51 protein-coding genes and 1 pseudogene are annotated in these 47,558 nt (G+C 47.7%); 5 read left to right on the forward strand and 47 right to left on the reverse strand.

Annotation, left to right across the window (positions count from 1 at the left end; all coding sequences use genetic code 11):
- Both ABDK92_04115 and ABDK92_04120 read left to right on the forward strand, forming a co-directional pair.
- Positions 1-376 (forward strand): ATP-binding cassette domain-containing protein (locus ABDK92_04115; GenBank protein MEN3185807.1); only part of this gene is annotated, 376 nt, incomplete at its 5' end.
- A gap of 22 nt (positions 377-398) precedes the next feature.
- Positions 399-788: a PaaI family thioesterase gene (locus tag ABDK92_04120; protein ID MEN3185808.1), complete on the forward strand. Its 390-nt coding sequence runs from the start codon at positions 399-401 to the stop codon at positions 786-788.
- A gap of 23 nt (positions 789-811) precedes the next feature.
- On the opposite strand, the gene ABDK92_04125 is transcribed toward ABDK92_04120, so the two are convergent.
- The 7 genes from ABDK92_04125 to ABDK92_04155 form a co-directional block, all read right to left on the reverse strand.
- Positions 812-1,303, reverse strand: coding sequence for a ferritin (locus tag ABDK92_04125; protein MEN3185809.1), 492 nt, complete (start codon positions 1,301-1,303; stop codon positions 812-814).
- 36 nt (positions 1,304-1,339) lie between these two features.
- Positions 1,340-2,539, reverse strand: a complete 1,200-nt coding sequence (locus ABDK92_04130) for an FprA family A-type flavoprotein (protein ID MEN3185810.1) — start codon at positions 2,537-2,539, stop codon at positions 1,340-1,342.
- A gap of 62 nt (positions 2,540-2,601) precedes the next feature.
- Positions 2,602-3,135, reverse strand: a complete 534-nt coding sequence (locus ABDK92_04135) for a permease (protein MEN3185811.1) — start codon at positions 3,133-3,135, stop codon at positions 2,602-2,604.
- Positions 3,136-3,144: 9 nt separating this feature from the next.
- Entirely contained in the window at positions 3,145-3,633 is a 489-nt protein-coding gene (locus ABDK92_04140; GenBank protein MEN3185812.1) for a permease, read from the reverse strand.
- The gene (locus ABDK92_04145; protein MEN3185813.1) at positions 3,630-4,022 is read right to left on the reverse strand and encodes a PadR family transcriptional regulator; all 393 of its coding nucleotides are present in this window, start codon (positions 4,020-4,022) and stop codon (positions 3,630-3,632) included. The genes ABDK92_04140 and ABDK92_04145 overlap by 4 nt, the downstream gene beginning before the upstream one ends.
- A gap of 86 nt (positions 4,023-4,108) precedes the next feature.
- The gene (locus ABDK92_04150; GenBank protein MEN3185814.1) at positions 4,109-4,591 is read right to left on the reverse strand and encodes a SoxR reducing system RseC family protein; all 483 of its coding nucleotides are present in this window, start codon (positions 4,589-4,591) and stop codon (positions 4,109-4,111) included.
- Between the two features lie 21 nt (positions 4,592-4,612).
- Positions 4,613-5,014 (reverse strand): PspC domain-containing protein, encoded by a 402-nt coding sequence (locus ABDK92_04155; GenBank protein MEN3185815.1) that lies wholly within the window; start codon positions 5,012-5,014, stop codon positions 4,613-4,615.
- A 74-nt stretch (positions 5,015-5,088) separates the two neighbouring features.
- Between ABDK92_04155 and ABDK92_04160 the strand changes: the two genes are divergently transcribed.
- On the forward strand, positions 5,089-6,249 hold the full coding sequence (locus tag ABDK92_04160; GenBank protein ID MEN3185816.1) for a small ribosomal subunit Rsm22 family protein: 1,161 nt from the start codon (positions 5,089-5,091) through the stop codon (positions 6,247-6,249).
- Here ABDK92_04160 and ftsY read toward each other — a convergent pair.
- The 15 genes and pseudogenes from ftsY to recG form a co-directional block, all read right to left on the reverse strand.
- Positions 6,246-7,160: a signal recognition particle-docking protein FtsY gene (ftsY, locus tag ABDK92_04165; protein MEN3185817.1), complete on the reverse strand. Its 915-nt coding sequence runs from the start codon at positions 7,158-7,160 to the stop codon at positions 6,246-6,248. The genes ABDK92_04160 and ftsY overlap by 4 nt on opposite strands.
- Before the next feature lie 11 nt (positions 7,161-7,171).
- A complete protein-coding gene (locus ABDK92_04170) occupies positions 7,172-10,312 on the reverse strand; it encodes an AAA family ATPase (GenBank protein ID MEN3185818.1) in 3,141 nt (1,046 codons plus the stop codon).
- Positions 10,275-11,009, reverse strand: a complete 735-nt coding sequence (gene rnc, locus ABDK92_04175; protein MEN3185819.1) for a ribonuclease III — start codon at positions 11,007-11,009, stop codon at positions 10,275-10,277. The genes ABDK92_04170 and rnc overlap by 38 nt, the downstream gene beginning before the upstream one ends.
- A gap of 12 nt (positions 11,010-11,021) precedes the next feature.
- Positions 11,022-11,255 (reverse strand): acyl carrier protein, encoded by a 234-nt coding sequence (locus ABDK92_04180; GenBank protein ID MEN3185820.1) that lies wholly within the window; start codon positions 11,253-11,255, stop codon positions 11,022-11,024.
- Positions 11,256-11,278: 23 nt separating this feature from the next.
- Complete coding sequence (gene fabG / locus ABDK92_04185; protein ID MEN3185821.1) at positions 11,279-12,025, reverse strand: 3-oxoacyl-[acyl-carrier-protein] reductase; 747 nt, start codon at positions 12,023-12,025, stop codon at positions 11,279-11,281.
- Positions 12,015-12,974, reverse strand: a complete 960-nt coding sequence (gene fabD, locus ABDK92_04190; protein MEN3185822.1) for an ACP S-malonyltransferase — start codon at positions 12,972-12,974, stop codon at positions 12,015-12,017. Before fabD ends, fabG begins: the two co-directional genes overlap by 11 nt.
- Complete coding sequence (locus tag ABDK92_04195; protein MEN3185823.1) at positions 12,971-13,912, reverse strand: nitronate monooxygenase; 942 nt, start codon at positions 13,910-13,912, stop codon at positions 12,971-12,973. Before ABDK92_04195 ends, fabD begins: the two co-directional genes overlap by 4 nt.
- Before the next feature lie 12 nt (positions 13,913-13,924).
- Entirely contained in the window at positions 13,925-14,911 is a 987-nt protein-coding gene (gene plsX / locus ABDK92_04200) for a phosphate acyltransferase PlsX (protein ID MEN3185824.1), read from the reverse strand.
- A gap of 14 nt (positions 14,912-14,925) precedes the next feature.
- A complete protein-coding gene (rpmF, locus tag ABDK92_04205; GenBank protein MEN3185825.1) occupies positions 14,926-15,105 on the reverse strand; it encodes a 50S ribosomal protein L32 in 180 nt (59 codons plus the stop codon).
- Positions 15,106-15,194: 89 nt separating this feature from the next.
- Positions 15,195-15,731: a DUF177 domain-containing protein gene (locus ABDK92_04210; GenBank protein ID MEN3185826.1), complete on the reverse strand. Its 537-nt coding sequence runs from the start codon at positions 15,729-15,731 to the stop codon at positions 15,195-15,197.
- Between the two features lie 5 nt (positions 15,732-15,736).
- Positions 15,737-16,945, reverse strand: coding sequence for an acetate kinase (locus tag ABDK92_04215; protein ID MEN3185827.1), 1,209 nt, complete (start codon positions 16,943-16,945; stop codon positions 15,737-15,739).
- A gap of 31 nt (positions 16,946-16,976) precedes the next feature.
- Positions 16,977-17,981 carry a phosphate acetyltransferase gene (gene pta, locus ABDK92_04220; protein ID MEN3185828.1) on the reverse strand — a complete coding sequence of 335 codons (1,005 nt, stop codon included), beginning with the start codon at positions 17,979-17,981 and terminating at the stop codon, positions 16,977-16,979.
- 34 nt (positions 17,982-18,015) lie between these two features.
- Positions 18,016-18,489, reverse strand: a pseudogene (gene coaD / locus ABDK92_04225) (pantetheine-phosphate adenylyltransferase).
- A 14-nt stretch (positions 18,490-18,503) separates the two neighbouring features.
- Positions 18,504-19,070 (reverse strand): 16S rRNA (guanine(966)-N(2))-methyltransferase RsmD, encoded by a 567-nt coding sequence (rsmD, locus tag ABDK92_04230; protein MEN3185829.1) that lies wholly within the window; start codon positions 19,068-19,070, stop codon positions 18,504-18,506.
- A 2-nt stretch (positions 19,071-19,072) separates the two neighbouring features.
- Entirely contained in the window at positions 19,073-21,409 is a 2,337-nt protein-coding gene (gene recG, locus ABDK92_04235) for an ATP-dependent DNA helicase RecG (GenBank protein MEN3185830.1), read from the reverse strand.
- Between the two features lie 149 nt (positions 21,410-21,558).
- On the opposite strand from recG, the gene rpmB reads away from it, so the two are divergent.
- The gene (gene rpmB / locus ABDK92_04240; GenBank protein ID MEN3185831.1) at positions 21,559-21,744 is read left to right on the forward strand and encodes a 50S ribosomal protein L28; all 186 of its coding nucleotides are present in this window, start codon (positions 21,559-21,561) and stop codon (positions 21,742-21,744) included.
- A 32-nt stretch (positions 21,745-21,776) separates the two neighbouring features.
- On the opposite strand, the gene rpe is transcribed toward rpmB, so the two are convergent.
- The 11 genes from rpe to ABDK92_04295 are packed head-to-tail and all read right to left on the reverse strand — an operon-like array spanning position 21,777 to position 31,877.
- Positions 21,777-22,442 carry a ribulose-phosphate 3-epimerase gene (rpe, locus tag ABDK92_04245; protein MEN3185832.1) on the reverse strand — a complete coding sequence of 222 codons (666 nt, stop codon included), beginning with the start codon at positions 22,440-22,442 and terminating at the stop codon, positions 21,777-21,779.
- Between the two features lie 18 nt (positions 22,443-22,460).
- Positions 22,461-23,501: a PASTA domain-containing protein gene (locus ABDK92_04250; protein ID MEN3185833.1), complete on the reverse strand. Its 1,041-nt coding sequence runs from the start codon at positions 23,499-23,501 to the stop codon at positions 22,461-22,463.
- A complete protein-coding gene (locus ABDK92_04255) occupies positions 23,498-24,832 on the reverse strand; it encodes a transcription antitermination factor NusB (protein MEN3185834.1) in 1,335 nt (444 codons plus the stop codon). Before ABDK92_04255 ends, ABDK92_04250 begins: the two co-directional genes overlap by 4 nt.
- Complete coding sequence (locus ABDK92_04260) at positions 24,829-25,512, reverse strand: zinc metallopeptidase (GenBank protein MEN3185835.1); 684 nt, start codon at positions 25,510-25,512, stop codon at positions 24,829-24,831. Before ABDK92_04260 ends, ABDK92_04255 begins: the two co-directional genes overlap by 4 nt.
- 14 nt (positions 25,513-25,526) lie before the next feature.
- On the reverse strand, positions 25,527-26,462 hold the full coding sequence (gene fmt, locus ABDK92_04265) for a methionyl-tRNA formyltransferase (GenBank protein ID MEN3185836.1): 936 nt from the start codon (positions 26,460-26,462) through the stop codon (positions 25,527-25,529).
- Between the two features lie 3 nt (positions 26,463-26,465).
- Positions 26,466-26,969, reverse strand: coding sequence for a peptide deformylase (gene def, locus ABDK92_04270; GenBank protein MEN3185837.1), 504 nt, complete (start codon positions 26,967-26,969; stop codon positions 26,466-26,468).
- Between the two features lie 17 nt (positions 26,970-26,986).
- Positions 26,987-28,999, reverse strand: coding sequence for a hypothetical protein (locus tag ABDK92_04275; protein MEN3185838.1), 2,013 nt, complete (start codon positions 28,997-28,999; stop codon positions 26,987-26,989).
- A gap of 9 nt (positions 29,000-29,008) precedes the next feature.
- Positions 29,009-30,220 carry a bifunctional phosphopantothenoylcysteine decarboxylase/phosphopantothenate--cysteine ligase CoaBC gene (gene coaBC / locus ABDK92_04280; protein ID MEN3185839.1) on the reverse strand — a complete coding sequence of 404 codons (1,212 nt, stop codon included), beginning with the start codon at positions 30,218-30,220 and terminating at the stop codon, positions 29,009-29,011.
- The gene (gene rpoZ / locus ABDK92_04285) at positions 30,217-30,411 is read right to left on the reverse strand and encodes a DNA-directed RNA polymerase subunit omega (protein ID MEN3185840.1); all 195 of its coding nucleotides are present in this window, start codon (positions 30,409-30,411) and stop codon (positions 30,217-30,219) included. The genes coaBC and rpoZ overlap by 4 nt, the downstream gene beginning before the upstream one ends.
- Positions 30,412-30,433: 22 nt before the next feature.
- A complete protein-coding gene (gene gmk, locus ABDK92_04290) occupies positions 30,434-31,003 on the reverse strand; it encodes a guanylate kinase (GenBank protein ID MEN3185841.1) in 570 nt (189 codons plus the stop codon).
- Between the two features lies 1 nt (position 31,004).
- Positions 31,005-31,877, reverse strand: coding sequence for a YicC/YloC family endoribonuclease (locus ABDK92_04295; GenBank protein ID MEN3185842.1), 873 nt, complete (start codon positions 31,875-31,877; stop codon positions 31,005-31,007).
- A gap of 75 nt (positions 31,878-31,952) precedes the next feature.
- On the opposite strand from ABDK92_04295, the gene ABDK92_04300 reads away from it, so the two are divergent.
- Positions 31,953-33,623 (forward strand): NFACT family protein, encoded by a 1,671-nt coding sequence (locus tag ABDK92_04300; GenBank protein MEN3185843.1) that lies wholly within the window; start codon positions 31,953-31,955, stop codon positions 33,621-33,623.
- Here the strand turns inward: ABDK92_04300 and ABDK92_04305 are convergent.
- From ABDK92_04305 to murD, 14 genes are all read right to left on the reverse strand, one after another.
- Positions 33,620-34,543, reverse strand: a complete 924-nt coding sequence (locus ABDK92_04305; protein ID MEN3185844.1) for an RluA family pseudouridine synthase — start codon at positions 34,541-34,543, stop codon at positions 33,620-33,622. The genes ABDK92_04300 and ABDK92_04305 overlap by 4 nt on opposite strands.
- Positions 34,537-34,989: a signal peptidase II gene (locus ABDK92_04310; GenBank protein ID MEN3185845.1), complete on the reverse strand. Its 453-nt coding sequence runs from the start codon at positions 34,987-34,989 to the stop codon at positions 34,537-34,539. Before ABDK92_04310 ends, ABDK92_04305 begins: the two co-directional genes overlap by 7 nt.
- Positions 34,986-35,555 (reverse strand): DivIVA domain-containing protein, encoded by a 570-nt coding sequence (locus tag ABDK92_04315; protein MEN3185846.1) that lies wholly within the window; start codon positions 35,553-35,555, stop codon positions 34,986-34,988. The genes ABDK92_04310 and ABDK92_04315 overlap by 4 nt, the downstream gene beginning before the upstream one ends.
- Positions 35,556-35,562: 7 nt before the next feature.
- Positions 35,563-36,366, reverse strand: a complete 804-nt coding sequence (proC, locus tag ABDK92_04320) for a pyrroline-5-carboxylate reductase (protein ID MEN3185847.1) — start codon at positions 36,364-36,366, stop codon at positions 35,563-35,565.
- Between the two features lie 5 nt (positions 36,367-36,371).
- Positions 36,372-37,052, reverse strand: a complete 681-nt coding sequence (locus tag ABDK92_04325; protein ID MEN3185848.1) for a YggS family pyridoxal phosphate-dependent enzyme — start codon at positions 37,050-37,052, stop codon at positions 36,372-36,374.
- 18 nt (positions 37,053-37,070) lie between these two features.
- A complete protein-coding gene (locus tag ABDK92_04330; protein ID MEN3185849.1) occupies positions 37,071-38,627 on the reverse strand; it encodes a radical SAM protein in 1,557 nt (518 codons plus the stop codon).
- A 15-nt stretch (positions 38,628-38,642) separates the two neighbouring features.
- Positions 38,643-39,689 (reverse strand): cell division protein FtsZ, encoded by a 1,047-nt coding sequence (gene ftsZ / locus ABDK92_04335; GenBank protein MEN3185850.1) that lies wholly within the window; start codon positions 39,687-39,689, stop codon positions 38,643-38,645.
- Between the two features lie 18 nt (positions 39,690-39,707).
- The gene (gene ftsA / locus ABDK92_04340; GenBank protein ID MEN3185851.1) at positions 39,708-40,958 is read right to left on the reverse strand and encodes a cell division protein FtsA; all 1,251 of its coding nucleotides are present in this window, start codon (positions 40,956-40,958) and stop codon (positions 39,708-39,710) included.
- A gap of 14 nt (positions 40,959-40,972) precedes the next feature.
- Positions 40,973-41,689, reverse strand: a complete 717-nt coding sequence (locus ABDK92_04345; protein MEN3185852.1) for an FtsQ-type POTRA domain-containing protein — start codon at positions 41,687-41,689, stop codon at positions 40,973-40,975.
- A gap of 1 nt (position 41,690) precedes the next feature.
- Positions 41,691-42,626 (reverse strand): UDP-N-acetylmuramate dehydrogenase, encoded by a 936-nt coding sequence (gene murB, locus ABDK92_04350; protein ID MEN3185853.1) that lies wholly within the window; start codon positions 42,624-42,626, stop codon positions 41,691-41,693.
- A complete protein-coding gene (gene murC, locus ABDK92_04355) occupies positions 42,581-43,984 on the reverse strand; it encodes a UDP-N-acetylmuramate--L-alanine ligase (protein MEN3185854.1) in 1,404 nt (467 codons plus the stop codon). The genes murB and murC overlap by 46 nt, the downstream gene beginning before the upstream one ends.
- Positions 43,962-45,083, reverse strand: coding sequence for a UDP-N-acetylglucosamine--N-acetylmuramyl-(pentapeptide) pyrophosphoryl-undecaprenol N-acetylglucosamine transferase (locus tag ABDK92_04360; protein ID MEN3185855.1), 1,122 nt, complete (start codon positions 45,081-45,083; stop codon positions 43,962-43,964). Before ABDK92_04360 ends, murC begins: the two co-directional genes overlap by 23 nt.
- Positions 45,080-46,246 carry a putative lipid II flippase FtsW gene (gene ftsW / locus ABDK92_04365; protein ID MEN3185856.1) on the reverse strand — a complete coding sequence of 389 codons (1,167 nt, stop codon included), beginning with the start codon at positions 46,244-46,246 and terminating at the stop codon, positions 45,080-45,082. Before ftsW ends, ABDK92_04360 begins: the two co-directional genes overlap by 4 nt.
- Positions 46,243-47,558: UDP-N-acetylmuramoyl-L-alanine--D-glutamate ligase (murD, locus tag ABDK92_04370; protein ID MEN3185857.1), on the reverse strand; the 1,316-nt coding region annotated here is incomplete at its 5' end. The genes murD and ftsW, both read right to left, overlap by 4 nt.

The following is a 47,558-nucleotide window of genomic DNA, read 5'->3' on the forward strand; positions in this document are numbered from 1 at the left end:
ACGGGTCGGTCTTAAGGAAGCCATCAAAAAACGGATCAACCTCCTCTCCGGGGGTCAGCAACAGCGAGTGGCCATCGCTCGAGCACTGCTCAATTCTCCGCAACTCATCTTAGCTGACGAACCCACCGGAGCTCTGGATACCAAAACTGGGGAACAAGTCCTTGAACTCCTTGCCGAAATCCGGCATGAATCAAACATGACCATGGTCATGGTAACCCACAACCGGGACGTGGCCCTCCAAGCTGACCGGGTCATTGAGCTCATTGACGGAAAGCTCTGCAAAGAGGTCTATCCCAAAACAATCGGGCTTAAGGAAGCCACTGAAATTTTGGAGTCCCATGCCTGCAACCTCGAAGACCTAGAGCATTCATCCTGATTACGCTTCGAAGAGGGATACTATGGAAAAGATCGAAATGCTCAAAGAACGGTTCTCTCAAGAACCATACGCAAGGCTCTTTGGTTTTGAACTGGAAGAGTTAGCTGAGGGGTACGCTCGAATCAAAATGGAACTCAAACCAGATTTACACAACATCTTCCAACTCACTCATGGCGGGGCGATTTTCTCCCTCATTGACGAAGCCTTCGAAATGGCATGCAATTCACATCTTGAAGACGCGGTGGCGATGAGCATCACTGTCCATTACATTCGACCCGCCCAGGGGCGATTCCTCACCGCTTTCTGCCGGGAAGTGGCACTCACCCGAAAAACTGGCATCTACGACATTGAAGTACACAATGAAGACGGAGAGCTGATTGCTTTGGCCCGCGCTATTTCCTATCGGAAGTAGAAGACGGGGCCTGGCCCCGTCTTCTATCCTTCTCGTTCCCCCATGACTTTATCCAGAATCATCAACCCATTTCCGCTTTCACCAACCAGCTTGAGCTTAGCCAAAATCTCAACGGCATTTTTCTCCTCTTCCACCTGCTCGTCGATAAACCACTGAAGATGAACCTGCAATGGATAATCGTTTTCCACTTTGGCCATCTCATAGAGCGCATTGATGAGTCCAGTAACCTTTTGCTCATGCTTATAGACCGCCTCAAACATCTCCTGAAGGGACTTGTACTCTACTGGTGGCTTATCAATAGCCTCCAACACCACTCTTCCGCCCCGGTCATTGACAAAATCATAGAGTTTCATGGCATGCCCCAGTTCTTCTTTAGCCTGGACCTTCAGCCAGTGGGCAAAACCACCCAGGTTCATCGATTCGCACTGAGCAGCCATGGCTAAATACAGATATCCAGAATAGAGTTCATTTTTAATCTGCTCATTCACTGCCTGTTCCAGCTTCTGACTTAACATCGCAACTCCTCCTTTTCCTTCTTTTCGTTATTCCTATTATAAACCACGTATCAACTGGCCAAATTCCCGACCTAATTCCACCGCCCGATGAAAGTCTTCTGGTTTTCCACTACCCTGAAACTCAAAGGATTGCACGACTTCCCAATTCAGCTGACTGGCAAACTTCTCAAATTCTCTTTTAGCTCCACCAGACCAGCCAAAACTCCCGAAATAGAGCGCCTTTTTGTGTTTTATGCTCTTTCGCTCAGCAAGATCCAGCAAATGGACTATATAAGGGAAAAGACCATTCTCATAAGTGGGTGCACCAACCACCACCCCCCTGCGCACTAAGAGTGACGGCAGGATATAACTCACATGGTGCCTCCGCACATCAAAGATTTCCACCCTTACGCCACTTTCAGCAATCCCCTGGGCAAGTGCATCCATCATGGCTTCGGTATTTCCATACATCGAGCCATACACCAGCGTTACTTCTTTTTCTCCACCACTCTCAGCGTAGGTCGCCCAGCGACGATAGAGCTCCACAATGAGGCTCGGTTGCTTGCGCCAGATAAGCCCATGGGAAGGAGCAATAATTGAAACTGGCAAACTGGAAAGCTTTTCAATGGCCCGGAGCACCATAGTGCTGAATTTTGCCACGATGTTGGCATAGTAGCGAAGGGACTCTTGCTGATAGAAATCAAAGTCACCACATTCGTCATCGAAAATAGCACCCTGCAGCGCCCCGTATCCTCCAAAAGCATCACAGGAAAAGAGGACCTGTGAACTTTTCTCATAGGTCATCATGGTCTCTGGCCAGTGAACCATGGGGGTCAGAAAAAATTTGAGTGTTTTCTCACCCAGAGGAATTTCCTCACCGTCCTTCACCACCCGGATGCGGTCAGTAATTCCATAAAATGCCGAAACCATCATTTTTGCCTGAGGCGAACAGAGCAACGTTGCCCGTGGAGCCATCTTCCATAATACCTTGAGAATCCCGGTGTGGTCAGGTTCAAGATGGTTCAGGATGATATAGTCAATTTGAGAAATTTCCAAAGACTCCTCAACTCGCCTCAAGTATTCGTCCACCTTAAGGGATTTGGCAAGGTCAACAATGGCCTTTTTTTCATCCATGACCAGATACGAATTGTACGAAACTCCTTCCTGGGTAATCGGCCACAGACCCTCAAAAAGGTCGGTAGTATGATCATTCACTCCTATCCAGTGTATCCCAGAGTGTATCGCTACTGAAGGCATAAAAACACCTCCATTCTGAGTTTACCTTCATTATACTCCAGGAAAGACCCTTTTCTCGTTTTCTATACGCTGAAACGAGTCCGAATTTCGTTTTGCTCTTCCAGAGAAACCAGACGTTCTAGGAGAAAAGCAATCACCAGAACTCCCCCAAAAGACATTCCATATCGAGTGAGTGCAAAACGTACCCCCAGACTTTGAGCCTCAAAAAGGAGCATGGGAATTTTCATCGTCGACCATGCCCCAAGAAAGACCCACACATTCCGCAGACTCACCCCTTTTTTGAGTAAAACCTCAGCCACGGGAAACGCTGCATAGAGGGGACCAGCAGCAAAGGCTCCGAGGGCAACGGCGATTCCAATACCCAACCATCCTGATGCGTCACCCAATTTTTTGATCACCTTTTCCTTAGGGACCCAAACATCAAAAAGGCCCGTTAAAACAAAAATCGGAGGAATCACACCAAGCATAAAAAGGGTATTTTGAAACGCCACGGCAAAGATTTTTCTTCCCCAGGATGGCATATAGACGGTAATCCCAAGACACACCGCCAGAACCACCAGAAAACCATAATACGAGTTCAAACCCTTCCTTTTCATCTTGCCTTATCACCTCACGAACAGGTAAACACTGTACCCAATGACGAAGGAATAGAAGTAGGCCAGCAGATTTCTCCATAAGGTAGCATGAAAACGGAAGTACTGTGACTCCAGAGGTGCCGTTACCACTCCGACCATCATCAATGTAGAAATGAAAACCGCCATTTGGGCAATCCCGGCACCATTCTCTAGGAGCACCTTGGCCAGCGGAAAAGCCACAAAACCGGGAATAAGGGTAACCGAACCAACCATTGAAGCAATGAAATACCCTACAAAACCACTTTTCTCTCCTATGTAGGTAACAATAGTTTCTTTCGGTAAAAAAACCACCAAACATGAAATGAGCAATATCATCACGGCAAAGGGAGGAAGGATAAAAAGAAAACTCCGATAAGCTCGCCACAGAGCCTGAACGGCCTTCTTTTTATCCTTTACCAAAGACACCAAAAGCCAGGTCAGAGCAAGACCATAAAAAATTGGTACTGAAGGGTCTTTCACGGTGTTTTCCCCCTTTTTTCAGAAAGCAGTTCCTCATATTTTCTGAGGAAGGCCTCAAATCGTTTTAGCTGGCTTTGAATATGGACAACCCAGGACCGGAGCGCAGCGTGTCCTTTTTCGGTGATGTAGTACACCCGTTTTGCCGGCCCAGAACTGCCCATGGTCCATTCCGAACGCACCAGACCTTCCTCTTCCATCCTACGCAAACTCCGGTACACCAATCCCCCGTCACACATTTCATTCTGAAACCAGGTTTTGCGAATCTCCTCCAGAAGCTCATATCCATGAGATGGTTCATGGGCTAAAAGAAGAAGGAGACAGGGCCGAAAGAAACGTTCAATTTTAAAACCTGGGCAACCATTGGAGACTCTTCTTTTCTTTTTCATCATTTATATGAAAAAAACATATAGAGATAATTAAATTATATAGAAACAGGAATACTCTGTCAATCAACCCCAGCAAGAAAATGGGCAACCTATTTGAACCTGGAAGAAGGTGAGGTAGAATCGGGCTTTTCCCTCTGCACCAGGGGACAGGAGTGGCAACCTCCAGCATCGAAAAATTCAACAATCTGGTAGTCAGGAGCAAAAGAACGGTCAATCCAACGGATGAAAAAGAAAAAAGTCATCACACTCCCTATTACCCCTAAGGTAAGGATGAGAGGGGAACGCACAAACAGGTGCAGTACCAGATACGTAACCAAAACTCCGACCACAGGAAAAAGGTACACCAGAAAAGCCGTGGCAAGGGCTGTGGAATCCTGAAGTTCAACCAGAACCTCGTCACCCTTCGAAGCACCAATGCAATTGCGAGCATTAACCACGTAAAAATCACTTTGCGAATCATCGATCCAAGAAGTGTTGAACGGACAGCCCTCTTCCCCGCAGGAAACACCTTTTTCCATTTTCACCTGAGCGTACATTCCGCAAACGTCAATTACGGTCCCCCGACGACGCATCGCATGCTCTCCGCCAGAACCTTATCGTTTCAGAAGAAGAACTACACTTCCCACAATCAAAATGAGTGGAAAAAGAATCTGTCCCGGATGGGGAATAAAACGGATAAAGAAGTGAGAAAAGGTTTGGGAAAGCCAGAGAATACCAATTACAAGAAGAATCCAGGCCAGAATCTGGCGATTATTTTTCTTCTCCTCGTCTTGGCTATTACGACTTCCTTCAGGAAGCTCAACCTCCTCTTCTTTGGGTTTCTCTGGAACCACAATCCAGGCGATAAGATATGCCACAATTGCACTTCCGGCAAGAAGAATGAATAACACCGCGATCAACCGAACAATGGTTGGGTCCGTTTCCAGGTACTCAGCAATCCCCCCACACACACCTCCCAGAACTCGCTCTTTCCGAGAACGGTACAATCTCTTCATGATTCCCACTCGCTTTCAAAAAGTCATCATGTATAATTTTATAATACACGGAAAACAAAACCCAGGATAGAGGAATGAGCACGCTTTTTCAAGAATTAGACACGGTCATTCCACATTATCTCTTTGGGCGTCGTACGCCTGCTCAGGAAGAAATCAGGCGTGCTATTGTTTCTGCCTCGAGCCTCTTTACCTTTGGTGAAGAAGAAAGGCCCGTTCGCTATTTCGCGCAAAAAGAAGTTTTAAAAGGATATCTCCTCTATTTCCTTCCGGTCAGTCTCCATAAGATGTATTTCACTCTGAAAGAAACATTCAGACATCCAGCTCTCAGAACAACTACAGGAAGCCTAAGGATTCTTGATATCGGTTGTGGGATAACACCGTCCATTATAGCACTTCTTGAACTCTATAAGCAGGAGAACCTTCCCCCTATCCATTTCGAGTATACTGGAGTCGACGTGGACCCTCACGCCCTGAGGGTGGCCTGCGAACTCATGACAATGCTGGTTCCTTCCCACTACCAGATTAGTTACCAGTTTCTCAAAATGGATTTGCGCAAAGCAGGAAGTTTTACTGAGCTCAAAAACCTCCATCCTCACCTTCTTTTGATGTCAAACTCCTTGGGAGAACTTGTCTCCCAAGGAGTCCCTTTAATGGACCTTTCAAAAAAACTTGGTGCCTTCATTTTGGAAGACCACCTCACAGCAATCTTCATCGAACCAGGAACCAAAAATGCTTCCCAACGGCTCCATTTCGTGCGGGATTTCTTAATTCAGCAATACCGAATCACACCGTACAGCCCTTGCCCTCACTCCTTGCCCTGCCCCGCCTTAAGACAAAAAAACTGGTGCTATGAAGAATGGCGTTGGAGAAGTCCCAATTATCTCCGCTTCTTAGAACCCGTGGGGCTCCAGACTCGTCATCTTAAGTTGAGCTACGCCATTTTTACCCCACAGAATCACCATCTTACCGAAACATTTCCCCCCTGCGAGGGACCAGTCATCAAGTGCACTAGCCACCTCATCAAAGAAAAAAGCAAATCCCGGCTTTGGGGATGCATGGGGGGAGAACTCAAAGACATCGAAAAGCTCGAGCGAGACTACGTCCCAAACGATCCCTGGCTCACCATAAGAAAGGGAACCTATTTTTCCACAAGTTCACTCATCACGCTATCAGGAAAGCACCGTCTCCCCAAAGAGGCCCAAATCACCATCCTCTACCAACCCCCTGAAGGTTAATAGACAACGGCACGGACAAATTCTTCCGGTTCAAAGGGAACGAGATCCTCGATACCCTCTCCCACTCCCACATACTTCACCGGCAACCCAAATTCCCTGACCACTCGAAAGATAATGCCCCCTTTGGCCTGACTGTCCCACTTGGTGAGGACGATTCCCGTAAGATCAGCCACCCGGGCAATTGACTCCACCTGGGAGAAGGCATTCTGTCCCGTCAAGGCGTCGATAACCAGAAGGCTCTCAAACTGTGAAGGCTCCACCAGTTTTTTCGTCACCCTCACCACTTTTTCCAGTTCAGCCAGGAGGTTTTTGTTGACGTGAGAACGCCCGGCGGTGTCTACGATAACCACAGAATGACCATTATTCAAGGCCGAACTGATACTGTCAAATACCACTGCCCCGGGATCAGCACCTATAGAACCACGAAAATAGCGACAATTTACCCTCTGGGCCCAGACTTCGAGTTGCTCCGATGCCGCAGCCCGAAAGGTATCTGCCCCAACCAAAAGGACGCGCTCACCCTGGGTTTGCAAACGATAAGCCATCTTTCCTGCTGTGGTGGTTTTTCCAACTCCGTTGATGCCACTCAAGAGAACAACTCGCAGGCGTTCCAAAGAAGCATTCGGAAAAAGGCGGGTTTCATGACCTTTCAAAAAGGAAAGCAATTTGGCATAAAGCCAACTTTGCCAATCTCCACCACCCTGAGAAGCCTCTCGCAGGGAGCGAAATTCTTCCACCAACTCGATCGCCATACCTGGTCCAATATCAGCCTGAATGAGCATCGCTTCTAATTCTTCCCACTCTTCTTCTTTGACTTCTTTCCGGGACCAGAGCCGAGAAAAGCGCTCTTTGACCTCTTCTTTCATCATTCCAATATTTTGTAACCATTTCTTAAAAAACGCCCCACTCATATCCTTCCTCCTTAAGACACAGAAAAGCTGTGGCGTGCCGGTTCAAAAGAAACAATCTGAGAAACACCAGGTTCATTCATGGTCACTCCCACAATCCGGTGCGCCTTTTCCATCACCTCTTCCTGATGTGTGACCACGATAACCTGTCGAGAACGCGCAAACTCGGAAAGCACCGTGGCAAAAAGGGTGCTGTTTGTATGGTCCAAATTGGCATCCACTTCATCTAAGAAACAAAAAGGGAAGCGACCAGCTTCAAAAATGGCAAAAAGCAAGCACAAGGCGGTAATCGCCTTTTCTCCGCTTGACAGAAGCAAAAGCGGTTGCCTTTTCTTACCAGGGATTTTAACCTCGATATCGATACCATGAGGCTCTTCCAGAAAATACACTTCCCCACCCTGAAATATCTTCTTGAAGTACCGTTCGAAGGCCGCTTTCACCTCCTGGAGAAATCCTCTAAACTGCCTCGTTCCTTCGCGTTCCAGACGAGAACAACCGTCTTCGACCTGATGGAAAATCTGCAGAATTTCCTGGTCTTGCTTTTGCAACGCATGGTAGTGTTGTTGCAAATCTCGCAGCTCCTCAATCGCCCCTCGGCGTATTTTTTGTGACTTCAACCAGGCGGTCCTCTCCTGGACGAAATCCTCGACCTCTTTGAGTTCCCAAAAACTGAAGTGATCCCCTAAAGCCACGTCCTCCAGTTCTCCAAGCTCCTGCTCCAAAATTCCCCTTTCTAAAGACAACTTTTCCTCCTGCAACCGCAATCGTTCTATCTTCTGGATAAGCCCTTCTCTCTGCCTTTCCAGTTCCCGGATTCGGTCCTCCTTTTTTTGAATGACCATATTCTGAGCGTACTCAGAGCGTTTTCCTTCTCCAAGACGCACCGCCTTCTCGAACAGAAAAGCCTGATGTTCCTGAAACTTAGGGAGTAAAGCCTGCAAACGCTTTTCCAAAAGAAGAACAGTCTTTTTTTCTTCCTCAAAAAAGCCCCTAACCTCAGCAAATTTATCTCTCAAAACTCGAACTTCCCAGCGCAGTTTTTCCCGTTCGCTTTCAATTTTTCTTTTCATGACAAGCATCTCTTGAACCTTTTTCAGGCTCAATTCCAATCGTTTTAGCGATTGCTCAACTTCTGCTTTTTTCCCCCTTAAGCCCTTTAAAACCTTCAAGAGTTCTCCTTTCTCTTCCCAGATTCGTTCTTCTTCCTTTTTTTTACCCTCAATCTCCAGAATAACCTCCTGATACTCCTTCTGGATTTGCTTTATCCTTTTCCTAGCGTGTTCAAGTTCAAATTGAGCTTCCCAGTGTTTTTTTTCCATCATCTGGAGTTCTCTTTCCAGGTTTTGAAGACGCTGCGTTGCCGATTGAACGGCCATCTCAAATTGCTTTTTCCTCTCTTGCAAACTCTTCAAAAAACGAGACCCCCGTAAAGACGAAACCGCTTTAAAAGGAAAAATCAGAATCCCCCCCTGAAGCAAAAGGCAACTACCGTCAGAAGAAATCAAATGTGATGAGAGCGAAACATTCTGGCGAAGCAAAGCCTGAATTTCCCCCATCGAACATGAAGACCAGGAAGAAGACAGAGGAACCACCATCCGACCCAGATTATCTTCCGCCATTTTTTTGAGCTCCACGGTTTCCCTTTCGTACCACCCTTTACCCTGCAAAAACCAGGAAAGCGCATAAACTGCACGCTGAGACCAGCCAGCATGCGTAAATTGCTGCACCAATTTCTCCACTTCGGGAGCACAGTGACCTTCCTGAATCTGGGCTAATTTTCCAGAAATCTTTTGAAGAATGACATTCTTTTTACGGATACGCTCTTGAAGCGTCTGGATTTCTTCAACAACGGTCTTTTTCTTCCCCTCCAAAGCGCAAAGAAGCGCTTCCTTTTTCGCACATTCTGCGGAGAGCTCCTGTATTTCCTCTTCCATACGCTTTCTCTTTTTTTCATCCTGCCGACATTCCTCGGCTATCCGAGCCAATGCGGTTTCTCTTTGTACAAGTCCTCTTTCCAGGCCAATCCGTTCCTCCTCAATCTGAGCACGTTCCTGAATCTTTCCCTTTTGGAAGTGAAGCAATACTGCCTGCGTTCTTTCGCCACGGAAAGAACAAGCCCACCGCTTGCCTTTCTCGTGCCAATCCTGCACTTGACTTTCAAGCCGCTCAACCTCGTTTTCCAGAGCCCGCAACTTCATTCTATAGAGAAAACTCAACTTCACACTTTCTCTTCCACGCGTCAGGAGATGGTACAGCTCTTCCTCGTCTTTCCTTTTAACCCTTTCCCGTTCTTCTTTTTCCGTTTGCCATTTCCGCAGGGAAGAACGAAGGGATTCCAACTCCTTTCTTTCCAGCATAAGTTCCTCTTGAAGAACTGTAATCTGAGCACACAGCTCAGCGAGTTCCCCCTCCAGTTTTACCCTCTCCTGAGAAACGTTCCTCATCTTCTCTTCCTTCAGCGACCTCATCTGGCAGAGATAAAATTTTCTGGCGGAACGCACTTCCTGCTCCACTCGCAAGTACTCTTCCTCTTCCCGCGCCAGGATCTTCAGACGTTCCATCTGGGACTCGACTTCCCGCAAACGCTCTGCAAATCGTTTTTCCCGTTCCTTGGCTTTCCCCAAACGGGAAAGGAGAATACCCAATTTCATCCGTATCTCAGCGATACCACTCATCTGTTCAAACCATCGCAGACGCTCAGCAGGACTAAGGTCGAATACGGCTCCCAGAGAGCCACCGTTAACCACACCCATGCTCATTCGTTCCAGAGAAAACCCAGTTGCCCGGATTTTCGACTTTAAATCCAGAAGACGCACTTTTTCCCCATTCCACAAATATTCCGACTCTCCAGAAACAAAAACCCTGCGCTCGATCGACCACCACACATCATCCTCTTTTTTGGCCCATTTTGTCTCTACAGAGGCCATACCAAGGGGCTTACAAGAGGAGGAACCATGAAAAATGACTTGGGCAATCCGACTTCCCCTTCCTTCTTGCACTCTTTCTCCCAAAACAAAGCGAAGCGCATCGAGGAGATTGCTTTTCCCAGCACCATTGGGACCCACAATGACGTTAAGGCCGGAAGAAAGCTCAACCACCGTAGGGTGAGCAAAAGACTTAAAACCCTGAAGAACTACGGTTTTCAAATAGCTCATGGGTCAGATATTCTTCGCTGATAATTTTTTCCCAAGCTCGACGAGCTGCTTCCTGTTCCGCTTTCTTCTTGTTTTTCCCCTCCCCCACAGCCAAAACCCGACTTCTTATCTTTACTGCCACCCGATATAGACCACAATCCCAGTTTTCTGCAACCACCTCGTACTCAGGAAGCGAAGCACAGTATTGCAAACACCACCGTTGTAAAAGCCCTTTATAATTGATGGAGAGGAGCGCGTCATCGATACCACCCTCACCCAAAAATATTCTCTCGAGGACTTTTTTGGTGACATCGTAGGAAGAAGAGTCCACAAAGATGGCACCGATAAGGGCTTCAAACGCACTCGAAAGAATAGAATCCTTTGCCCGACCTCCGTTCCGTTCTTCCCCTTTACCCAATTCGATAAACTGATCCAAACGAATTTTCCGTGCTAAATGAGCCAGGCACTCCTCGCTGGCCCACTTCGACTTCATCAGAGATAACCAGCTGCGAGGTTTATCATAATTATGAAAAAGGTAGTCGGCGATAAAAAGCCCGACTACCCTATCTCCCAACCACTCCAGTTTGTCGTTACAGGATCCTTCCTTGCCTTCCAGAGCAGATTTATGACGTAACGCCAAAACTAATAATTCGCTATTTTTAAAACCATACCCAACGATATTCTCGAGCTGGCGAAAATCCCTTTCGGGTAAAACCATCGAAACGCCAAGTCAACCAATCTTGGATTCGATGTACTCCACGGCTTCGCCGACAGTGGTAATCTTTTCAGCGTCTTCGTCGGGAATTTCAATGTCAAACTCTTCTTCAAAAGCCATAATGAGTTCCACGATGTCCAGAGAATCGGCCCCCAGGTCATCAATAAATGAAGCATCTGGCGTGACTTCTTCTTCATCGATTCCCAACTGATCCACAATGATTTCCTTCACTTTAGAGAAAACGTCCATCTCGCACACCCCCTAAGGATATTTTAAATCATTAAGAGACCACCGTTAATGTGAATCGTTTGACCAGTGATATACCCAGCTCCCTTCGAAGCCAAAAAGGAAACCAACTGTGCCACTTCTTCAGGCTCACCCCACCTCTTCATGGGAACCTGATTGAGCCACAACTCTCGGACCTGTTCCGGTAATCTACGGGTCATTTCGGTATCAATAAATCCTGGAGCAATGGCATTCACCGTAATTCCCAGATGAGCGACCTCCCGAGCCAAAGATTTGGTAAATCCCAAAATGGCCGCCTTTGCCGTCGAATAATTCACCTGTCCCATATTCCCCATCACACCAACGACGGAAGAGATATTGATGATCCTCCCGTATCTTTTTTTCATCATGTGACGCAAAGTTTCTTTCGTGCAATTATACGTTCCCTGCACACAAACATCCAGAACCATCCTCCAGTCATCATCTTTCATGCGCACAAATAAGCCGTCTCGCGTGATACCGGCGTTATTAACCAGAATGTCAATTTGTCCCCACTTGGCAACAATATCCTCTACCACCTCTCGAATTTTTTCTCTCTCCACCACTGAAGCAACATAGCCAACGACTTCAATGTTTTCCCCATGCAATGCCTCAATGATTTTTTCCATTTCCTGGGGAGTAACAACATCATTAATCGCCACCCGGACACCACTCCGCCCCAGAGCCCTGGCAATGGCCAGACCAATTCCCCTTGCCGCACCGGTCACCAGAGCAACCTGATTCTCACCAATCATCTACACCAACCGCCTCCCTCAGAAAAGATTGCACGGCCTTTAATGAATTCGTGTTCAAAGCCCGAATCGCAGGATATTCTCGCTCAAAAAGCTTACTCAGCACCACCCCTGGTCCTACTTCCACCACACCTCTCGCGCCACCACGATAGAGAAGGTCCATAATGTCTTTCCACCGTACCGGGGCAGTCATCTGTTGAATCAAAAGACGTTTAATCTCCTCAGGATCTTCCACATAGGAAGCCGTCACGTTGCTGACATAAGGATACCGAGGCTTCTTAAATGGTACCGCTTCCAAAAAAGTCCGAAACTTCTCTGCTGCCTCTTTCATGTAACTTGAATGAAAGGGAGCGCTGACCCGAAGTTCTATCGCTCTTTTCCCTCCACGTTCTTTTACCTGCTTCAGCACCTCTTCCACCATGACTTTAGGTAGCGACAACACCACCTGCTCCGAGGAATTCACATTGGCAATTTCGACCTTCTCCCCCTGGCGGTGAAAGAAAGCCACCATCTCTTCGACCTGCACCATCGGAAGACCCACAATTGCCACCATGGTCCCCGTTCCCTCAGGCACTGCCTCCTGCATGAGTTCTCCCCTTTTCCGTACCAGAAAAATGGCTTCTTCAAAAGTGATACTCTCTGCTGCACAGAGGGCCGAGTATTCACCCAAACTGTGCCCCGCCACCGCAGCCAATGAAACACAAGCCCCCCGACGCTGCAAAAATCGGAAAAGGAGTATGCTAACCGCTAAGATAGCTGGTTGCGCATTAAAAGTCAAGTTTAATTCTTCTTCCGGACCTTCCAAAACGAGCTTTAAAAGATCACACCCACAGATTTGATTAACACGCCCAAAAAGGGCCTCGATTTCCGACCCCAGAAGCTCCTGCCATTCCGCAAGCATCCCGACCCTTTGCGATCCCTGCCCGGGAAAGAGAAAAACCCAGCTCATCATTCTTTCACCAGCGCCTGCAGTGCGGAAATCGTTGCTTTAAATTCAGCCATGATTTCGGTGACGACTTCCCGAACCGGTTTCATCTCCCGAATAAGGCCCGCTATTTGTCCACACATCACCGAGCCTTCTTCCACATCGCCACATACCGCAGCCCTGAGTCTTCCCACTCCCAGCGCCTCAACCTCTTCCTTACACGCACCATGGAATTCGAGCTCCTCAAACTTGCGAGTCAGGCGATTCTTCAAACAACGCACCGGATGGCCGGTAGTGACTCCCGTTACCACCGTGGAGCGATCTCCTGCCTCGAGAACTGCCTCTTTATATGCGGGATGCACGTCACATTCAGGGGTACAAATAAAGCGAGTCCCAATCTGTACTCCCTCTGCTCCAAGGGCAAAACAAGCAGCCATACCTCTCCCATCACCGATACCACCTGCAGCGATGACGGGAATATCCACAGCATCGACCACCTGGGGAATAAGACACATGGTCGTTACCTCGCCCACATGTCCCCCCGATTCCATTCCCTCGGCAATAATTGCCTGAATTCGGTGTCGCAAAAGTCTTTTGGCTAAAGCCACGGAAGCCACAACAGGAATAGTGAGAATACCCAGGGAAGCAAATTCCTCCACCAGCGATCCAGGGTTACCTGCCCCAGTGGTCACTACTGGCACTTTTTCTTCCTTAACCACCTGAATCTGTTCCTCTATAGCTGGGGAAAGAAGCATGAGATTCACCCCAAAAGGTTTTGTGGTGGCTGACTTCACGAGACGAATCTCTTCCCGCAGTTGCTTTCCATCCATGCCTCCCGCACCGATAATTCCCAAACCTCCAGCCTCGGAAACTGCGGTCACAAGGGGCGCTGTGGCCACCCATGCCATCCCCCCCTGCAAAATGGGGTAGGTGATACCTAAAAGTCGGGTAAGTCGATTCTCCATCCTTACACCTCGTTATTTCTCGAAACCCAATTTTGAAAGACGTTCTTTGATTTTATGCAGTATTCCTTTTTCTACCAGTTCACGCGCCCGGAAGATTGCACTTCGTATATCCCGCGCTTTTGATTTTCCATGACAAACCAAACAAACACCCTCCACACCAAGGAGTGGTGCACCTCCATATTCACTCCGATCCAGCTTTCGCCAGAACATACTGAGCCTCTCTTGGAGATGCGGTTCCTGAAATTCCCGACCGAGGGAAGAAGCAATAAACTCAATCAATCCTTCCCCAAATTTCAGCAGGGCGTTACCGGTAAATCCATCACACACCACCACATCGGCCTTTCCATCCACAATATTTTGCCCTTCAACATTACCCACAAATTCAAAGTTTAAAAGATTCTGTCTCTCTCGAAAGAGCTGGTACGCAGCCTTGGTTAATTCGTTTCCTTTCCCTTCTTCTTCTCCGATGCTTAAAATCCCCACCCGGGGGGAGAGAATATCCAAAACAATCTTGGCATATTCCGCCCCCATAATCCCAAAATGGAGGATGTGTTTTGGCTTACAGTCAACATTGGCACCGACATCCAGAAGAACGGTATACGATTTAACGTTGGGAATGAGCGCAGTAATCGCCGGCCTTTCAATCTCAGCAAGCCCTTTCAAGTTCAACCAGGCCGAAGCCATCACGGCACCACTATTCCCCGCAGAGACGAAGGCGTCAATCTCTTTACGAGCTAAGAGTTTAATACCCCGACAAATCGTCGCATCCGGTTTCCGGCGTACCGCATCAGCTGGATGCTCATGCATTTCGATAACCTGGGAAGCATCCTCAATGGGGAAGTCCTGCTCACGCATCTCCAGCTCTTCGTAAAGCGGAAGCAGTTTTTCCCGCGCACCCACCACCACTAGCACGCAATCGGGGCTCAGAGCGCTCTTTATCCCCTGCAGGATTTCCCGAGGGGCAAAATCCCCACCCCATGCATCCACAGCAATCTTCATCAGTCACCCCCCAACTACTTCTCGACTTTCAAAACCTGTCTTCCCTGATAATACCCGCATTCCGGACAAATCCGGTGAGGCAACTTCGGGAGATGACAATGAGGACATTCAGAAAGGATTGGTGCTTTGATGACCCAGTGGGTTCTTCTTTTATTTCTCCTGCAGCGCGATGTTTTATTGGTAAGATTCGCCATTGTTCGGTACCTCCTTCGCTTCTTCTCAAGCCCGAAAAGATTGTAAGATAGTATAAAATAAATTCCCAGCTATTGCAAATTCTCCCCTACTACGGAGATTTCCAGGTTTTTAAAATCGCCAGCCGGGGGTCAACGTCATCTGCCTCACAGTCACATCGCGTCTGGTTACGGTTTACCCCGCATACCGGACATATTCCCAAACACTCTGGACAGCAAAGGGGTTTCATGGGAAGATTAACCAGAATGAGCTCTTCCAGGTCTTTGGTAATATCCACATAGGTATCGTGCTCACAAAAGTATTTGATTTCGTCGGTCTCTTCTGCTTCGGCCTCCAGGTCAGAAGGACGATTCAGGCGATTCACATTACGCAATTCTAGATTAAAGTCAACGCGCATCGCATAGAGAAAAGGCTCTAAACAACGTGAACAGTCCAAAACCAGGACCGTGGTAAGCGTTCCCTCTACCAGAATCTCTGAGCCACAATTGGTGAGTTGTACCTCAACCGTGATCGGTTGCGCAAAAAGGATTTTTTCTCCTTCCCACCACAATGCTTCAGGGCTCTCCTGAAGGACATCCCTCCACCTATTCCCTACACTTTTTTTCACTTCTCCAAGATAGAGCTGCACCACACTCACCTCTTTTGCTGAACAATCCTCCAGGTATCCCGAGCAATCATCAATTCCTCATTGGTCGGAATGAGCATAATCTGTACTCTGGACTGTTCACTGTGTAAAAAGGCCTCTTTTCTCCGCACCCGATTCCGTTCCTCATCGATCTGAATACCCAGGTGTTCCAGGCCCTTACAGATTGAATACCTGATAAACGATGAATTTTCACCGATTCCCGCGGTAAAAACCAATCCATCCAGACCACCCAGAATGGCGTAATAAGCCCCGATGTATTTCTTGGCCCGGTAGGCGATAATCTCCAGCGTTAAACGGGCCCGGTGGTTGGAAGAAGACGCCGCCTCCTCAATATCTCGTGTGTCGCTGCTCACTCCCGAAACGCCCAGGACACCACTGCGCTTATTCAGAATTTCTTCCACCTGTTTGGCCGAAAGACCTTCCTTTTCCATCAAAAAGAAGATAATAGCTGGGTCAATGTCACCAGAGCGAGTACCCATGACCAGTCCTTCCAGAGGGGTAAAACCCATGGAAGTATCGATTGATTTCCCACCTTTCACCGCAGCAAAACTGACCCCACTCCCCATATGGCAGGTAATGAGCTTTAAATTCTCTAAATTTTTTTCCATCATTTTGGCCGCTCTTTCGGCCACATAGCGGTGCGAAGTGCCGTGAAAACCATACCGTCGTATCCGATACTTCTCATAGTACTCATAAGGAATGGCATAAATGTAAGCCCACTCAGGGATCGTGCTATGAAACGCCGTGTCAAAGACCGCCACTTGGGGAACTCCTGGCATCAAAGCCTGGCAGGCTTCTATTCCCAGAATATTTGGAGGATTATGGAGAGGAGCCAGTTCAGCACACTCTTTGATGGTCCGAAGGACCACTTCGTCAATGAGCACCGAATCAACAAATCGCTCTCCCCCGTGGACCACCCGATGGCCCACCGCCCGAATCTCTGAGACATCCTCCAGGACTCTGGTCTCTCCCTGGGTTAAGACCTTAATAATCCATTCCAGAGCCACACGGTGGTTGGATACCTCCCCTTCTTCAACAAACACTCCTTCCTCAAACTTGTGCTCTAACCGCGAACCGGGAATCCCAATTCGTTCCACCAGCCCCTTGGCCAAAACCTGGCAGGCATCTTCACCATCCATAGTAAAAAGCTGATACTTCACCGTCGAACTTCCACAATTCACCACCAGCACATTCAACGGACTCATCTCCTTCGCGTATGGGTTTCAGTCAACTTAAAACCTGGCTTTGCAAAACGGTCACAGCGATTTGGTCCCGGATATCCTCAGCCTTACATCCCCTTGACAGGTCGTTGACTGGCTTTGCCACCCCCTGCAGAATAGGACCGATTGCCGACCCCTTTCCCAGGCGCTCGGTCAGTTTATAGCAAATATTTCCGGCGTTGAGATCAGGGAAAATGAGTACATTCGCTCTCCCTGCCACCTGACTTCCTGGAGACTTCTTTTGAGCAACCTGCGGCACCAAAGCTGCGTCACCCTGAAGTTCCCCATCCAGAAGAAGTTTAGGATCCAGAGAACGAGCCGTCTCCGTCGCCTGGATCACTTTATCAACCAGTTCGTGTTTCGCACTTCCCTTGGTGGAAAAGGAAAGCATCGCCACCTTCGGTTCAGTTCCAATCAGTGAACGCCAGGTTCTGGCGGTCGTAACGGCAATATGGGCCAATTCCTCAGCATTGGGGTTGGGATTGAGTCCACAATCAGCGTAGAGGAAAACCCCGTTCTCACCATAAGGACAATCTGGAAACACCATCAAAAAACAACTGGAAGCCAGCTTAATTCCAGGGGCAGTTTTGATAATCTGCAACGCCGGCCGGATCACATCCGGAGTGGTCAATACTGCTCCCCCCACCACCCCATCCACGTCGCCGTGGTACAGCATCATACAGGCATAGTACATCGTGTTCTCCCGAAGAACCTCTTCCGCCTGCTCCCTGGTAAGCCCTTTGGAACGCCTCAACGCATACATTGATTCTACATAGTGTTCCCGCTTTGGGTCAGTTAGCGGATTCACCACAACCACACGGCTCAGGTCAACATTCAGGGATTGGGCTCTCTTTCGAACTGTATCCTCATCACCCAGCAAAATCACCGAGGCAATGTGTTCATCGACAGCCATTTGAGCTGCTTTTAAAACCCGTTCATCCCCGCTTTCAGGAAGTACAACCGTTTTGTGTAAAGCCCTCGCCTTTTCCCGTATTTTCTCTAAGATTTCCATACCCTAAAAACCCCTTTCTCTTCTCAATAGGAGTATTAAATTTCTCGCGCAGCTTTTCTTCCACAACCGAAGGCACTAGTTCCCTGACACACCCTTGAAAACGGGCAATTTCTTTGACCACTGTAGAGTTTAAATAGGAGTACTCCGCACTGGTGGGGAGGAATACGGTCTCAATCTCAGGCGCCATCTTCCGGTTTACTAAAGCAATCTGCGTCTCATATTCGTAATCGGAAATCGCTCGCAACCCCCGAACAATCACTCGACACCCTCGCTCTCGGGCAAATTTCACCAGCAGCCCCTCAAAAACCGCGACCTCCACGTTGGAAAAACTTTTAACTGTTTCCCGAATCATGGCTTCCCGCTCTTCAATCGAGAACAGAGGAACTTTCTGGGGATTTCTTAAAATCGCCACAATGAGCTTATCAAAGAGCTTACGCCCTCGTTCAATGACATCAAGATGCCCATTGGTAATGGGGTCGAAACTTCCCGGATAAACGGCCGTAAACATTCCTCTACTCCTTTTCAGACCAGATTTTTTCTGAGATACCCAAAGAATATTATACTCTCTCCGTATTTTCTCAAATCTTCCTTCCAGAAACAAGGACAAACTAAGAAAGGATTCTGATTTTCTGGATATCGAATGATAAGCAACGAGTCCTGAAAAAAACTCTTCAGTTGCACGATCTTCTCAAGCACCCGGGAACAATCAACGGCGAAGGGTGGATCAAAAAAGACCACTTCTGGCTTTTCTAAATACCGGGGAAAATGGGTCAAAAGTAAAAAATCAAGACATAATACTTTGCCTTTGTCTTCAATTCCACAAGCAACGAGATTTTCTTCCAATAGAGCACAGGTCTTACGATGTTTCTCCAGAAAATACACTCGTTTTGCCCCTCGACTCAAAGCCTCAAATCCCAGAATACCACTTCCCGCAAAGATATCGTAAACGGTTTTCTGCGGAATGACTGCGCGCAGAATTTCAAAAATTGACTTCCGGACCGCACCAGGCATGGGCCTCACTCCACTTCCAGACGGAGTGATGATTTTTCTCCCCTTCATGGTTCCACCGAGGATATGGAGATACCCCATTGCTAACTAATTTCCCCCAGAAAAAGATACCTTCCAAAATGCCTTTCCACCGCATTCTTAAGAAGCGCGTATTTCCCTCTCAGGCCGGGGTCCTCAAGGAGGATCGATTCAGCTTCCCGATGGGCCTTTTCAAGGATTGGCCAATCCTCAAGCGGATTAGCCAGTTTAAACTCAGGAACTCCATGCTGTCGAACTCCGTAAAATTCTCCTGGACCGCGAAGACGCAAATCTTCTTCGGCAATTCGAAAACCATCGTTGGTCGAAGTCATGACCTCCATCCTCCGACGGACGTCTTCACCGTTGAGGGAAGCAAGAAGAATGCACAGGCTTTCCTGCGAGCCTCTTCCTATACGACCTCGTAACTGGTGGAGTTGCGCAAGGCCAAAACGCTCTGCATTTTCAATCACCATGACGCTGGCATTGGGAACATCGATACCAACTTCAATAACCGAAGTGGCAACCAACACCTGGATTTCACCTTTTTCAAAGCGACGCATGATTTCTTCCTTTTCTCGAGAAGGAAGGCGACCATGAATCATTTCCACTTGAAACCCCGCCATCCACTTCAATCGTAAAAGTTCCAGGACTTCTTCGACATTGCTTATTTCTTCCTCACTCTCCTCAATGGCCGGACATACCACGTATCCCTGTCTTCCTTCTTCAACTTTTTTGCGCAACCTCTGATAGGCCTTAAAGCGTTCACCCAGAGAAAAACAGACCGTTTCCACTGGTTTTCTCCCGGCCGGCTTTTCGTCGACCACCGAAACATCGAGATCCCCATAAAGGGTTAAGGCCAGAGTGCGAGGAATAGGGGTTGCAGTCATAACCAGGGTATGGGGAATGGTGGCTTTTTCTTTCAATCTCGCTCGCTGAATGACTCCAAAACGATGCTGTTCGTCGACGATTACCAAACCCAGATTCCCAAAGGTAACCTTCTCTTCAAGGAGCGCATGGGTACCGATGACCAGATCGACTGCTCCCGCACGGATTTCCTCAAGAAGTGCGTTCTTCCCTTTACTTGTTCCTCCCTTTAACAATTTCACCCGCACCCCCAGAGAAGCCAAGAGGTCTCTGGAACGGAAATAGTGCTGCTCCGCCAGAATTTCGGTGGGAACCATAAAAGCCACCTGTTTGCCAAAGCCAATGACATGCAAAGCACTGAGCAGGGCTACAATCGTTTTTCCCGAACCAACATCACCCTGAATGAGGCGATTCATAACCCTACCGCTGGTAAGGTCACGCACAATTTCTCCATAAACCCTCTTCTGCGCTCCAGTGAGCTGAAAAGGCAGTACCTGGAGGAACTTTTCTACCAGTGAGACTTTTGCTGGACACGGTTCAACTTGAATCCGGCTCATAAGAAGACGTCTCATTTTGAGGCTCAACGCAAAGAGCAAAAATTCTTCAAAAATGAGGGCAACATGTGCCCGACTGCGACGACTATTCAGCCCTTCTTCCCAAACACTGGGACAGTGAAGTTCACGAATGGCTTCTCTTTTTGAAGGAAAACCGTATTTTTTTTGAATCGTAACCGGTAATACGTCCTCCACCAAGGGCAAAAAGCTGTCCAGAGCAAAAAGGAGCACAGATCGGAGTCGTTTTGGATTCAACCCTTCGGTGAGACTGTAAACTGGAATGATGCGGTCAAATGGCACCGAATGTCCATCTCGAATCTGAAAATCAAAGTTGGCCGTCTCCCATCCCTGCGAAGAGCGTTGGAAATTGCCCCATAGAAGCACTGGTATCCCCTTACGCAAAACCTGAGCAAGGTAATCCCGATTAAAACACACCAGAGTCACCACTCCGGTGTCGTCCCGTACCACAATCTTCAAAAGCATTCCCCTCCGGGTATGCTGTCGCTTATGGTCAACCACCACTCCCTGAATAGTCTCTATGGACTTCCCGGTCAATTTTGCAATGGGCTTCATTTCACCTCGGTCCCGGTAAGCTCGAGGGAAAAAACAAAGGAGGTCCTCTACAGTCCGAATCCCGAGACGGTGGAACTTTTTCTCTAAAGCTGGACCGACTCCTTTGAGGTAGCGCACCGGCTGATGGAGGTCAAGCAACGAATTCTTGGTAGCCAGTTTGGTCGGAGATGGCACCATAACTTTCCCATTCAGAAAATCCTCGATCTTGGCCAGAAGTTCTCTTTTTTTGCCTATCCCCAGCGCAGGATATGCTTCAAGAAGCGGAACAAACTGTAAGGCTTCTTCGCTCCCCTGCTGCGTAAACCAGTTTTTCAGGAAAGAGGAAAAACCGCCGATGACGGAGGTATCATCACATTTCTGCTTTTCCCGATTGAGAATTTTCAAAACGAGATTATTCTGGTCCACTTCCATAGTTCTACCAGCCCTCCCTATTTTAGCCATAACCAGAAGGACAGACAAGAAAATGTGTTGCAACAGATTAAAAATAAAAAGCTTGCAGTTCACCCGAAAAACTGGTATATTTTCATCGCTATCGCAAAATACGCAAGAAGGTGAGAAAAATGGCCAAATGCGAAATCTGTGGAAAAACGGCGGTCTTTGGACACCAAATTAGTCACTCCCACAAAGTCAGCCGGCGAATTTGGCGTCCCAATATTCAAAAAGTAAGAACCCTTATTAACGGAAGGGTAGAGAGGGTTTCGGTGTGTACGTCCTGTCTCAAGGCAGGAAAAGTGAAAAAGGCATAGAGCGTCCCGCCAAAACCAGCGGGACGCTCCTTTTAAAAAGCCTGGATCATTTCTGAAAGCCGCCGCACTCGTTCTCGAATCTCTGCCTTACGAGCAAAAATGAGAGACCCTGCAACGATGATAGAAGCCCCTCGAGAAGCTAAAAAGGTGATGTTTTGTTCGTTAACGCCTCCATCAATTTCAACGTCGGTGGAGAGCCCTTTCTCTCGAATCTTCCTTCTCAGAACCACAATCTTTTCCTCCATCCCAGCGAGGAACTTCTGTCCTCCAAATCCTGGGTTCACCGTAAGTAGGAGCACAAAAGCCAGTCTTTCCAGAACATGGTCAATCGTACTGAGGGGTGTTCCTGGACAAAGCGCTACACCAGGTTTCAATGCCTGTTTTTCGACTTCGTGAATGACAGCGTCAAAATCCTCCACCGCTTCCACATGGAAACTGAGCATGTCGGCTCCAGCCTGAGCAAAATCTCTGATGTACGAACGAGGATTGGAAATCATGAGGTGCACATCGAGGATGGCTTCAGGAAGAATTTTGCGCACAGCTTCAACCATCAAGGGTCCAAAGGTCAGATTAGGAACGAAATGCCCATCCATCACATCGATGTGAATCACCTCTGCTCCTCCCTCTTTTGCCAAAAGGAGCTCTTCGCGGAGACGAGAAAAATCACAGGATAGAATCGAAGGTGCCAGTTTTGCCATCCCTTTCCTCCTTCGTATTTACTCCAAAGCCTTTTCCCAATAATAGTAGCCGTTGAGGAAAATAACCACCTTTCCCTTGCCTTTCGTGGGAGCAGAAAACTCGACCAGCTCCCCTCCCTGATGGGTTTTCTCGTAGAGTACCCTTTCCCCCAGTTCATCACTGACCACAACCTTCACCTCAATAGGAACTCGAGAATCAGGCAACACAAAGCGCAAACTCAACTCCTTCGCCCCAGACATCACCTGAGAACCAGCTGATTCTGAGGGACCCTTGCTAACCCATACATTGATACTTTGCCCTACCTCCACTTCCTCTCCAGACGAAGGATTCTGGTCAACAACAATCCCTGCCCGCCGTTCTCCGGCTGGTATTTCTTCCACGGTACCAACACGAAGCCCTTCCTGAGCCAAAAGAACTTTGGCCTCTTCAAGCTTCAGACCGACCAGGTCAGGAACTTTTACCACAGCGTTATCCCGTGCAGCTTCACTTCCTTTGCTAACGAGAAGATTCACCTTTTCTCCCTGGAAAATCTTGCTTTGGGGAGGTGGATTCTGAGAAATCACATATCCACGAGGAACACGGTCATGGGTTGCCTCAACCACCCTTCCTAATTGTAATCCATGCTCACGCAGTATCATTTCGACTTCCTCTAGATTCTTTTCTCGTAGATCCGGAACAATTGCCATACCACCTGAAGAACCCCCACCATGCCCAACTATCGTACCCCCACCATTCACCACCACCCAAATTCGGCTCCCTCTTTTCACCGTGCTTCCTGGCTGAGGATCCTGACTTAACACCAAATTCAACGGTGTTTGGGGATCGTACTCCAGTTTTTTTACTTCCACCTGTAAACCCAGCCGAGCCGCGTTATTAATAACTTCGATCAGGTCCTGACTTCGAAAGTCTGGGAGCACCACCGTACCCCCTTCCAGGTACCACTGGAAAAGCACCAAACTCAAATATGCACTCAAGGCCAACCCCAGGACAAAAAGGAAAATATACGCCACACCCCGGGCAAACAAAGACAAAGTATCCTCTTTTCTCCGGTCTCTCACTTTTTCTTCCATATCGCTACGAAAAATCCGTCATTCCTCATCCGGTGAGGGAGGATAAAGATACCTCCATCGCTCACCAGACTGAAATGGGAAAAAGCTGTTCCTTCGCCATCCATCACTCGTTCCGAAATTCTTTCAAATTCGCCTCTCATTTGTTCCTCAAACTTCCTCACCACACCCTCGGTCTCTTCCATGCTCAGAGCACAAACACAATATAGTATTATACCTCCTCTTTTTACTAAACGAGAAGCCGACAACAACAAATTCAGTTGCTTTTCAGCCAATGCCCTGACCGTATTTTGGTCCGTTCTTTCTAAAACCTCAGGATGTCGGCGTAACGTTCCCAAACCGGAACAGGGAGCATCGAGAAAAACCCGGTCAGCACTCTCCAAAAACTCCTCAGGTGGTTTGAATCCATCCACGACCGCTGGAACAATACTCTTTATTCCCATACGGGAGATGAAATGTCGTAATACCTCAATTTTTTTGGAGTCCCAGTCCCAGGCAAAAATTTCACCCCGATCCCCCATCAGTTGGGCAAAAGCCGTCGATTTCCCTCCTACCCCACAACAAAGATCCACAATTCTCTCCCCAGCAGAGGGATTACAGAGCATCGTCACCACCTGCGAACCCACATCCTGGAGATAGAAAAGTCCTTCTTGCCACTCCGGAATGGTAAACAAGACTGACGATTCCCCCTCTACTCGAAGGGTGAAAGGGAGACCGGGAATCTCTTCCACCAGCATGCCATAGTGCTCAAGCCGCTTTCGAAGTGCATCTTTTCCGATACGGAGGGTATTCACCCGAACATGGGTTTCAGGGGGGAGCATCAAAGAACGTTTGATTTCCGCTTGGTCTTCTGGAAAAAGCGCTTTCCATTCCTCCTCTATCCAGTCTGGCAGTATCATGCCCCACTCCAGCGCTTTTTCCCGATAGTTGGGAATCTCTTCTCCAACTTTCCTCAGAACGGCGTTCACCAGAGGAACAAATTCCCTATTTGGCAAACTTTTGGTTACTTCCACCCATTCATGAACCGTGGCGAAAACCGGAATTCCCGAATGAAAAATCATCTGAAACAGAGCCAACCGAAGAAGATTCTGAATCGCCAGAGGCAGCCGTTCCCATTTCGGTAAATGGCCACGAAGGATCCCTTCAAGGTGTGCCTTGGTTTTCACCGTTCCCCGCACCACACTTACCAGAAGACTCCGCTCTCGAGGGGAATACAAACGTCTGGCAAAAAACCCATTGTATCCCTCTTCCAAGAAACAAATCTTCCTCTGATAAAACCGGTTGAGAATCGAGACCGCGTCGAGGCGATATCGTTCGCTCAATCACGACTCTCCCGGAGTAAAAAGAGTCGGAGTAACTGCAAAGCGGCCACGGCTGCGGCCGCCACATAGGTCAATGCTGCAGCGCTGAGCATTTTCTGTGCCAGCGGTTTTTCTTCGAAACCCAAAAGACCTGTTCTCTCCAAAAGAACCATCGCTCTTCGGCTTGCATCGTACTCTACCGGGAGTGTAGCCAGCTGAAACAGTACGGCGAAACTGAAAAAGAGAATCCCCAGGTCCATAAGCGGGCGAATGACAAAGATCAACCCGATAAAAAAGAGTGGTAACGCGAGCTGGGAGCCAAAACCAGCCACTGGAACCAGAGCAGAACGAAAGGCAAAAAGCGCATACCCTTCCTTCTTTTGCATCACATGTCCGATTTCATGTGCCACAATCCCGTAGTCAGCAATCGATGTACCCCGCGCCACCGAAGAAGACAGACGAAGCACACCTTTACTGGGGTCATAGTGGTCGGTGAGCGAACCGGGAATTTCTTCCACCTTAAGGTGTAGACCTAAAGTATTCAACAACTCCTGAGCCACCTGCCATCCGGAAAGACCAGCCTGGGCGCGCTTCCGAGAAAGGAACGCATAGGTGTTCGTCACCCTACCCTGAGCATAAAAGGCGAGCACCAGAGCTGGAATCAGCAACAAAAACGTATAATCAAAGGGAAGGAAAAACACCCCGTCTCACCTCCTCATTGAAACTGATCTCCAACTTTCAGTCGATATCCACAATAAAAATCCCAGAAAGACATGGGTTTTCGGCCCTCCACCTGGACGGTACGGATGCCGACCGTACCCCTTCCTGCCTGAACTACAATCCCCTTTTTCTTCTCAATGTCCAATATCGTGCCAGGCGACAAAGAGTTCCCTTCCTGACCGGCAAGGAACCCCTCCAGAATTTTAACTCGCCTTTCTTGAAAGAAGGTATAAGCCCCCGGAGAGAGGGAAAATGCCCGTATCTGGTTCACGATGATCCGCGCTTCTTTTTCCCACGAAATCTTGGCCATCTCTTTCGTTATCATCGGGGCATACGAAACCTCGCCTTCCTGTGAAAAGGGAGTAATAGCCCCTTTCGCCCAAAGAGGAAGAACTTCGCAAACCATCTTCCCCCCCAAAATACCCAGTTTATGGAGTAAAGAGGAATACGTGTCACCTTCTTCAATCTGGACTCTTCTTTGAGCCAGTAAAGGCCCAGTATCAATCCCCTCATCCATAAGCATCAAGCTCACCCCGCTCTCCTTATCTCCATTGAGTAAAGTCCATCGAATAGGGTCAGCACCTCGATAACGGGGTAAAAGTGATGCATGCACATTCACACAGCCAAGATGGGGAAGAGAAAGAATTGCCCGTTTTAAAATCTGCCCGTAGGCTGCCACCACCACAATATCCGGAAGAAGAACTCGAAAAGCCTCAAGCGAGTTCGGATCGTTGACTCGAGGGGGTTCCATAACCGGGATTCCTCGTTCTTGCGCCTTGACACAGACCGGTGAAGGCACAATTTTTTGCCCTCTTCCAGCCCGGCAGGCTGGTTTCGTAACAACTGTCTGGATGGTAAAGTCATTACTTTTGAGCATCTCCTCAAGAACCAAAACTGCAAAGGGCGAGGTACCCATAAAAACAACCTTCATATATCATTCACCATTACCCCGGGCAATTTTTTTGAGCTTATTCCCCAAAAGTAATCTCCGTGAAGGACTCAAGTGGTCCACGAAAAGAACCCCGTCCAGATGGTCGATTTCATGCTGCAGAACACGAGCCAAAAATCCCTCGGCTTCAAAAACCATTTCTTTACCTTGCTCATCGAGACCTCGAACCGTTATTTTTCGGCTCCGTTCTACCTTGGCATAAATCTCAGGGACACTCAAGCACCCTTCTTCACCCACCTCCCTCTCTTCGCTTTGCCATAGAAGTTCTGGATTAACCAGCACTAGGTCTTCTTTGGTATCGGGATGAATGAAGGTAATAAGGCGAAGCGGAACTCTAACCTGATTCCCGGCCAGCCCCACTCCAGAAAAGGCATGCATTGTTTCCTTCATATCCTGAAGAATGGCACGAATCGCTCCATCCACATGATCCACTCGTTGCGCCTTCTGCCTCAGGATTTCACTCCCGTATCGTTCAATTGTTCGGATCATTTTCCAAAAGCCTCCCCCTACCTGTACACCTCAAAGCGCCATTGGATTCTTTCCCTTTCCACAGAAACCATCCAGCACGAAAAAAGCTCAAACACCTCTTTCAAACGTTCCTCTTCAAAATTGAAATCCAACTCCTCGGTCCACTTTCCCCTTCTCCGCAAACCGGCCCCTGGAAAAGGTCCAGTCACGCCTACTCCATTCTCTTCCATTATACTTCGTAACGAATTCAAAACCAAAATACATCGATTCTTATTCCTGCTTTCACCCATGACCCGAACCAGGCAAAAAAATGGAGGATAACACAGTGCTTTTCTCTTTTGCAGACTCTCCCCGTAAAAAGTCCTCCAAGGTTTTAAAAAACGCGCGACTCTGGCAATAGCTTCTGAAGAACCCTGAATGAGCACCTGAGGAGTACTCTGTGCATCGGTTCCCATCAACCACAAAGCCCGATGCAGCTCACCGTAAAATTCATCTCGAGCATTGAAATCAGAGAGATAGAGCCAGTCCTCAAAGGAAAGAACGACAAGTAAAGCGCTTCCCCTCAACAGGTCTTCTTTCAGCATCCCCGAAGTTCCAACCACAATACCGGGAAACTCCAGTATCTCCTTGGGAGATTCCTTCCAAGGACTCTCAGAGTCAACTCGCAACAAACGATTTTTGGGAAAATACTTCTGCAATTCCTCATATATCTTTTCTATACCTTCTCCCCATCCTTCCCAGAACGTTCCCCTACACCTGGGACAGACATCGTCCGGCTTCACTTTTTTCCCACAGAGAGGGCAAAACAAAATCTTGAAATCCAGATGATACCTCAGGGCCACTTCGCAATCCGAACAGAGATAATAAAATCCGCAATCCCGACAGCCCAAAGCCGCAGCATACCCTGTTTTCTGCACCCAAACCAGGACTTTTTCCCCCCGTGCCAAAGCCCGAGCAATGCTTTCCCGAACCGAAGGAGCAATCGCGGGTTGTTGCCTCTTTTTTTCCAGCGCTATCGTCTTGACCTTTTTCGTCCTCACCAAACGGGAATGCCCAAAATCGCCTTCCTGAAACTCACCCCTACACAACCGGTGATAAATCCACAGAGAGGGGACCACTCCCACAACATGCAATGTTCCCCCTCTCTGCTGCACGTTCTCATAAAGAATCTGGAGCGCATGATAGTGAGGAGTCTTTTCTGAATAATGCCCTTGGGCTTCTGGATCAAAAAGGACATAAAGGTATACATCGGGAATGGGCAAAAAAAGCGCCAATCTTGTTCCCAGAATAATTTCATACTGACTCTCCTCAACCAGCCGGTACACCACCATCCTGCGGGTGGCACTCAAACGACTATCGTATTTCACAATCTGTTTTTCTGGAAATTCGCTACGCAGGAACACCTCAAAGGTATCCAGACTCTGAAAATCGGGAAAAATGAGGAGTGCTTTCTTGCGCTCACCTGATGCATTCGCAATTAAGCCCTTGAACCATTCCATTCGCTCTTCTCTCAGAGCAATACGCCAGAAGCGGAAAACCCTCTCTCCAAAAATCACCTCCCGGGGCTGCCAGTCCTCTTCTTCGGTCCGGAAAATACCATCCCGGAACAATTTCCGTAAGCTGGATGCACTCAACCCGAACGTTTCACGAAATAGAAAGAGGTTCATGCCCCCGGGAGGGAAACCATTCCATCCCGGCAGGTCCCGGACAAGAAAAGCCCGCCTTTCAAGAAGTGGCCATAGAGAACGCAACAAAGGAGGAAAAAATAGACTGGCCACCTCCCCAAAAGGAGCAAAGTACATCTGAGCAAGCTTTTCAACGAGGGCGATCCGTTTCTCCATCCAAGGTGACACGGGAACAACCCGGATAATCGGTTTGAGTTCATGTGTATCTTTCTCTTCGAAGGCATGCACCAAACCAATCAAACGGCGTTTGTGGAACTCAACTTCCACAAGACTTCCGACTTTCACTCTATCAATCCAGGAAGGGGGAACCAGATAGGAAAACTCCCGAAACAGGGGAAGCGGTAAAGCGAGGGATACAACCTTCATACTTGCGATTCACAAAAGAGAAACAAGACGGGTGACAATCGCTTCGGCAAGTTCTCTTTTATCCAGAAGAGGCAACTCGATTTCCTGACCATTCCGCTCTACAATCCAGGCCTTGTTGGTGGGTACTTCAAAACCACTCTTCCCCTTTTCAACCAGATTCGCCACCATCATATCCAGATTCTTTTTCCCGAGTTTCCTTTTTGCCTCTGAAAGAAGATTTTCGGTTTCTGCGCAGAATCCAACCACAATTTGGTTTTTCTTCTTTTGAGCGAGGCCTTCAAGAAGGTCCGGAGCAGGCAGAAGCGAAAGAGTAAGATTCGTCTTGTGCTCTTTTTTTATCTTGGCTGCACTCCAGGAAGAAGGACAGAAATCCGATACCGCTGCACTCATGAAAAGGATATCACAAAGAGGGAAATTCCGTTCCAGCGCCTCTTTCATCTCTAAAACAGTTTCCACCCTTTCCACCGCCACCGAAGAAGGCACACGGACCGAAGAAACACCTAGAATCATTCTGACCTCTGCCCCCCAGGCTTTTGCCACTGCCGCCAGAGCACACCCCATGAAACCACTGCTGGGATTGGAAATGAACCGCACCGGATCAATCCACTCTCGAGTTGCGCCACCCGTAACCAGAACCTTCTTTCCTTCGAGTTTTCGGGGCACATGGAGATAATAAAAAATTTCTTCCACCAGCTCCTCAAGCTCGGGCAATCTCCCTTCTCCTTCTTCTCCGCAGGCTAAAAGTCCAGAAACCGGGAAGATAACCCGGATTCCTCGTCTACGGAGCGTATCCAGGTTTTCCTGGACCAGAGGGTTTTTCCACATACTCACATTCATCGCTGGAGCAACGATGACTTTCTGAGGCTCAACTAAGGTAAGGGTGCTGAGAAGGTCATCAGCAATTCCTGCGGCAATTTTACCAATGATATTGGCGGTGGCAGGAACGATGAGGATGACATCGCTCTCCCGAGCCAAGGCGATATGGACGATACTTCCTCCCCGAGCAAAGAGGTCACTATAGACATGATTCCCGGTAATGGCTTCAAAGGTGCTTTCTCCAACAAGCTGCCGAGCATGTTCAGTCATACACACCGTTACCTGAGCTTGAGCTTTCGTTAAATAACTGGCCAAACCAACCGCCTTAAACGCCGCAATACTCCCCGTTACGCCCAGAGCGATTTTTTTCCCTTTAAAGAAGTACGGAGGATGGTACACAATCATTCTTCGACAAAATCAAAGGAGAATCTATCGGCCATCAGTTCCGCCAGCGCAATAAACAGTGGCTTATGAGGTTCCTTAAGTTCAATAAGAGGTATCGCTCCTTCATTAAGCTGTCTTGCTCTTTTGGCAATCACAAGAGCTGCGACGTAAGAATTACCAACCTTGCGCACCAAATCATCAATAGAGAACATATGCTTTCCCCCTTTTTTCCCTCTATTCTCTGATCCGACATCGCTCTGCAATAATAATGGCCCGAAATTGATCCACCGCTTTTTCCAAAACATCGTTAATAATTAAGTAATTGTAGTCCCGAATGGACCGCATTTCAAGATGGGCGTTGGTCATGCGCAGCAAGATATCATCTTCTACATCGGAGCGTCTTCCCCGCAATCGCTCTTCCAGAATACGCAAAGACGGAGGAGCAATGAAAACAAAAATTCCCCGTGGAAAAACTGCTTTAACCTGCTTCGCCCCCTGGACATCGATCTCCAAGATGACATCAAAACCTTCCTGCCACCAGGATTCCAGAGGACCGCGAGGAGTGCCGTAATAGTTCCCGTGTACCTTCGCCCACTCAATAAACTCCCCTTGATCCCTCATTTTCTCAAAGGTAGGAAGATCCACGAAATGGTAGTCAGCACCTTCCACCTCGTTGACTCGCGGTGAGCGTGTCGTACAGGAAATCGAGTATCGTAACCCCGGACACAGCTTCATGACCTCCCTTCTGATGGTGCTTTTTCCTACTCCCGAAGGTCCAGAAAGGACAAAAAGAAGCCCCGACATTTTACTCTACGTTGTGCGCCTGTTCCCACATTTTTTCCAACGTGGTCTTCATGTCCAACACCAAGGACGAGAGCAATACGCCACTCGACTTGGAACCGATGGTATTGATTTCCCGATGCATTTCCTGGAGGATAAATTCCAGTTCCCTCCCTACGAGGTCTTTTGCAAGAAGCACTTTCCGTGCCCGGCTTATATGCGCTTTCAGCCTTACCACCTCTTCATTGATATCACTCCGATCCACGTAAAAAACGACTTCCTGTGCCAACACCACCTCATCGATTTTGGACTGGGGCATCGCTTCCTGAAGTCGCTGAGAAAGTTTCTCCCGATAGTATTCCCTAATCATTCCAGCTTCTTTTTCTATCTCCTGGATCAACCGCTCCAGCTCTTCAAGCTGAGTCAAAAGATCTTCCCGGAGTTTTTCCCCTTCCACCTCCCGATAGGTAAGAAAACCAGTCATCGCCGCTTCAAAAATGGGCAAGAAAGAATCCCACTCCCTACCCCACACACTCTCCCCCTTTTTCAGATGAATAAACTCACCAATCTGAAATAACAACTCCAAACGAGGCTCAAATGGCAAAGAAAGTTCTGCGCTCAGTCTTTTCAAAGCCTCAAGATACGCTTGAGCCAGTACTGTATTCACTTCAATGGCAAAGGCCTCTTCCCTAGGCTCAAAATCGACCCTGAGTTCCAGTTTCCCTCGAGAAGCAACTTTTCTCAGTGCAGCGTTAATCCGCTCCTCCCATCCCAGAAGTTCCCGAGGCAAACGCAGGTTGATTTCCAGAAAGCGGTGATTGACACTTTTCAGGTACACTTGATAGAAACCAAGTTCTCCCATCCCTTCGGCATATCCAAACCCGGTCATGCTCTTCATTGGTTTTCTCCCTTTACAAGTGGTGCGTTTGCCACTATATTATTGAATATCACATTTTCTGTCAATCGAAGAACAATGAAGGTGCTCGAAGGGATTCCACTTCGATTTCTCAAGCAGGAACTCGAACCCCAGATCAGGGAAAGCCGAATTCAGAAAGTTTTCCTGTATCCATCAAGGCACGAGACAAGATTTGAACTGTATACACCCCAGGGGCGGCGATTTCTGGTTTTATCCTGTCATCCTGACATAAGCCTCCTTTTTCTCAGCACTTTGAAAGATACCCAATATTCCGGAGCACAAAACACACAGTGGGTCCAACTCCTCAACAAATACCTGGTTGGGGGGGAAATTCTCTCCGTCGAGCAGGAGGGATGGGATCGTATCCTTCGCCTTAAGGTCAAAAATACCTCCCTGTGGGAGGAAACTAACGAGTTTCTCCTGTTTATCGAGCTTACCGGGAGGAACGCCAACTGCATTCTGACCCAAAACGATACCTCCCTGACCATCCTGGGAACATACCGGAAAATAACTCCCGAAAAGAGTCGTTTTCGAGTGATTCTTCCTGGTCACCCATATATGCTCCCCCCTCAGAAAGATAAAGAGGACCCCTTTGCCCTCATGGAAGGAAAGAGAGAACTCGATCTTCCCCCAGATACCGAAAAGGTGGAACAATGGATTATCGACCACGTTAACGGCGTCGGGCCATTTCTGGGAAACGCAATTGCCATGGGAATCTCCTTCTGGAAAGTCAATCTTGCCACCGCACTCTCGCAACTCATCGCACCGCTTTGCCAAACCCCACCACCTCTTTTTACGTTTTCGCCTTCTCCATACGAACCACCCCAGGGAGTCTTCTGGCAAAATCCGCTCTACTCTTTCGAAGCGTACTGCCATCATCATTCATCCTGGAATGAAGCCCTAAAGCACTTTTACCAAAAATGGTGGGAATATAAAGAAAGAGAAATTCAAGAAAAAGCCAAGCAAAAAAGAATCCAAAAAGAGCTGGATTTTCTCGATAACGAAATTCAGGAAGTGAAAAATCTCCTCCAAGAAGAGGAAACCATAGAGGAAACCCGGAGCAAAGGTGAACTGCTGAAGATTTTACCTGCCTTAGAAGTACTGGAAGAAACAGAAACCATGATACGGGTCAAAAATCCTTTTACCGGGAACGAAACCACCATAGCACTCAATCCCCTGCTCACCAAAAACCAGAATATGCAACACTACTTCCGTCTCTACCGTAAAATGCTGAATCGCAACCAAAAGTTACAGGAAAAACTGGTTGAACTCGAACACAAGAGGAGAAAAATCCTTCAGAACAATGAAGTTTGGGAAGAAGTTTGGTCCAGCATATCCGGTTCCTCCTCTTCTCCGTTCCGGAAACTGAAAACCGCCCAGGGAAGCGAAATCTGGATCGGGAAAAGTCAGAAGAGCAATCAGAAATTACTCCGGAGCGCTTCTCGAGACGACTACTGGCTCCACGTCCGGGACCTTCCTGGCGCCCATGTCATTCTCAAGCTTTCCCCCAAAGGAAATAAAAATAAAGAGGAGGAAATACAGCAAGCAGCCCAGTTAGCTGGTTACTTTTCTGCAGGGAAAAACGATTCCAAGGTAGAAGTCATCGTCACCCAGGTGAAGTATCTTCACTCCATTCCGGGAGTCATGGGAAAAGTGTCCTTTCGCAACGAAAAAACCATCCTTGTCCAGCCGACCTGGCCAAAAAACATCATCGTTCAAGAAGACTAACCATGAAGGGATGAAGCAAAATACTGCCGCACAAATTCCCGCATATCTGAGGGTAAAGAAGCTGCAAAAATCATTCGTTTCTTTAAAGTCGGATGAGAAAAAACCAGGGTAAACGCATGCAAGGCCTGACGGGAAAAATAGGCACTTCCTTTTGTACTTCCATAGAGTAAATCCCCTGCGATTGGATACCCTGCAAAGCTTAAATGCGCTCGAATCTGGTGTGTCCTTCCCGTCCTGGGTTTCACCAGAAGAAGAGAAAAATCCTCACGAACCCCAAGCACCCGAATCTCGGTATAACAGGGTTTCCCTCTCCAATTTTTCACCTCCATGCGCAGAGGATTTTTGCGACTCCTGCCAAGAGGTACATCGATGATTCGACCCTCTTTCCATTTCCCCTCCACAACCACCAGGTAGGACTTCTCCACGCGACGAGCTTTGAATTCCTGCACAAGATGCAAATACGCCTGATCCGATTTTGCAACCACCATAACACCGGAAGTGTCTTTATCCAGGCGATGCACCACTCCGGGACGAAGGGGCAAGCCATAGCGAGAAAGCGAAAAACCATGATAAAGAAGGGCATTCACCAGGGTATTGGTTTCAAAGGGCGATACTGGATGAACCGAAACCCCACTCCGTTTGGAAAGAACCACAATCTCAGCGTCTTCATATAGCACGTCGAGCGGCAAAAATCGTGGGGTAGGAGAAAGAAAGTTCTCTTCTGGCCAGCAAATTTCCAAAAGGTCGCCTGGTTGCAGTTTTTTACTCGGTTTCTTTTCCACAACCCGGTTCACCTTCACCCGTCCTTCTTTGATGAGCCGAGCAAGAAGGGAGCGAGAAATGTCCGGGAAATTCCCTTTCAACCACACATCCATGCGAGGAGAAAAATCGTAGACATAGAGTTTTCGAGTTTTCACCATTTCCCGTGCAGGAGAAGTCGATATCCGAAAAGGAACACACCCCCTAAAATCAGCACATCTCCCAAATTAAAGGTAGCCCAGAACGATGGTTCGATAAAATCAACCACGTACCCCCACCGCAAGCGGTCCAGAAGGTTTCCCCAGGCACCAGCCAGAAAAAGAGAGCCTCCCAAAAGGAAAAGGAGTGACACCTCGTTCCTCTTTCCCATCCATAAAAGAAAAGCAATGGTTAACCCCACAGTAATAACCAGTATTCCAAATCGACTGAGGAGCATCAAACCAAAAGCACTCCCCACATTCTCACGCAGACGCAACTCCAAAATGCCCTTCCACAGAGTTAGGGAACGTCCCCGAAGGGTTTGTAGAGCCCAATATTTGGTTACTTGGTCTGCCAAAAAACCCAAACCAAAAACACCCAGAAAGTACATCCACTTCTGTTTAATCAAGACCGCTTTATCCTGCCTTCATCTTTAAAGTCTTTGAGAGAAAAACGAGCAATTTCTCCTCCGGTCTCTTCTTCCTCATTTTTTGTTCCTTCTTTTCTGTTTTCTTCAACAATGTCCCATCCCTTCCCTTTCCATTCAATACTTTCCATGAACGTCTGCAGGAGAGATCGGAAGCGAATCTGGAAAAGACGGTACTTTTCCAGAAGCTCGTTATACCCCATTTCAATTGTTTTCTTCTTTTCCAGTGCATCGTCAACAATTTTGCGGGCTTTCATCTCTGCCTCTTCCACAATCATCGCTGCTTCCTTTTTGGCTAACCCTTTTTCAATTTCCAGTTGTTTCCTCCATTCCTCCATCTGAGCATCAATTCTTTTCAAATATTCCTCTTTCTCAGTTAATTTCTTCTTGAGTTCCCGATTTTCCTGGATAACCTTTTCTCTCTCCGTTAAAAGTGCTTCCCAGTGAGCAGCCAATTCTTCTAAAAACTCCCGAACCTCAGCTTCATTGTATCCTCGAAAAGAACGGCTAAAATCAACCTCTACGATGTCCTCCGGTTTCCAATCCATGTTCTTGTCACCCCATCTCGGCAAACAACGCCACAAGGCGTTCATACGCCTCTTCAAATCCCTCCATAACGATTCCTTTAAAACCTCTTTTTTCCAAGGCTTTAATTCCCGCAATCGTGGTTCCACCCGGGGAAGCAACCAGATTCTTGAAATGTGCTGGATGTAATTTCTTGGTCTTCAATAGGGTAGCTGTACCCAAGACCGTTTGCAACGCAATTTTGAGGCTTGTTTCCCAGGGCAAACCCATGGCTACCCCTTCATCCATCATCCCTTCGATGAACATTGCGATCATTCCCGGACCGCTTCCACTCAATGCAGTAAAATACCCCAGGTTTTCCTCCTGGGTTTCAAAAATCCACCCCAGAGAAGAGAGGAGAAACAACAGTTCTTCTCTTTCTTCCTGAGGCACCGATTCTGAAAAACAGATGGGTACCACACCCTCACCAACCTCCACACAGAGATTGGGCATCAGACGAACGAGTTTGGTCTCTTTCCCCAGGAGTTCCTGCCATCTTCCGAGGGAAAACCCGGCAACGACCGAAATAAAAGTGGTATGCTGAAAGAGTTTCAATACTTTACAGGCTTCCTCAACGTTTCCCGGTTTCACCGCCACAAAAACAAAGCGCGGAGAAAGCCCATCAAACGCCTCAATATTTTGCAGACCAAGAACATTGGCCAATTCTTGAGAGCGCTCCGGTAAAACGTCATAGAGAAAAAAGTGAAACTTCTTATGCCAGTTGTCGCGCCAAAGCCCTTTCACCAGAGCACTACCCATGTTGCCACATCCTAAAAAGAGAATCGAATCTGTCACCAATTTCACCTCTCTCCAAAGAGTGCCCTTCCCAGCCTCAACATCGTGGATCCCTCCAGAATGGCCCAGTGAAAATCATCACTCATTCCCATTGAGAGCTCCCGAACTTCTTCTTTAAAAATGCCTCTCCGGTTCACCTCGTCTCGAAGTTCTCGCAGTCGACCAAAAACCCTTCTGACTTCGCTCTCACCAGCTTGAGGACCAATCGTCATCAAACCAACCACTCGAATGCGAAGCCACAGAGCAATACGCTCCAAAAAGGGGAAAACATCTCTTTCGGAGATTCCACCCTGAGTTTCCTTACCAGTAAGGTTCACCTGAACAAAAATAGGATAATCCCTCAAGCGTAAATTTTCAAGTTCTCTTTCTATTCTGGTAATAACTTCCAGTCGATCCACCGAGTGAATGACATGGAAATACTGCACAACCTTCTTCACCTTATTGGCCTGCAAACGCCCTACAAAATGCCACTCAACTCCCTCATGCGAAATTTGAAGCACTTTGGGCAGTGCCTCTTGAAGGCGATTTTCGCCCAGAAAGCGAACCCCACTGGCAACGGCTTCCTCAATTTTCTCCACCCCCACACCTTTGGTGACCGCCACCATTTGAATTTCTTCCGCCTTTCGACCTGCTTTCTGAGCAAAGAAGTCAATTTTTTCTCGAACCCGTTCCAGATTTTCTCTCACCCCATTGCTTTTCCCCCTTCAGTTCTCCACCATAGTCCAGGGTCTTATGTCATTCTCCCAAGGATGGCGAGGCCATTCTTCAGGGTCTCGTTTTAAATCCCGAAGTACCTTCCGCCATACAGTGAGGCTTCCTCCCCCGGCTAAAACTTCAGGTATTTTCTCAGCCAGCAATCGATCTCCCCGGGAAAGCAATAATTCCAAAAAAGCAAAACGGGGGCTCTCTCCAAAAATTTCGATTTTCAACTTTCGCACATACCCTTCAAATACCTCTTTCTCTCTTTTCCAAACCTGAAACGGTGGCGGTACAAAATCCTGTAAAAGAGTGTGGGGTTTTGGCACCAGAAAACTGTACGAAACCGTTACCTTCGAGGGAGAAATCATTTCCGTAATTTCCCTCAAAAACTCGACATCTTCCTCAATTCCACCACCTGGTTTACCCAACATAAAATACAGCTTCACCTTATCAAAGCCCACTCGAATAGCTTGGTTAACGAGTGCCTTCCACTCCTCGTTCTTTAAACCCTTACCCAAAAAGGTCCTTAACGCACAGTTTCCACTTTCCGGAGCAATGGTAAGCGTCCGCAATCCACCCTTTCGCAACAGAGCAAAGAGCGACTCATCCTGCAGGAGTCTACGGCCTGAAAGTGAGGAACAGGTTAGCTCCTTTTCGTGTCTTGCCAGATAGTCCAAAAGCTCCTTCAAGTGAGGATGACTGAGCACATCTGAACCAACTAAACCGACCTTGGTTGTCCAGGAAAAGACGTAATCGAGCATACGGAGAACAAGTGGAAAAGAACGCTGGCGCAAAGGAGCATAAATAAAACTCCCCGCACAGAACCGACACCGGTAAGCGCACCCCCGATTAACCTCGATGAGCGCCGTTTGTTTAAAGTATGAAGAAGGGGTATAGAGAAAAGTCCTGGTTTCAAAACGATCAAGATGCACGGTTTGTCGAGAGACTGGAAACTGAAATCCCTCCTGTACCTCAAACTTGATCAAATCGCCATTCCTATAAACTGGAACAATCCCCTCCGGCACATAAACTCCGGGCAGAGAAGCAAGCATCCTTTTAAGCTCAGCTCGAGAGTACCTTGCCTCTTTTCCTTTTTCCCAAAGGGCCAGAATCTGAGCAAATACCTCTTCTACCTCTCCGATAAACGCCAAATCAACAAAAGGGGCAACAATTTCAGGATTCAAGGTTACCAGAGGCCCACCCGCAATCACCCAAGGGTCACGCTCATCTCGTTGTTGCGTAAAAATCGGAATCATCCCTTTTTGGAGAAGCGAAACCAGATTCAAAACATCAAACTCAAAGGACAAACTGAAAGCCAGAAGATCAAATGCACCAAGCGGGGCACGAGTTTCCATCGAAAAAGGACCAAAAGAGGAGAAAACCCTTTCCCCTCGCCAAGAAGGAGTTTCAAAAACCAGACGCAACAAAGATTGGTACCCCAAATTTGACATTCCCCAGGCATATTCCCCAGGGAAACAGAGTGCAATCCTGAATCTCCCTACCTTGCTCAGAACGGGAAGCCCTTTTTCCTCACTCAGGAGAGAACGCACCAAACGTTCCATTCAGAAAAAAAACATTCATTTCCGCAGAAAGGTCGGGAAATCCAGATCGCCAGGGGAAAAAGAGTCAGAAAATTGCTCTGTTTTGAGTCCATCATCCACAGGTTTTTCCTCATTAAACCCGGTAGCGATGACCGTTACTTCAATCTCCTCTTTCATTTTTTCATCAATCACAGCTCCAAAGATGATGTTGGCCTCCTGAGAAGCGGTTTGACTGATGATCTCTGCAACCCGGTTCACTTCCCAGAGTCCGAGATTCGGTCCTCCAGTGATATTAAAAAGAATCCCCTTCGCTCCTTCAAAAGGAGTCTCAAGGAGCGGACTACGAACAGCCATTTGCGCAGCTTCCTTCGCTCTTCCCTCTCCACTCGCTCTCCCAATACCCATAAGGGAAGTACCAGCATTTTCCATAATCGCTTTGACATCGGCAAAGTCCAGGTTAATGATCCCTGGAACGTTAATCAAATCGGAAATACTTCGTATACCTTGTAAAAGAACATCGTCAACCATCTGAAAGGCTTCAACCACAGAAGTGGAAGCATCAATAATCTTGAGCAAGCGGTCATTGGGAATGACGATTAACGCATCAACACTTTTTTGTAGGAGCACAATACCCTCTTCAGCCTGACGCATTCTTTTTTTACCCTCAAAAGAGAAGGGTTTGGTCACGACTCCAATGGTCAGTACTCCTAATTCTTTTGCCACCGAAGCCACCACGGGTGCACCACCGGTACCCGTACCGCCACCCATACCAGCAGTAATAAACGTCATATCCACACCTTCGAGCAGCTTAAAAAGTTTATCCTTGTCTTCCTCTGCAGCCCTTCGACCAATCTCAGGGTTCGCTCCCGCACCCAAACCTCGAGTTAATTTCGTTCCAATCTGAAGTTTCACCTCAGCTAGAGACTTCTTCAACACCTGGGTATCGGTGTTGATTGCTACAAAAGTCACCCCTTTCAGTCCCGCTTTAATCATTCGATTGACGGCGTTTCCCCCTCCACCACCAACCCCAATCACTTTGATATTGACCACACCATTATTGACACCTTTACTCTGAAACGACATTTTCCATACCTCCAGTGTTCAACCCATCATGAAAAAATCCTTTAACCAACTGATAACCCTGGACCCTTTTTCCTCTAAGTTAAGGAAAAGAGTTACCATATCGTTCCGCTCCGATTTTTCATTAAAAGCAAACTGCAAAAGACCACAAGCAGTAGAAAAAATAGGGTTCGCTATACTCTGTACCATACCCACATAGTTCTTGCTATCCGGGTAACCAATTCTCGCTGGAAGTTTGAGGAAGGAAGAAGCAAAATCGGCAATGTTTTCTAAAAGTGCCGAGCCACCCGTGATCACCATACCTCCTCGCAGAAAGGAGAAAAACCCCGAAGACTTCATTTCTTTTCCTAAAAGGAAAAAGATTTCCCGAACTCTGGCCTCGATAATTTTGCAAACATACTTCCTTTCAATGGTCTTGAGCGAAGAAGAACCCAGATCCCGCACTTCGATCAACTCGTCATCCTGAATATGACCACTAAACGCACTTCCGTAACTGAGCTTTACCCTCTCAGCTTCGTCACGATACGTTCGCATACCGATACTTAAATCAGACGTTAAGTGTTCCCCACCTACAGGAATAACTCTGGAATACCGAACACTCCCTCCGTAGAAGAGGGTGAGATCGGTGGTGCCACCACCAATGTCGACCAAGGCCGTACCTATTTCCTTTTCCATGGGAGTGAGCACCGCCAGCGATGAAGCAAGGGGTTGAAAAATCGTTTGAGTAATTTCCAAACCTGCCTGACGAAAAACTTTAACAAAACTTTGAAATTGGTTCTCTTGAGCAAGTACCAGATGCACCGAAACTTTAAGTTTTGACGCCACCATACCTACTGGGTCCACGACGTTCGTTCCATCATCCAAGAGGTACTCTTGAGGGAAAATATGAATCACCTTCCGGGCAGTTAAATCAATCTTGGAACGCGAACCCTCCACCGCCCTGGCCACGTCTTTGCTGGTAATTTCTCTTCCACTCTTCCCAAGAAAAATTTCGTGTTCCAGGTTTACCGAGGTGATATAATCTCCAGAAATACCCACATAGATATTTTCAGGAACCACCTTGGCGATGTCTACTGCCAGAGCAAAGGACTCACGTACTGCTTCAGAAACCCGGCTGATATCGACAATTTTTCCCTTTTTGATGCCCCGGGAACTGCTTAAACCCAACCCCAGAATTTCGATCGTCGAACCCTTCTTGCGGCCTATCAAAGTACATACCTTACTTGTTCCGACATCAATTGCTCCAACCAGCAACGACCCCGTACCTCTCATAAACGCCACACTCTCTATTGGCTTTCTTCGGTCATAATGACAATACCCTCGCCAGCTCGCAGATCAAATCCGAAAACCCTGATAGAACGAATACTCACTTCTCGTAAATACGGTCTCAACAACCTCGCTTTGCTTTTTACATTCGACGCTCCTTCACATTTTATAACTATACCATTTCGAAGCCGAAGAATAAACAATCGTTCTCCAACAACCTCAATTGCTTCCAGAGGATAATCAAAACTATTCTTCCAGGTGGTCACCAAAACGAGAACTTCTCTAAGCAAACCCTCATATTCTGAGGTGTACCGTTCCAACTTTTTAATCATGACCAGCGGTGACGATGAATCAATCCTACATGGCACTTCTACCCCCTCTCCGTCAAAACAAACCAATCCTGTCTTTCCCTCCAGGGCAACCTCAGGCTTTCGCTCTTCAATGGTAATTCGTAGAGTACGGGGGAAAACCTTTTCTACTCGGGCCCGTTTTATTCCGGGAAGTCTCTGCAGCACCTTTTCAAGTTCCCAGGAACGAATCCCAAAAATGTTTTTGCCTTTGAGTTCTTCGAGGCGGTCCATCAAACGTTGCCCTAAAAGATCACGGTTTGCATCGATTTCCAGAGTGGTTACTTCAAACATGGCACTTCGGAAAACCATGGCAAAAATTCCAAAGGAAACAAAACCCAGAAAAAGGTAAAAAAAAAGATTTCCTGGAAAAGCTTCGTTTTCTTCCAAATCATCTCCACACTTCCACTTCGTTCTCGAGCACAATACCCTTTCCTCGATACACTTCTCTCCGAATCCACTCCATAAGACTTTCAACCTGCAACGCCGTCGCTCCTCCTAAATTCACAATAAAATTGGCATGCTTGGGAGAAACCTGGGCTTGACCTAACCGCAAACCCTTAAAACCCATTTCCTCTATGAGGCGAGCCGCATAATCCCCTGGGGGGTTACGAAAAACGCTCCCAGCTGATGGCCATTCCAGGGGTTGGGCATTTTTCCGCAGTGACGAAAATGTTCCAATCATTTTCCAGGATCGATCTTTGGTCTGAGGAAAAAGTTTCAGAATCACTCTGAGAATTACCGTATTCTTTTGCTTCAGATTGGAATACCGATAGGAAAAAGAAAGTTCGTTCCGGCTTTTCCATTCTCTCTGACCTTTTTCGTTTCTCCACAAAATTTTCTCCACCAGATTCCCGATCTCTCCTCCAAAACATCCAGCGTTGAGGAGCACTGCTCCTCCCACCGTTCCAGGTACTCCAAATAAAAACTCACATCCTCCCAACTCATGCTGAATACAGAACTCAACCATCCTTTTTAATAGCACACCAGCTCCAATCTCCACCCTCGATTCATCAAGTTGTCTTAAATCGGTGAAATCTCCTCGCAAACGCAGAACCACTCCCCCAAAACCCAAATCACTCACCAAAATATTCGAACCCCGGCCCAGAATACGCCAGGGGATTTGATTCTCTTCACACAGAGCAATGACTGCCTCGAGGTGTTCATCGTTTTGTACATCGAGGAGGGCTAAAGCCTGCCCCCCAATTCTGAAGGTCGTAAAACACTTCATTTCTGGACACAATCTGATGCTCAAACCTCGTACCCGGCGAAATTTTTCCTCTACTCTTTCCCATTTTTCCCACAGAGCATTGCTCCAACTTTCCATACATCACCTGCACCCATGGTAATGATGATATCTCCTGCCCGCGAAGCGTTCCGGCATTCCATCGCCGCTTCCTCAAAATTTTCCACCAATCTGATTCCACGAAATCCCTGCGCGACCATCTCTCTATATACCAGTTCCGCCGAAATCCCGGCAAGGGGTTCTTCATTGGCAGAATAAATGGGGAGAAGAATAACCTGGTGCGCCTTTTTGAGTGCCTCGGCCATCTCCCGATAAAGCCTTTTTGTCCTTGTATACCGATGAGGCTGAAAAACCACAACAACCCTTCCTGTGGTAAAATTCAACGCCGCGTTCAAAACTACCTTCATCTCTGTGGGATGGTGCGCATAATCATCAACCACCAAAGCCCCCCGGAAAGTGCCAATCTTTTCAAACCGCCTTTTTACTCCTCGAAACGAAACTAAAGCCTCTTGAATGTGACAAGTCTGAACGCCCAGCTCGACCCCAACCGCGATACAGGCCAGCGCATTTTCCACATTATGGATACCAGGAAGATTTAAGTGGAAATCACCGATTTTGGTGTCCTTCCGAAAAGCCTCAAAGACAAACCCATCTCTTTTTTCAACTACAACCCTTCCGCGAAAATCGACCCGTTGATTCTCTATACCATAGGTCAAAATATTTGAAAGGCGCTTTTTACTCAGAATATCCACCACATTTGGATGATCACCACAGACCACCCCAAAACCACCAGTTTTAATTCCTTCCAAAAACATAACGAAGGCTTTTTTTTCCTTTTCGATATCTCCGTAAAACTCTATATGATCATCCTCAATGTTCGTAACCACGGCACAGAAAGGGGAAAGCCTCAAGAAAGAGCCATCACTTTCGTCAGCCTCAGCCACAAAGAGTTCCCCTTTCCCTCCTTTGGCATTACCACCAATATCTTCCAGTTCTCCCCCGATTAAAACCGTTGGTTCTAAACCGGCGGTTTCCAGGAGCAAGGAAATCATAGAAGTCGTGGTCGTTTTACCATGGGTGCCAGCCACAGCAATTCCTTTTTTGCGGTTAAGAAGGAAGGCTAACATCTCACCTCGCGGAATCACTAAAAGATTTAATTTTCTTGCTTCCTCCAACTCTTCGTTGTTCTCCGGAATTGCAGAAGAAACAACCACAGCTTCTGCTTGTCGCACCCGATCGCGGCTGTGCCCCACGAAAACCGTCACTCCTTTTGCTCGCAAACGGGCAATGGCTTCGTTTTCCACAAGATCCGAACCACTCACCCAGTACCCGGCTTCTTGCGCCAATAAAGCCAGACCACTCATTCCGGTACCACCGATACCGATAAAATGAAGACGAAGTGGTAATCGTTCCAAATCAACACGTACCTGTTCGACCAATCTTCTTTCTCCTCTCTCGCTGAGCGTCTCCCACGATCTCCTCAGCAATGATCGATGCTGCACGTTTCAAATATTGAGTGTCCTCAGAATAGCGATGCGCAGTAAGAAACATGGTGCGAATTTTTTCACCCAGAAGATCTGGACATAACACATGCTCTTCAATAATTTCCACCGGTTGGTGCCTCTGTAACCACAAGGCATTATAAACTTGATGAGATTCTGTAGCCTCGGCATACGGTACCAGAATGCTGGGTACACCAAAGAAAAAAAGTTCAAAAACGGTGTTTGCTCCCGCTCTACAGATGGCTAAATCTGAAACCGCATATACCATCCCCGGACAGGAAAGAAAGGGATAAACCCGATAAGGGAAAGAAAAACGCCTGGCTCTTTCTTCTACCCGGAAGAAATCCTCTTTCCCAGTTATATGAACCACCTGAATCGCGCTTTCATCCAGAAAATCCAGAGCTTGCAAAAAATTCTCATTGATGACTTCTGAACCTCGACTTCCACCCATAACCAGAATCGTACGACGTCCTGGCTCTAACATCAATCTTTTGCGCGCCTCCTCTTTTTTACCCCTCCACTCCATCACTTCCTCCCGTAAGGGGTTCCCCACCACCTTTACGGTTTTGCATCCTTCAAAATACGGAATCGCGTCCTGCGCAGCAACAAAAACCATTTTCGCCCATCGGGCTACAATCCGATTGGCAAGGCCGGGGTATATATTTTGCTCGTGAACGTAAATGGGAATGCGAAACCAACGCGCCCATATCCCCCCAAGCAGAGAGAGATAACTTCCCATAGCCAAAAAAGCACGGGGTCGGTAGCGCAAAAAATACCATCCTCCCAGTAAAAATCCTACCAGATTTTCAACCAAAAGGCGAAGAAATCTCCAATCAAAATGTCGATTCCAACCCCGAGCTACAAGATACACCATTCGAAAATCACTACTGCGCACAAGCTCTCTCTCCATGCCTCTTTTGGTTCCCAGAAAGATGATATCCCAATCCACTCGCTTACGAATCTCAAGAGCAATGCACAAGGAAGGAATTACATGACCTCCGGTGCCACCTCCAGCTATGAAAACACATGGCTTCATCGATTTTCTATCTCCCTCCGACCTCGGGCAATATTAAATAAAATCCCAATACTGGCTAGAAGAACAATTAACGAAGAATTCCCATAGCTCACCAGGGGAAAGGTAATGCCAGTAATGGGGAAAAGGCGTAAAACCGCACCCATGTTGACAAAGGCCTGCAGGACAATCATGGCTACAATCCCCATAGCGACAAGACAGCGAAATTCATCCTCTGCTCTCAGAGCAATTCTCCAGCCCCTCCAGAGAATTATGATCAAAAGAGCCACCAGGGATAAAGTGCCCAAAAGACCAAACTCTTCCCCTACAATAGCATAGATAAAATCGGTATGTCGATCAGGCAAAAAGAAGAATTTCTGCCGACTCTCGCCAAGTCCTCGTCCCCAGAGCCCCCCAGAACCGAGAGCGATAAGCGATTGAAGAATATGAAAGCCCTTCCCCAAAGGATCTTTCCAGGGATCCAGAAAAGCAACAAAACGATCTTTCCAGTACTCTTTTCCTCTCGCCAGAATCAGGAAAAGACCCGTAGGCATGAGAATAATCCAAACCAGAAAAAGATGCAGGACCTTTCCTCCCCCCAGAAAGAGCATCACAAAAGTCAACAACAGAAGAAACAGCGCCGTACCAAGGTTTGGTTCAATCAAAACTAAAAGACAGGCAATCCCCACCAGAATGAAAAACGGCACGACACCTCGCCAAAAATCCTCAACCCGATCCTGATGAGTGGCCAAAGCATCCGCCATATAGAGCACAATAACCAACTTGGCAAACTCGGAAGGTTGCAAACTAAAAACTCCCAGATTGATCCACCGGTTCACCCCCGCTCCCTGCCGGCCTACACCAGGAACGAAAACCAGCACCAGCAATACAAGTATAGCAAGTAACAGGAACCTGCTCCGTTCCCGTAGCCAAGAAAGCGGGAAAAAACTGGTAATCACACCGGTAATAAGCCCCAGAGCAACTCCCAAAAGATGCTTCCGAAAGAAATAGAAAGCATCCCCATACGCGTACAGTCCCGTGGTCATACTGGCACTAAAGACCATCACAATCCCAAATAAAAGTAAACTCATCACCGACCAGAAAAGCCACGAGTCGATTTCCCACCACCATTTTGCTCTTCCTTCCGCTCGAGCCATGGTAACCGAAACGTCTTTAAGCCAAATCATGGAATCACCTGATATACAAGCCTTCGAAAATGCTCCCCTCTTTCTTCAAAACTTTTATATTGATCCCAGCTGGTACAGGCTGGAGAGAGAAGGACGGTATCTCCTTCTTGTGCTAATTTTTTGGCCACTTCCACCGCCTCAGAAAGAGAGCAAACAAGATGCGGCAAAAGGTTTTTCGGGAGAAAACGTGACACCACAAAACGCGATGCACCATATACGATGACCTCTTTCACTTTACCAGAAGTAAAAACTCCAGTGAGTTCTGAGAAATCTTCAACCTTGGCTTTACCACCAAGAATGAGAACCACGGGACCCCGCACGGCTTCGACAGCAACCTTTGTCGCCGCAGGAGTGGTGGATTTTGAATCATTGAAATAATGAACCCCGTCCACGCAACCAATCCATTCCAAACGGTGTGGTAAACCACGAAAACTCTCTACCGCTCGAGCAATCAGCTCTTCACGCACCCCGACCGCCTTCGATACAGCCACAGCCACAAGGAGATTTTCCCAATTGTGTCGACCTGGCAGTGAAAGTTGCCTCAAACAGAGAATCTCCCGGTCATTCACTCCAGCCTCTCTTATGGCATCCTCCCACACATAAAACCCCTCTTTTAACTTTCCAGACACAGTTACGGGAATAATCTGAGCTCTCAGGTTTTTTACCAGACGGGTTGACCACCATGGAGAAGTGAAATTCACCACAGCCACATCATCCCGTCTCTGGTTCTCAAAAATTTTTTGCTTCGCCCGAAAGTACTCTTCATGAGTCTGGTGATAATCTAAGTGATTTGAGAAAAGGTTTAGGAACGCTGCAACATGGAAACGAGCCCTCGTGGTACGCCCCAACTGGAAGCTACTCAACTCCACGACTCCCCAGTCCCACCGCTCCTCTGCTTCCAGACTCTCAACAAGGGCAGTTCCAAAGTTTCCACCGACAAAAACCGAAAAATGAGCTTCTCGAAGAATATGTCCAATCAACGCCACGGTGGTGCTCTTCCCACAGGATCCCGTAACACCGACAAGGGGAAAAGAAATGAAACGAGCTGCAAACTCAATCTCACTTACCACCGGTATCCCTTTAGCCACAAGAAACGTAAAAAGAGGATGGCAAGGAGGAAAACCAGGACTGGCGATGCACTCCTCTACCGCAGAGAGTTCAAAACCGGCCAATTTCGATGATGGAACAAATTGAAAGCGAGCATGATTTTTCAACTCATCCGGAATCGATTCCCAGGACACCTGATCATCAGTGGCAATGACCCGCTCTCCACGATTTAAGAGATAACGAGCAACAGCATACCCAGTTTTGC

It is taken from the genome of Atribacterota bacterium, assembly GCA_039638595.1.
In the GTDB taxonomy this organism is placed as follows: Bacteria; Atribacterota; Atribacteria; order Atribacterales; family Caldatribacteriaceae; genus Profundicultor; species Profundicultor thermophilus.

What these genes read in the sequence shown, in the direction of transcription:
- ABDK92_04120 (MEN3185808.1), top strand. Translation starts at nt 399, where the DNA reads ATGGAAAAGATCGAAATGCTCAAAGAACGGTTCTCTCAAGAACCATAC.
- ABDK92_04125 (MEN3185809.1), bottom strand. Translation starts at nt 1,303, where the DNA reads ATGTTAAGTCAGAAGCTGGAACAGGCAGTGAATGAGCAGATTAAAAAT.
- ABDK92_04130 (MEN3185810.1), bottom strand. Translation starts at nt 2,539, where the DNA reads ATGCCTTCAGTAGCGATACACTCTGGGATACACTGGATAGGAGTGAAT.
- ABDK92_04135 (MEN3185811.1), bottom strand. Translation starts at nt 3,135, where the DNA reads ATGAAAAGGAAGGGTTTGAACTCGTATTATGGTTTTCTGGTGGTTCTG.
- ABDK92_04145 (MEN3185813.1), bottom strand. Translation starts at nt 4,022, where the DNA reads ATGATGAAAAAGAAAAGAAGAGTCTCCAATGGTTGCCCAGGTTTTAAA.
- ABDK92_04150 (MEN3185814.1), bottom strand. Translation starts at nt 4,591, where the DNA reads ATGCGTCGTCGGGGGACCGTAATTGACGTTTGCGGAATGTACGCTCAG.
- ABDK92_04155 (MEN3185815.1), bottom strand. Translation starts at nt 5,014, where the DNA reads ATGAAGAGATTGTACCGTTCTCGGAAAGAGCGAGTTCTGGGAGGTGTG.
- ABDK92_04160 (MEN3185816.1), top strand. Translation starts at nt 5,089, where the DNA reads ATGAGCACGCTTTTTCAAGAATTAGACACGGTCATTCCACATTATCTC.
- ftsY (MEN3185817.1), bottom strand. Translation starts at nt 7,160, where the DNA reads ATGAGTGGGGCGTTTTTTAAGAAATGGTTACAAAATATTGGAATGATG.
- ABDK92_04170 (MEN3185818.1), bottom strand. Translation starts at nt 10,312, where the DNA reads ATGAGCTATTTGAAAACCGTAGTTCTTCAGGGTTTTAAGTCTTTTGCT.
- rnc (MEN3185819.1), bottom strand. Translation starts at nt 11,009, where the DNA reads ATGGTTTTACCCGAAAGGGATTTTCGCCAGCTCGAGAATATCGTTGGG.
- ABDK92_04180 (MEN3185820.1), bottom strand. Translation starts at nt 11,255, where the DNA reads ATGGACGTTTTCTCTAAAGTGAAGGAAATCATTGTGGATCAGTTGGGA.
- fabG (MEN3185821.1), bottom strand. Translation starts at nt 12,025, where the DNA reads ATGATTGGTGAGAATCAGGTTGCTCTGGTGACCGGTGCGGCAAGGGGA.
- fabD (MEN3185822.1), bottom strand. Translation starts at nt 12,974, where the DNA reads ATGATGAGCTGGGTTTTTCTCTTTCCCGGGCAGGGATCGCAAAGGGTC.
- ABDK92_04195 (MEN3185823.1), bottom strand. Translation starts at nt 13,912, where the DNA reads ATGGAGAATCGACTTACCCGACTTTTAGGTATCACCTACCCCATTTTG.
- plsX (MEN3185824.1), bottom strand. Translation starts at nt 14,911, where the DNA reads ATGAAGATTGCTGTGGATGCATGGGGTGGGGATTTTGCCCCTCGGGAA.
- rpmF (MEN3185825.1), bottom strand. Translation starts at nt 15,105, where the DNA reads ATGGCGAATCTTACCAATAAAACATCGCGCTGCAGGAGAAATAAAAGA.
- pta (MEN3185828.1), bottom strand. Translation starts at nt 17,981, where the DNA reads ATGGAAATCTTAGAGAAAATACGGGAAAAGGCGAGGGCTTTACACAAA.
- rsmD (MEN3185829.1), bottom strand. Translation starts at nt 19,070, where the DNA reads ATGGGGTATCTCCATATCCTCGGTGGAACCATGAAGGGGAGAAAAATC.
- recG (MEN3185830.1), bottom strand. Translation starts at nt 21,409, where the DNA reads ATGGAAGTGGACCAGAATAATCTCGTTTTGAAAATTCTCAATCGGGAA.
- rpmB (MEN3185831.1), top strand. Translation starts at nt 21,559, where the DNA reads ATGGCCAAATGCGAAATCTGTGGAAAAACGGCGGTCTTTGGACACCAA.
- rpe (MEN3185832.1), bottom strand. Translation starts at nt 22,442, where the DNA reads ATGGCAAAACTGGCACCTTCGATTCTATCCTGTGATTTTTCTCGTCTC.
- fmt (MEN3185836.1), bottom strand. Translation starts at nt 26,462, where the DNA reads ATGAAGGTTGTTTTTATGGGTACCTCGCCCTTTGCAGTTTTGGTTCTT.
- def (MEN3185837.1), bottom strand. Translation starts at nt 26,969, where the DNA reads ATGATCCGAACAATTGAACGATACGGGAGTGAAATCCTGAGGCAGAAG.
- ABDK92_04275 (MEN3185838.1), bottom strand. Translation starts at nt 28,999, where the DNA reads ATGAAGGTTGTATCCCTCGCTTTACCGCTTCCCCTGTTTCGGGAGTTT.
- coaBC (MEN3185839.1), bottom strand. Translation starts at nt 30,220, where the DNA reads ATGATTGTGTACCATCCTCCGTACTTCTTTAAAGGGAAAAAAATCGCT.
- rpoZ (MEN3185840.1), bottom strand. Translation starts at nt 30,411, where the DNA reads ATGTTCTCTATTGATGATTTGGTGCGCAAGGTTGGTAATTCTTACGTC.
- gmk (MEN3185841.1), bottom strand. Translation starts at nt 31,003, where the DNA reads ATGTCGGGGCTTCTTTTTGTCCTTTCTGGACCTTCGGGAGTAGGAAAA.
- ABDK92_04295 (MEN3185842.1), bottom strand. Translation starts at nt 31,877, where the DNA reads ATGAAGAGCATGACCGGGTTTGGATATGCCGAAGGGATGGGAGAACTT.
- ABDK92_04300 (MEN3185843.1), top strand. Translation starts at nt 31,953, where the DNA reads ATGAAGGTGCTCGAAGGGATTCCACTTCGATTTCTCAAGCAGGAACTC.
- ABDK92_04305 (MEN3185844.1), bottom strand. Translation starts at nt 34,543, where the DNA reads ATGGTGAAAACTCGAAAACTCTATGTCTACGATTTTTCTCCTCGCATG.
- ABDK92_04315 (MEN3185846.1), bottom strand. Translation starts at nt 35,555, where the DNA reads ATGGATTGGAAACCGGAGGACATCGTAGAGGTTGATTTTAGCCGTTCT.
- ABDK92_04330 (MEN3185849.1), bottom strand. Translation starts at nt 38,627, where the DNA reads ATGGAACGTTTGGTGCGTTCTCTCCTGAGTGAGGAAAAAGGGCTTCCC.
- ftsZ (MEN3185850.1), bottom strand. Translation starts at nt 39,689, where the DNA reads ATGTCGTTTCAGAGTAAAGGTGTCAATAATGGTGTGGTCAATATCAAA.
- ftsA (MEN3185851.1), bottom strand. Translation starts at nt 40,958, where the DNA reads ATGAGAGGTACGGGGTCGTTGCTGGTTGGAGCAATTGATGTCGGAACA.
- murB (MEN3185853.1), bottom strand. Translation starts at nt 42,626, where the DNA reads ATGGAAAGTTGGAGCAATGCTCTGTGGGAAAAATGGGAAAGAGTAGAG.
- ABDK92_04360 (MEN3185855.1), bottom strand. Translation starts at nt 45,083, where the DNA reads ATGAAGCCATGTGTTTTCATAGCTGGAGGTGGCACCGGAGGTCATGTA.
- ftsW (MEN3185856.1), bottom strand. Translation starts at nt 46,246, where the DNA reads ATGATTTGGCTTAAAGACGTTTCGGTTACCATGGCTCGAGCGGAAGGA.